Origin of the sequence: Agromyces sp. Marseille-P2726 (assembly GCF_902809835.1) — a bacterium.
Classification (GTDB): Bacteria; Actinomycetota; Actinomycetes; order Actinomycetales; family Microbacteriaceae; genus Agromyces.
Window position 1 is genome coordinate 1 of sequence record NZ_CADDWM010000015.1, and the last position, 55,014, is coordinate 55,014.

Genomic DNA, 55,014 nt, shown 5'->3' on the forward strand with positions numbered 1-55,014 from the left:
CACGGATCTCTCGTCTATCCGTTGCGGGGGGGGGGTCAGGTGTGTATAGGGGGGGGGTGGGGGGGGGGGTGGTGGGTGCGTGCACGCTGTTGGGTCCTGAGGGACCGGACGCAACCCTGCGCCGCTTTTCGGAGCGGGTTCGGGGTGGTTTGGCCTTTGCAGGCCTTTGCCGAGATCGACCTGGTGGTTGGTGGGGGTGGGGGTTCTGGCCGTCTGTTGAGAACTACATAGTGGACGCGAGCATCTTCGACCTGATGCCCTTTGGGGTGTTGGGTCATCTAATGGTCGCCATCGTGCCCTTTCGGGGGTGTGGTGGTGTTTCTTTTAGCTCATGTGATTTTCAAGTTTCGAAGAGCAAACGGTGGATGCCTTGGCATCTGGAGCCGAAGAAGGACGTCGTAATCTGCGATAAGCCTCGGGGAGCTGATAAACGAGCTGTGATCCGAGGATTTCCGAATGGGGAAACCCCGCCGGGCCCTTTGGGTGACCTGGTGACTCCCGCCTGAATGTATAGGGCGGGTAGAGGGAACGTGGGGAAGTGAAACATCTCAGTACCCACAGGAAGAGAAAACAACCGTGATTCCGTGAGTAGTGGCGAGCGAAAGCGGAGGAGGCTAAACCTATTGCGTGTGAGACCCGGCAGGGGTTGCGTGGTGGGGGTTGTGGGACCTTTCGGGCTGTTCTGCCGGACAGTCGCGGTGACGTGTCAGGTATAGGCGAACCGGATTGAAAGCCGGACCGGAGTGGGTGTGAGTCCCGTAGCCGAAATGCCTGGCCGGCCGGAGAGGGATCCCAAGTAGCACGGGGCCCGAGAAATCCCGTGTGAATCTGTCAGGACCACCTGATAAGCCTAAATACTCCCAGATGACCGATAGCGGACAAGTACCGTGAGGGAAAGGTGAAAAGTACCCCGGGAGGGGAGTGAAATAGTACCTGAAACCGTTTGCTTACAAACCGTCGGAGCCTCCGTGTTGGGGTGACGGCGTGCCTTTTGAAGAATGAGCCTGCGAGTTAGTGATCTGTGGCGAGGTTAACCCGGGTGGGGTAGCCGGAGCGAAAGCGAGTCTGAACAGGGCGATTCAGTCGCAGGTCCTAGACCCGAAGCGAAGTGATCTATCCATGGCCAGGTTGAAGCGCGTGTAAGAGCGCGTGGAGGACCGAACCCACTTCAGTTGAAAATGGAGGGGATGAGCTGTGGATAGGGGTGAAAGGCCAATCAAACTTCGTGATAGCTGGTTCTCTCCGAAATGCATTTAGGTGCAGCGTTGCGTGTTTCTTGCTGGAGGTAGAGCTACTGGATGGCCGATGGGCCCGACAAGGTTACTGACGTCAGCCAAACTCCGAATGCCGGTAAGTGAGAGCGCAGCAGTGAGACGGTGGGGGATAAGCTTCATCGTCGAGAGGGAAACAACCCAGACCGCCGACTAAGGTCCCTAAGCGCGTGCTAAGTGGGAAAGGATGTGGAGTTGCACAGACAACCAGGAGGTTGGCTTAGAAGCAGCCACCCTTGAAAGAGTGCGTAATAGCTCACTGGTCAAGTGATTCCGCGCCGACAATGTAACGGGGCTCAAGCACGCCACCGAAGTCGTGGCATTACCGCATAGTGATCGGCCTTCGTGGTCCAGTCGTGGTGATGGGTAGGAGAGCGTCGTGTGGCCGGGGAAGCGGTGGTGTGAACCAACCGTGGAGGCCACACGAGTGAGAATGCAGGCATGAGTAGCGAAAGACGGGTGAGAAACCCGTCCTCCGGAAGACCAAGGGTTCCAGGGTCAAGCTAATCTGCCCTGGGTAAGTCGGGACCTAAGGCGAGGCCGACAGGCGTAGTCGATGGACAACGGGTTGATATTCCCGTACCGGCGAAGAACCGCCCACACGAAACCAGGAGTGCTAAGCATCCCTAACCGTGCGGATCCCTTCGGGGTGATGTGCGGGGTGGCATGCGACCCCGTCTGGTGGAGTGAGCGTGATAACAGGTGTGACGCAGGAAGGTAGCCGATCCCGGGCGATGGTTGTCCCGGGGCAAGCGTGTAGACCGAGCGATAGGCAAATCCGTCGCTCACGAGGTTGAGACGCGATGCGGATGAAAAGTCGGTGATCCTATGCTGCCGAGAAAAGCATCGACGCGAGGTTCCAGCCGCCCGTACCCCAAACCGACTCAGGTGGTCAGGTAGAGAATACCGAGGAGATCGAGAGAATCGTGGTTAAGGAACTCGGCAAAATGCCCCCGTAACTTCGGGAGAAGGGGGGCCCGAAACGTGAACCCACTTGCTGGGGGAAGCGTGGAGTGGCCGCAGAGACCAGTGGGAAGCGACTGTTTACTAAAAACACAGGTCCGTGCCAAGTCGCAAGACGATGTATACGGACTGACGCCTGCCCGGTGCTGGAAGGTTAAGAGGACCGGTTAGCCGCAAGGCGAAGCTGAGAATTTAAGCCCCAGTAAACGGCGGTGGTAACTATAACCATCCTAAGGTAGCGAAATTCCTTGTCGGGTAAGTTCCGACCTGCACGAATGGCGTAACGACTTCCCAGCTGTCTCAACCGCGAACTCGGCGAAATTGCATTACGAGTAAAGATGCTCGTTACGCGCAGCAGGACGGAAAGACCCCGTGACCTTTACTACAGCTTGGTATTGGTGTTCGGTGCGGCTTGTGTAGGATAGGTGGGAGACTGTGAAGCTGGCACGCTAGTGTCGGTGGAGTCGTTGTTGAAATACCACTCTGGTCGCTCTGGATATCTAACCTCGGACCGTGATCCGGTTCAGGGACAGTGCCTGGTGGGTAGTTTAACTGGGGCGGTTGCCTCCCAAAGAGTAACGGAGGCGCCCAAAGGTTCCCTCAACCTGGTTGGCAATCAGGTGGCGAGTGTAAGTGCACAAGGGAGCTTGACTGTGAGACTGACAGGTCGAGCAGGGACGAAAGTCGGGACTAGTGATCCGGCAGTGGCTTGTGGAAGCGCTGTCGCTCAACGGATAAAAGGTACCTCGGGGATAACAGGCTGATCTTGCCCAAGAGTCCATATCGACGGCATGGTTTGGCACCTCGATGTCGGCTCGTCGCATCCTGGGGCTGGAGTAGGTCCCAAGGGTTGGGCTGTTCGCCCATTAAAGCGGTACGCGAGCTGGGTTTAGAACGTCGTGAGACAGTTCGGTCCCTATCCGCCGCGCGCGCAGGAAATTTGAGAGGATCTGACCCTAGTACGAGAGGACCGGGTTGGACGAACCTCTGGTGTGCCAGTTGTTCCGCCAGGAGCACCGCCGGCTAGCTACGTTCGGGATGGATAACCGCTGAAAGCATCTAAGCGGGAAGCCGGCCTCAAGATGAGATTTCCATCCCCGCAAGGGGGAGAGGCGCCCAGAAGACGACTGGGTTGATAGGCCGGATGTGGAAGCAAGGACTAACGACTTGTGCAGCTGACCGGTACTAATACGCCGATAACTTGACAATCACCACACACAACCAGGTTCAAGGGCAGGGTTGTGTGGCCCGGATTGCTCGCGTCCACTCTGTGGTTCCCAACAGACGGAACAACACAACACAACAACACGACAACACAACACCGACCCCACACCACCACCCCCAAACCGGTGGCCTGGTGTGCACCGAGACCACCACACCCCCCACACACCGGGGTGCTGGTACAGAGTTACGGCGGCCATAGCGCGAGGGAAACGCCCGGACCCATTCCGAACCCGGAAGCTAAGACTCGCAGCGCCGATGGTACTGCAGGGGCGACCCTGTGGGAGAGTAGGACACCGCCGGACAACCATTCGAAGAGTGGCCACCCACCGCGTTCAATTGCGAGCGCCGGTAGGTGGCCATTTCTCGTTAACGGACGCATCGGAGTCCGCCGCAGTAGCGTTGGTTCGGACGAGGACCCCCACACATGACAGGACGATGGTGAGCGATTCCAGGAACGACTCGGGCAGGCAGGACCGCCCAGAGCGGGGCGATCGGAACGATGGTCGATCGCGCGGCGCCGGCGGAAGTTCGTCGGGTCGGCCTCGGGGGCCACGCTCCGAGGGGCGTTCCTCAGGTGATCGGGATCCGAAGAAGCGACCGTACTCGCGCGAGCGCGACGGTGAGCAGCGTCCGTACGGCGACCGGGATTCGAAGCGTTCGTACGGGGCCAGGCGTGACGGTGAGAAGCGTCCGTATTCCCGTGACGGCGAGAAGCGTCCGTACTCGCGTGACGGTGAGAAGCGTCCGTACTCGGGCAAGCGTGACGGTGAGAAGCGTCCGTATTCCCGTGACGGTGAGAAGCGTCCGTACTCGCGTGACGGTGAGAAGCGTCCGTACTCGCGTGACGGTGAGAAGCGTCCGTACTCGGGCAAGCGTGACGGGCAGCAGCGACCCCATGGGAATCGGGATCCGAAGAAGCGACCGTACTCGCGCGACGGTGAGAAGCGTCCGTACTCGCGCGAGCGCGACGGTGAGAAGCGTCCGTACTCCCGCAACGGTGAGCGGCGCCCGTACTCGCGCGATGGGGAGCGGCGACCCGACTCCCGCGACGAGCTGCGGCGTGAGGCCCACGGCGCCAGGGACCTCGCGGTTCGCCCACGCCACGACGATCCCGAGATTCCCGACCGCGTCCAAGCCCGCGATCTCGACAGGGGAGCCCGCGCCGAGCTGAAGACGCTGAGCAAGGAGAATGCCGACTGGGTCGCGCGACACCTCGTCGCGGCATCCGAACTGCTCGAGAACGACCCTCAGCTCGCTCACCGGCATGCCATGTCCGCCGCGCGCAGGGCCGGCCGTATCGCCGTGGTGCGCGAGACGCTCGCCATCACTGCGTATGCGACCGGCGATTTCGGCCTTGCACTGCGTGAGCTCCGCACATACCGTCGCATCTCCGGGAAGAACGACCAGCTGCCGCTCCTGGTCGACAGCGAGCGCGGGGTCGGGCGTCCCGACCGTGCACTGGAGGTGGGTCGATCCGTCGACCGGGCCGAGCTGCCCGCGGCGGTGCAGGCCGACCTCGCCCTCGCCATGTCGGGCGCCCGTCTCGACCTCGAGCAACCCGAGTTGGCCCTCGCGGAACTCGAGATTCCACAACTCGACCCTGATCGGGCGTTCTCATACAGTCCTGCGTTGTTCTCGGCCTACGCCGAGGTGCTCGAGGAACTCGGGCGCGCCTCGGAGGCGGCGGAATGGCGGGCTCGGGCCCGCCGTGCCGAGGAAGCGCTTGCCGGACCGGCCGAGGCGGAGGTCGTGGAGATCTTCGAGGTCGAGCTCGACGAGTCCGACGAGTCCGACGAGTCGGACGAGTCCGAGGAGTCCGAGTCCGCCGAGGAGCCGATTCCGGCGGATGGCGAGATCGACGACGATCCCGGCGCAGTGCTGGAGCCCGACGTCGCGGCAGTGCTGGAGGACACGTCGGATGGCGCTGTTCGGCAGGAGGACTGAGGCGCCCACGCCGCTCGACGGGGTCGACGCGGTGTTCGCGGACCTGGACGGCGTCGTGTACGCCGGGCGCGGGGCGATCCCGTACGCCGTGGAGAGTCTCAACCGCACGAAGCGCGAGCGCGCCGTGGGCTACATCACGAACAACGCGTCGCGAAGCGATGCATCCGTCGCCGGTCACCTCGCAGAGCTCGGTCTCGACGTGGTCCCCGAAGACGTCGTGACGTCTCCGCAGGCCGCGATGCTGCTGCTCGAGCAGCAGGTCGCGCCCGGGTCCCTCGTGTTCGTGGTCGGCGGAGAGGGCATCGTCACGGAGCTCGAGAAGCGCGGCTACGGGGTCACACGCGCCGCCGACGACGGTCCCGATGCCGTCGTGCAGGGGTTCGACCCGTCGGTCGGCTGGCGTGAGCTGGCCGAGGCATCCTTCGCCTTGAACGCGAACGGCGGTGCGGATGCCGCAACGCCGGGAATTCCGTGGATCGCCACCAACATGGACTGGACGATCCCGGTCGCGCGCGGGGTTGCGCCCGGCAACGGGACGCTCGTGTCGGCCGTGCACACCGCAGTGGGGCGGTTCCCGGTGGTGGCCGGAAAACCGGAGACACCGATCTTCGAAGAGGCGCGGCGACGGTTCGGCGCCGAGCGTCCTCTCGTGGTGGGCGATCGTCTCGACACCGACATCCTCGGCGCGAACCGCGCCGGCATGCACAGCGCCGTGGTGCTGACGGGCATCGACCGGGCGAAGCAACTGCTCGCCGCCGACGCGAAGAGTCGCCCCGACTTCATCCTCGGCGACCTCCGAGGCCTTCACGAGCCGTATCCGGTCACCGAGCCGATCCGTGGCGGCGGGGTCAAGGTCGGCGATGCGAGGGTTCGGATCGACGGCAATCGCGTCGACATCGTGTCCGACGGCGACGGAGGCCTCGACCTGCTCCGTGCGGCGTGCGCCGCGATCTGGCAGGCGGGCATCGCCATTCACGCGCTCGACGTGCCTACGCGCCTGTACGCCTGAACCCGGATGGGCCGCCGACCTGACGGCCAGCCGATGGCGGGCGGCTCCTCGCTCGCGCGTCGGGGTACCGTGGTCGAGTGAGTACTGACGAGCAGGTCCGAGACGAGCCGGTCGCAGACGAGCAGCCCGGTGCAGAGGTGCTCGACGCGCTTCGCGACATCGAGTCGAAGCCGCTCGCCGATCGCGCCGACGGCTACCGGGCATTGGCCGAGCGGCTCCGCTCCGAACTCGAGCACTCCGACCCGGGGCACGAGCTCGGCTGATGCCCGATCAGCGGCTCGATGCGGCCATGGCGGAGCGAGGACTGGCCCGATCGCGCACGCAGGCGGCGACGCTCATCGCGTCGGGCGTCGTCACGGTCGACGGCCGCGCCGCCGTCAAGCCGTCGATGCGAGTCGGGGAGTCGAGTGTGGTGAAGGTCGCGGCATCCGACCACTACGTGAGCCGCGCGGCGCACAAGCTCATCGCCGCGCTCGACGGATTCGGGGTGGATCCGGCACGCCGGGTGGCCCTCGACGCCGGAGCGTCGACCGGTGGATTCAGCCAGGTGCTGCTGGAGCGCGGCGCTCGCGCCGTACTCGCCGTCGACGTCGGCCACGGTCAGCTCGCGCCCGAGCTGCAGGAGGCGCACGGCCTCGTGCTCGTGGAGGGATGCAACGTACGCAACCTCGACCGCGCCAGGCTTGCCGACCTGACGGGCGTCTCCGAACCGCCCTCACTCGTCACCGCCGACCTGTCGTTCATCTCGCTCACGACCGTGCTGCCGGCGCTTCGCACGACGGCGGCGGATGACGCGGACTTCGTGCTGCTCGTCAAGCCGCAGTTCGAGGTGGGTCGGGGAGGGGTGCGCGAGGGGGTCGTGCGCGATTCCGCGCTGCGCTCGGAGGCGGTCGCGAACGTGCTCTGGGCCGCCTTCGACATCGGGCTCGGGACCGCCGGCGTCCTGTCCTCCCCAATCGCCGGCAGCCATGGGAACCACGAATACCTGGTCCACCTCACCGCGACGTCAGGGGTGAATCCGACAGAATGGATGCGTCGGGTGGAGCAACTGGCGGGAGGCGCGATCGCGTGAACGAACCACGGCACTTCCTCGTGGTCTCCCACACCGGCCGGCAGTCAGCCCTCGAGGCGACAGGCGAGGTGTGCTCGCAGCTCCTTGCAGAGGGCGCCGTCCCGGTCATCGCCGATGAACACTGGGACGACGTGCAGGCGTTCGTCCCGAGGCTGAACGGTGAGGCGAAGCGCTTCGGTGAGGTCGATCCGCGCGCGATCGAGCTCGTCATCGTGCTGGGCGGCGACGGTACGATCCTGCGGGCGGCAGAGCTGATGCGCGAGCATCCCGTCGCCCTGCTCGGGGTGAACCTCGGTCACGTGGGCTTCCTCGCCGAGAGTGAGCGAGACGATCTCGGATACACGGTGGCGCGAGCGCTCGCCCGCGACTACGTCGTCGAGGAGCGCATGACCCTGTCGGTGCGTGCGAAGGTCGGCCACGAGGTGGTCTACGAGAGCTGGGCCCTCAACGAGGTCACGGTCGAGAAGGCGGAACGCGAGCGCATGCTCGAGGTGGTCGTCGAGGTCGATCGACGGCCGCTCTCATCGTTCGGGTGCGACGGCATCGTGATGTCCACGCCGACCGGCTCGACCGCCTACTCGTTCTCGGCGGGCGGTCCCATCGTGTGGCCGAGCCTCGAGGCGCTGCTGCTCGTGCCGCTCAGCGCGCACGCCCTGTTCGCGCGCCCGCTCGTCGTCGGGCCCGAGTCCGCACTCGCGGTCGAGATCCTCCAGCGCACCGATACGTCGGCCGTGATCTGGTGCGACGGCCGTCGCACCTTCGACCTTCCACCGGGTGCCCGCGTCGTCGTGCGCAAGTCGTCGGTGCCGGTTCGCCTGGCACGTCTGCACGAGGCGCCCTTCACCGATCGACTCGTGAACAAGTTCCAGCTGCCGGTTTCGGGCTGGCGTGGGCCGGGTCGGCGTGATTGAGTGCTGCGATGGGTGAGGTCTGCATTGATTGAAGAACTCGGCATCCGCGATCTCGGCGTGATCGCTGAAGCGACGTTGCCGCTCGGGCCCGGATTCACCGCCGTGACCGGCGAGACCGGCGCCGGCAAGACGATGGTCGTCACGGCGCTCGGCCTCCTGCTGGGCGCGCGCGCTGACGCCGGGGCCGTCAGGTCCGGAGCGAAGCAGGCCTGGGTCGAAGGCCGATGGATGGTCCCAGAGGCGGGCGCGATCGCTGAGCGAGGCGCCGAGACGGGTGGAGAGATCGACGCGGGCGAGCTGCTCCTCGGCCGGTCGGTCACGTCCGAGGGTCGCAGTCGTGCCGTCGTCGGCGGCCGCAGCGCTCCGGTGGGCGTGCTCGCCGAGCTCGGCGACGACCTCGTGGTGGTGCACGGCCAGGCCGACCAGCAGCGGCTGCGGTCGGCGGTGGCCCAGCGGGAGGCCCTCGACCGGTTCGCGGGGCCTCGCCTCCAAGAGGCGCTCGACGAGTATCGCGGCGTATTCGACAATTGGCGCGCGGATGCCGCTGAGCTCGACCGTCTCCGCGACGCGCACGACGCGCGGGCTCGCGAGGCCGAGGAGCTGCGGGTCGCGCTCGACGAGGTCGAGGCGGCCGACCCCCAGGCCGGCGAAGACGTCGAGCTCGCCGAGCGAGCCGATCGGCTCTCGAACCTCGAGGAGCTGCGCATGGCGGCCGCCCAGGCACGAGCTCTCATCTCTGCTGAAGACGTGGTCGACGGCGCCCCCGACGCCGTGGAGCTCGTCGACAGCGCCCGCCGCCATCTCGATCGCGTCGTGGAACATGACGCCGCGCTCGGGCCGATCGCCGAGGCACTGCAGAGCGCCGGGTTCCTCCTGGCCGACGCCGCGACCGAACTGGCCGGTTACCTCGCCGGGCTCGACGCCGATGGCGCCCGCGAGCTCGAGCTCGTGCAGGAGCGTCGGGCGCTGCTCGCGTCGCTCGTGCGTCGCCACGGTGGCACGCTCGACGACGTGCTCGAGTTCCGCCGAACCGGGGGACTCCGACTCGTCGAGCTCGACGGTGACGATGAGCGCATCGAGGCGCTCGAGGCATCGGTCGAGGCATCCGCTGCCGAGGTCGATCGTCTCGCCGGCCTGCTCACCGAACTGCGCACGGACGCTGCCGCTCGCCTCGCCGACGCCATCACCGCCGAGCTCGCGTCGCTCGCCATGCCCGACGCCCGACTCGCCGTCGCGGTCGATTCGGCGCACGAGCCCGCCGCCCACGGACGCGACCAGGTGGCCATCCTGCTGCAGCCCCATCCGGGCGCCGAGCCGCGCCCGGTTTCTCGCGGCGCCTCGGGCGGTGAGCTCTCGCGCGTGATGCTCGCCATCGAGGTGGTGATCGCGGGCACCGACCCGGTTCCGACGTTCGTCTTCGATGAGGTCGACGCCGGGGTGGGCGGCGCCGCGGCCATCGAGATCGGCCGGCGGCTGGCGCGGCTCGCTGAGCGGTCGCAGGTGATCGTCGTCACGCACCTCGCACAAGTGGCTGCGTTCGCCACGAACCACCTGAGCGTGGTGAAGGGCACCGATGGACGGGTGACCGCATCGAGCGTTCGCCAGCTCGACGGCGCTGAACGGGAGGCCGAGATGGCGAGGCTGCTGTCGGGTCTGACCGACTCCGAGAGCGGACTGGCTCACGCGCGCGAGTTGCTCGAGATCGCATCGGACCGCGCGGCGTGACGCCTCGCCCCGATCGTCGGTTAGACTATAAGCCCGTGGTGGATGATCGCGGACCGGCGCAGAGCGCAGACATTTCGAACCCTGAGCCGATCGACGGCGTGACCAAGCACATCTTCGTGACTGGTGGTGTCGTCTCCTCGCTGGGCAAGGGACTCACGGCTGCCAGTCTCGGCAACCTGCTCACGGCGCGGGGGCTGCGCGTGGTCATGCAGAAGCTCGACCCGTATCTCAACGTCGACCCGGGCACGATGAACCCCTTCCAGCATGGCGAGGTCTTCGTGACCGATGACGGCGCCGAGACCGACCTCGACATCGGCCACTACGAGCGGTTCCTCGACATCAATCTCACCCAGGCCGCCAACGTGACCACCGGCCAGATCTATTCGACCGTCATCGCCAAGGAACGCCGCGGCGAGTACCTCGGCGACACGGTGCAGGTGATCCCCCACATCACGGATGAGATCAAGCGCCGCATGCGCCTGCAGGCCACCGAGACCCCGAAGCCCGACGTCATCATCACGGAGATCGGCGGCACGGTCGGTGACATCGAGTCGCAGCCGTTCATCGAGTCGGCTCGGCAGGTCCGACACGAGCTGGGCCGGGGCAACGTGTTCTTCGTGCACGTCTCGCTCGTGCCGTTCATGGGCGCGTCCGGCGAGCAGAAGACGAAGCCGACCCAGCATTCGGTCGCTGCGCTCCGCTCCATGGGTATCCAGCCCGACGCACTGGTGCTGCGCAGCGACCGACCGGTGACCGAGGGGAACAAGCGCAAGATCGCCCTCATGTGCGACGTCGACGAGCGCGCGGTCGTGAATGCCGTCGACGTTCCCTCGATCTACGACATCCCGACCATGCTGCACGAACAGGGGCTCGACGCGTACCTCATCGACGCACTCGGCCTCGCCGAGAAGGCCGACGACGTCGACTGGTCGGGCTGGAGCCGGCTGCTCGAGACCGTGCACGACCCGAAGCACGAGGTCACCATCGGTCTCGTCGGCAAGTACATCGACCTGCCCGACGCCTACCTGTCGGTGACCGAGGCACTGCGCGCCGGAGGCTTCGCGAACGACACCAAGGTGAACATCGAGTGGATCCCCTCCGACGAATGCCGCACACCCGAGGGAGCGCAGAAGCACCTCGCGCACCTCGACGGCATCTGCGTGCCCGGCGGGTTCGGCGTTCGCGGCATCGAGGGCAAGCTCGGAGCGCTGCGCTTCGCTCGCGAGAACGCGATCCCCGCCCTGGGCCTCTGCCTCGGGCTGCAGTGCATGGTCATCGAGTTCTCGCGCAACATCGTGGGGCTCGACGGCGCTTCGTCGAGCGAGTTCGACCCAGATACGCCGTACCCCGTCATCGCCACGATGGAGGAGCAGGTCGAGATCATCGCCGGGGGCGACCTCGGCGGCACGATGCGCTTGGGCCTGTACCCGGCGACGCTCGCCGAGGGGTCCATCGCGGCCGAGTTGTACGGCTCCACCCAGGTGTCCGAACGGCACCGCCACCGCTACGAGGTCAACAACGGATTCCGCGACCGCATCGCCTCGGCCGGCCTCGTGTTCTCGGGCATGTCGCCCGACCGCCACCTCGTCGAGTTCGTCGAGTTGGCACGCGAGGTGCACCCGTTCTACATCGGCACCCAGGCGCACCCCGAGCTGCGGAGCCGTCCGAACGAGCCTCACCCCCTGTTCCGCGGACTGGTGGGCGCGGCCCTCGAGCGCCAGCAGGCCAGTCTGCTCTTCGACGTCGCGAATGTCTGAGCCCCTGGCCGACGAAGCGGTCGAACTGCCGCTCCACGGGAGTGAGCAGGTCTTCTCAGGGCTCGTGTGGGACGTGCGGCGAGACACCTTCGAGCTCGAGGGCAAGCCGATCGTCCGCGAGTATGTCGACCATCCCGGCGCGGTCGCCGTGCTCGCCCTCGACGACGCCGAGCGCGTGTTCCTCATCCGCCAGTACCGGCACCCCGTGCGCACCCGCCAGTGGGAGATCCCGGCCGGCCTCCTCGACGTTCACGGCGAGGACCCGCTCGCGGCCGCGCAGCGGGAGCTGGCCGAGGAGGGCGATCTCGCGGCATCCGACTGGGCGGTGCTCGCCGACTTCTCCACCTCGCCGGGCGGCAGCGATGAGGCGATCCGCATCTACCTCGCGCGCGGCGTCCGCGAGACGAGCGAGGCGTTCGCGCGCAAAGACGAGGAGGCGCACATGCAGACCCGGTGGGTCGCGCTCGACGAGTGCGTCGACGCCGTGCTCGCGCGCCGCGTGCAGAACCCGTCGCTCACGATCGGGGTTCTCGCCGCCCACGCCTTCCGGGGGCGCGGCTGGCAGGGACTGGGCGCCGCCGACGCCGCGTGGCCCACGCGTCCGACCCCGCGCACGGAGCCGGCGCCGAGATGACGGATGCCGCGTGGGCCCAGGGGTACCTTCGACACCTCGGCGTGGAACGTGGTCTCGCGCGGAACACCATCGCGTCGTACCGGCGCGACCTCGACACGTACGGGCAGTGGTTGGCGTCGCGCGGATTCGACGGACCCCGGTCGGTCGGCGAGCAGGACCTGGCCGACTTCGTGCGCTTCCTCGGCACCGATCGGTCGCCGACGCTCGCGACCTCCTCGATCGCCCGGGTGCTGTCCGCGGTGCGGGGTCTGCACCGCTTCCTCGCCGACGAGGGCGTCCTCGAGTCGGATGTCTCACGTGACCTCCGAACGCCGAAGCTGCCGATGCGACTGCCCAAGGCCATCCCCGTCGACGAGGTCGAGGAGCTCATCGCCGCGGCCGGTGGCGACGAGCCGCGGCAGCTGCGCGACGCCGCCCTGCTGGAACTGCTCTACGCGACGGGAGCCCGCGTCTCGGAGGCGACGGCCCTGAACGTCGACGACCTCGTCGACGACGACGTCGTGCGGCTCTTCGGCAAGGGTGGGAAGCAGCGCATCGTGCCGCTCGGTTCGTACGCCCGTCGCGCGGTCGACGCGTACTTCGTGCGTGCGCGGCCGGTCTTCTCGGCCCGGGGGCCGGCGTCGCCTGCCCTGTTCCTCGGTGTCCGCGGCAGGCGGATGTCGCGGCAGGCCGCGTGGGAGGTCATCCACGACGCGGCCGAACGCGTCGGGCTCGCGGCATCCGTCTCACCGCACACCCTCCGGCACTCGTTCGCGACGCACCTGCTCGAGGGCGGGGCCGACGTTCGGGTGGTGCAGGAGCTGCTCGGGCACTCGTCGGTCGCGACCACGCAGATCTACACGCTGGTCACAGCCGATACACTCCGGGAGATGTACACGGCCGCCCACCCCCGTGCTCGTTAGAATCGACCAAGCCCTCGCACCGACGCAGGTATCGAAGGATGCAGGAGAGACCACGTGACCCAGCAGATGCAGGACCAGCTCGACGGCATCGCCTCGCTGGAGCCTGAGGTCGGCCCGACCGGGCGTCCGCTTCGAGACTTCCCCGAGCCGAAGCGCCTGCGATCGCACGGGCCCGCTCGCGTCATCGCCCTGTGCAACCAGAAAGGCGGCGTGGGCAAGACGACGACCACGATCAACCTCGGGGCCACCCTCGCCGACTACGGGCGCCGGGTCCTGGCGGTCGACTTCGACCCGCAGGGCGCGCTCTCGGCCGGCCTCGGCGTGAAGACGCACGACGTGCCGACCGTCTACGACCTGCTGCTCTCGCGCAACCTCGACCCGAACGACGTGATCCAGCCGACGACGGTCGAGGGCCTCGACGTGATCCCGGCGAACATCGACCTGTCGGCCGCTGAGGTGCACCTCGTCACCGAGGTCGCCCGCGAGCAGATCCTCGCGAGCGTGCTCCGGCGGGTCTCCGCCGACTACGACGTCATCCTCATCGACTGCCAGCCGTCGCTCGGGCTCCTCACGGTGAACGCCCTCACCGCGAGCCACGGGGTGGTGATCCCGCTCGAGTGCGAGTACTTCGCCCTGCGCGGCGTGGCCCTCCTCATCGAGACGATCGACAAGGTGCGCGATCGTCTCAACCCGGTCATCGAGCTCGACGGCATCCTCGCCACGATGTACGACGCGCGCACGCTGCACTCGCGCGAGGTGCTCGAGCGGGTCGTCGATGCCTTCGGCGACAAGGTCCTCGAGACGGTGATCACGCGAACGGTGAAGTTCCCCGACGCGACCGTGGCGGCGACGCCCATCACCGAGTTCGCGCCAGAGCACCAGGCGTCCAGGGCGTACCGGCAGCTCGCGAGGGAGCTGGTCTTCCGTGGCGCGGTCGCCTGAGGCTGCACCGGTCCCGACCGAGGTATCCGACGTCGAGGCCTCCGACCCCGAGTTCCGGGTCGCGCTGACGAACTTCGAGGGCCCCTTCGACCTCCTGCTCTCGCTCATCTCCAAGCGCGAACTCGACATCACCGAGGTCTCGCTCTCGGCAGTGACCGACGAGTTCCTCTCGTACCTGCGCGGACTCGATTCCGAGGAGGAGCTCGACCGGGCATCCGAGTTCCTCGTCGTGGCCGCGACCCTGCTCGACCTGAAGGTCGCGGGCCTCCTGCCGCAGGGCGAGCTCGTCGATGCCGAAGACGTGGCCCTGCTCGAGGCGCGTGACCTGCTGTTCGCCCGGCTGCTGCAGTACCGCGCGTTCAAGGAGGCGTCGCGGTGGTTCGCGTCCCGTCTGGAGGCAGAGAGCCTGCGGCATCCACGGAGCGTCCGGCTCGAGGAGCGCTTCCGCCAACGCGCTCCCGAGCTGCGGTGGACGCTCAGCGCCGACGACTTCGCGGCGCTCGCGGCGCTCGCCCTGGCTCCGCGCGAGATCCCGGTGGTCGGGCTCGACCACCTGCATGCACCGCTCGTCTCCATCCGCGAGCAGGCGGCGCACGTGGTGGCCGTGCTGCGGCGGAGCGAGACGGTGACGTTCCGCGAGCTCATCGCCGGCATCGGCCAACCGGGTGTGGTCGTCGCGCGCTTCCTCGCCGTCCTCGAGCTGTACCGACACTCGGCGATCGGATTCGAGCAGCTGGAACCGCTCGGCGAGTTGACGCTGCGCTGGGCCGGGGAGCACTGGAACGACGACAACCTCGAGAGCCTGGGGGCCGACTATGACGAGTGAGACGGATGCCGCCGTGGAGGTGGGGCCCGAACTGTCGATCGTCACGCCGCTCGACGTGCCTGGTCAACCGGGCCTCGACCTCGATCGAGCGATCGAGGCGATCCTGTTCGTGGCCGACGAGCCGCAGAGCGTCGTGCGGCTCGCTGCGGCGGTCCGGCGGCCGGTCGCCGAAGTGCGGGCAGCGATCGAACGCCTCCGTGCGGACTACGACGGCACCGGTATGTCGGGGGAGCCCCGCACCGACGTCGCGGCCGACGTACTCGGGGGTCGCGGCATCCGTCGCGGGTTCGAACTGCGCGAGGTCGGCGGCGGCTGGCGGTTCTACGTGCGCGCCGAGTACGACGCCCTGGTGGCCGACTTCGTGCTGACACAGTCGTCGACTCGCCTGTCGCAGGCAGCGCTCGAGACGCTCGCGGTCGTCGCGTACAAGCAACCCATCTCGCGGTCGTCGATCGCGTCGATCCGCGCCGTGAACGTCGATTCCGTGGTGCGCACGCTCGTCGGTCGCGGGCTCATCACCGAGGTCGACGCGGATCCCGAGACGGGGGCGATCCTCTACGGCACGACCGAGTTGCTGCTCGTCAACCTCGGAATCAATTCGCTCGAGGAGCTGCCGCATGTTTCGCCGCTGCTCGATGACGGCCAAGAGGGGTTCGACGTTGACTGACGCGGCCGGCGGGGCGCTCTCCGCCGGGACACGCCTGCAGAAGGCGATGGCCGCAGCCGGTGTCGCGAGCCGTCGGGTGTCCGAGCAGCTCATCGTCGAGGGGCGCGTCGAGGTGAACGGGCAGGTCGTGACCGAACTCGGCACGCGCATCGACCCATCGACCGACCTCGTCTCGGTCGATGGAGTCGCCGTGCAGCTCGACACGGCGAAGCGCTACTACATGCTCAACAAGCCACGCGGCATCGTGTCCTCGATGCGCGACGAGCACGGCCGCCCCGATCTCACGCGCTTCACCGACGAGCTCGAGGAGCGGGTCTTCAACGTCGGGCGCCTCGATGCGGAGACGAGCGGGCTGCTGCTCCTGACGAACGACGGCGCGCTCGCACACGTGCTCGCCCACCCCTCGTTCGGCGTGGAGAAGACGTACATCGCGAAGGTGCGCGGCCGAGTGGCGCCGCAGTCCCTGCAGCGACTCAAACAGGGCATCGAACTCGATGACGGCCCGATCTCCATCGATCGCGGTCGGATCCTGCAGAAGCAGCCCGACGACCGGTACTCGATGGTCGAAGTGACGCTGCACTCGGGGCGGAACCGGATCGTGCGCCGGATGTTCGACGCGGTGGGGCATCCGGTCGTCGACCTCGTTCGTCGCAGCTTCGGCCCGCTCACCCTCGGAACGCTCAAGTCGGGCGCCATGCGGGAGTTGACTAAGGTTGAACGCGGTCGATTGCTCACGATCGCCCGCGCCGCGGACCCCGCCCGCGACGGCGCCGAATGGAACGAAGGGGACGAGTGACCGAATCACGCCTCATCGGTCCCGTGCGCGTCGTCGGCGTCGGCCTGCTCGGCGCCAGCATCGGCCTCGGACTCCGCGCGAAGGGCATCGAGGTGATCCTGGCGGACGCGTCGCCCACGCATCTCGCGATCGCCGCCGACTACGGGGCCGGCCGCCCCGCCGAACCGGGTGACCGACCGCAGCTCATCGTCGTGTGCGTGCCGCCGGATGTCACGGCCGAGGTCGTCGCTGCCGAGCTCGACGCGTTCCCCCAGGCGATCGTGACGGATGTCTCGAGCGTGAAGGTCGCCGTCCACGAGGAGCTCCGAGCTCGCGGCGCCGACCTCTCACGGTACATCGGCACGCACCCGATGGCCGGTCGCGAGCGAGGCGGACCCATGTCGGGGCGCGCCGACCTGTTCGTCGGCCGGCCGTGGGTCGTGGTCGACCACGGCAACATCTCGTACCAGGACGGCTCGGCCGTCGACGATCTCATCCTCGACCTCGGCGCAACGCTCGTCGAGCTGACGCCCGAGCAGCACGATCGAGCCGTCGCACTCGTCTCCCACGTACCGCAGGTGATCTCGAGCCTCATGGCCCGCCGCCTCATCGAAGCGCCGAACTCCGCCCTCAACCTGGCGGGGCAGGGGCTCCGTGACGTCACCCGGATCGCGGCGAGCGACCCCGAACTCTGGGTGCAGATCCTCGGCCAGAACGCAGCGCCGGTCTCGGAGATCCTCCGCGCGTACCGCGACGACCTCGACCGGTTCATCGATGCCCTCGAGGACGTCGAGGCCCCCGGCGCCCGTCGCCGCGTCGCCGAAGAACTGTTCGGCGGCAATACCGGCCTCGAACGACTGCCGGGCAAGCACGGCGTCGACCGGCGGTACTCGAGCCTGATCGTCATGGTCGACGACCGGCCCGGGCAGCTGGCGCGCCTCTTCAACGATGTCGGCGATGCCGGCGTCAACCTCGAGGACCTTCGCCTCGAGCACTCGCCCGGTGCCCAAGTGGGCCTCGCCGAGATCTTCGTGCTTCCCGAGGTGCTGGAGCGCCTCACCGACGAGCTGGCCGGCCGCGGCTGGCGGATTGCGGGCTGATCAGTGGCGAACCCCGTCATCCCCTTCGTCGTGGCGGTCGACGGCCCGGCGGGCAGCGGCAAGTCGAGCGTCTCGAAAGAGGTCGCGCGCCGGCTCGGCTTCGGATTCCTCGACACGGGTGCCGCATATCGCGCGCTCGCGTGGCATGCCGACGCATCCGGAGTCGACACCGACGACGCGGCATCCGTGATCTCGACCCTCGACGGCTTCGACGTGCGCGTCGGCACCGACCCCACCGGCTACGCCGTGCATGTCGGCGACGTCGACGTGACGATGGCGATCCGGGATCCGGCGATCTCGGCGATCGTCAGCAGGGTCGCCAGGGTCCCCGAGGTGCGTCGGCACCTCATCGAGGTCTTCCGCGGTCTCATGGCTGCCGAACGGCGGCCGGGAATCGTCGTGGAGGGGCGCGACATCACCACGGTCGTGGCCCCCGATGCCCCCGTGCGCATCCTGCTCACCGCATCCGAGGAGGTTAGAATAGCGAGGCGTTCGGCGGAACTCGTCGGTGATCAGGCCCTCGCCGCCGGCGAGCAGCTCCATCGGCGTGATGCGGCCGACTCGAAGGTCGTGGATTTCATGACCGCCGCAGAAGGCGTCACCACGGTGGATTCCACGGAGCTCGACTTCGACCAGACGGTCGAGGCGGTCGTCGGGGTCATCCGGGCTGCCCAGCCCGAGGCGGTGCGCTAGCGCCGCGACCGAGGACCGGCGCACCAGACTTCAGAGGAGACACGATGACCGACCAGCGCGACGCGTTCGACGACGAGGCCGTCATCGACGACGACGACATGGCCGACCGCCTCGCCGACGTCGACGACGACCTCGCGGAGCAGCGAGCAGCAGCGCTGCGCTCCGGTCTCTCCGACTACGAGCTCGACGAAGACGACCTCGAGGTGCTCGAGATCTCGGAGGAAGGCGAGGAGGGCATCCGCTACCTGCCGGCGCTGCCGGTGATCGCGATCGTGGGTCGCCCGAATGTCGGGAAGTCGGCCCTCGTGAACCGGATACTCGGGCGCCGGGAGGCGGTCGTGGAGGATACGCCGGGCGTGACCCGCGACCGCGTGTCGTACAAGGGTGAGTGGCTCGATCGGCGCTTCACCGTCGTCGACACCGGTGGATGGGAACCCGACGCTCGCGGCATCGACGCATCCGTGGCGGCCCAAGCGGAGGTCGCCATCGACCTGTCGGATGTCGTGCTCTTCGTCGTCGACGCGGTCGTGGGCGCCACCGCGACCGACGAACACGTCGTGCGCCTGCTCCGCAAGACCAAGAAGCCCGTCTTCCTGGTGGCGAACAAGGTCGACGACGCTCGCCAGGAGCCCGAGGCCGCCGCGCTCTGGAACCTCGGCCTCGGCGAGCCCTACCCGGTCTCCGCCCTGCACGGCCGCGGCGTCGCAGACCTCCTCGAGGAGGTGTTCAAGGTGCTGCCCCAGGTCTCCGCGGTGGCGAAGGAGGAGTTCGGCGGTCCTCGGCGGGTGGCGATCCTCGGGCGTCCGAACGTCGGCAAGTCGAGCCTGCTCAACAAGGCGGCCGGTGAGGAGCGGGTCGTGGTGAACGAACTCGCCGGCACCACCCGAGACCCCGTCGACGAGCAGATCGAGCTCGGCGGCAGGTTCTGGCGGTTCGTCGACACCGCCGGCATCCGTCGCCGGGTGCATCTGCAGCAGGGCGCCGACTTCTACGCGTCGTTGCGTACGCAGGCGGCGCTCGAGAAGGCCGAGGTCGCGGTCGTGCTGCTGGATGTCTCGCAGCCGATCTCCGAGCAGGATGTGCGCATCATCGACCTCGTGCTCGAGTCGGGCCGAGCGCTCGTGCTCGCGTACAACAAATGGGATCTGCTCGACGACGACCGGCGGCGCTACCTCGAACGCGAGATCGAGCAGGACCTGCATCACGTGGCGTGGGCGCCGCGCGTGAACATCTCGGCGAGAACGGGGCGCCACCTCGAGAAGCTCGTACCGGCCCTCGAGCTCGCGCTCGAGTCGTGGGACACGCGCATCCCGACGGGCAAGTTCAATGCGTTCCTCACGGAGCTCACGCAGGAGCATCCGCACCCGGTTCGCGGCGGCAAGCAACCGCGCATCCTGTTCGGCACCCAGGCGGCGAGCCGGCCGCCGACCTTCGTGCTGTTCACGACCGGATTCCTCGACCCCGGGTATCGCCGCTTCATCCAGCGCCGGCTGCGCGAGCTCTACGGATTCGAGGGCTCGCCCATCGTGATCAACATGCGCGTGCGCGAGCGGCGACAGCGCTGAGCACGCTCGAGCAGGGGCACCGGATGACGCGATTCGGGCGATTCTCCGCCTTCCTGTTCCGCGCGCTGCCCCGTATGCACGCGGGCATCCTCCGGCTGACCCGCTGGCGAGTGGGCGCTCGAGCGGTCGGGATGCCCATGGTGCTGCTGCAGACGACCGGACGGCGCAGCGGCCTGCCTCGGCGGGTCGTGCTGTCGGCGCCGGTGGTCGACGGCGACCGCTTCGTGCTCGTCGCGTCGCGCGGTGGCGATGATCGGAATCCTGCCTGGTACGGCAACCTCGTCGGGGAGCCGTCGGTCGAGCTCACGGTCGATGGCGTGACCCGGCGCATGACGGCGAGGACCGCCGACTCCGAGGAACGTGCGGAGTTGTGGCCGCGGGTCGTCGACGCGTACGGCGGCTATGCGGGATACCAACGTCGCACGAGGCGCCAGATCCCACTCGTGATCTGCGAGCCGAGGGACTGAGCACGTCGTGTCGGAGACATTCGAGGTGACGGTGCGGGTGAAGCCCGGCAGCCGGAAGGGTCCCTTGGTGGAGGAGACGCCTGACGACCCGGCCGCGTCACTGATCATCTTCGTGCGCGAACGAGCCGTCGACGGCGCAGCCAATGCCGGCGTGGTGGCGGCCGTCGCCGAGTACTACGGCGTCCCGCGAAGCCGGGTGCGAATCAGGCGCGGCCACGCCGCTCGCGTCAAGCGGATCGTGATCGACGCCTGAGCACATAGCATGGCGCCATGGTCGACGAAGCCGATCTCGACGCCGGTACCGCCGTCGTAACCGCGCTGCGAGCCGTCGCTGATCGGATGTGGGAGCTCGAGCCCGCCGCGCGCGCCGACGAGCCCGACGCGGTGCACCAACTGCGAACGCACGTTCGGCGGATCCGGAGCCTGCTCGGCGCGTACGCGCCGGTCTTCGATGCCGCCCCGACCATCGCGCTCCGCCGGCGGTTCGGTGCGCTCGGTGACGAGCTCGGCGTGGTGCGCGACATCGAGGTCCGCGTCCAGGTGGCCGAGCGGGCGCTCGAGGCGGCCGTCCGTGACGGGCTCGTCGAGGACGACGAGCAGCTCGAGGCCGTGAAGACTCGCCTCATCGACGCCGAGCGGCGTGCCTACCGTCTCACCCACGCGCGATTCGTCGAACGTCAGGGCCTGCCGCGCGCGGCCGCCCGCCGTGTGGAACTCGCCTCGTTCCTCGACGATCCGCCGTTCGCTCCGGTCGCCTCCAGGCCGGGGCGGAAGGTGCTCCGCAAGCTGATCCGGAAGGAGGCGCGACGCACGCTGAAGCGCGCCGATCGCCTCGACGGGGGCGGCGACACCGACCGGCTGCACGAGGTGCGGAAGGCCGGTCGCCGGCTGCGGTACGCGGCGGAGGCGGTCACCACCGAGCCCGTCGAGCTCTTCGGCACACGTATCGCCGCTCTCGCCGACGTCGGCGACGACCTGCACGACCTACTCGGAGATCATCGCGACGAGGTGCTGTTCGCCGAACACGTGCGCCGCGCGGCCGCGCGTGCCGCGCACGAGGGCGGTGCGGCGCTGGTGTTCGAGCGCCTCGCGGCGGAAGCCGACGCACGCGCGGCAGCGCATCTGGGCGACCTGCCCGACGTCGTGAAGACGCTTCGCTCGCTGGCCGACTGAAGCGGAGCCGCGGTGCGCCCTCTCGGTCGTGCGTCGACCGCTCGGCACCGCACGGTGCCCGAATGGACCTTGCAGGAACCCGGCCATGGGGTCAGAGTTCGGAGTATGCATCGGGAGGTGCGTGGCCGCGATGGTGCGGCCGACGGACAACGGCAGATCCGCGCCGTGCAACGCGCGCGCCCGTCACGCACGCCCGACCGCGTCCCCGGCGCCCGAGCCCCGGTCCTGCACCTGCAGTCGGCCGCGGGGAATCGCGCCGTCAGCGGCGTGCTGACCCTGCGACCCGTGGTGCAGCGCACGCAGCTGTACATGTTCGGGGGCGGCAGGGTCACGGACTTCAACGGCCCCGGCACGAATGAGCGCAAAGCCGTTGAACTGGCGCAGAAGCGGCTCATCGCGCTGGGGGTGCTCACCGCCTCCGATGCCGCTGCCGACAAAGCCCGGATCGCCGCGCGAACCGGCCGGATCATGGCCGGCGACATCTCCAACACGACGGCCGCCATCGACCGCTGCGACATCCAGTCCGTCTCGGAGCCGATGGCCAAGACCCTGTTCAAGGCGAACCTGGTCGCCGGCGTCGGCGTCGGCGAGACGAACGATGCGGCCGACGTCGACCTCGTGCTCAACCTGCTGCACGAGGAACACCACGTCACGAACGACGAGTTCGAGGCCGGGGAGACGGTCATCGAAGGCGTCGGCCGTACCGTCGATCCTGCGCTCGTGCCCGGCTTCCTGGCAGGCCTGACGAGGATGAAACGAGGGTACGCGGGCGGGTATCCGTTCCGCGGCTCGACGAAGCGCCGCAAGAAGCTCCTCGTGACGGAGGGGACCGCGGCGTACCAGCGAGCGTTGGACTACAACAACGCCGGTCGTGCCGCCATGCAGCGGTGGCTCGAATCGGCGGCCGCCCAGTCGAGGGACAAGGTGCTGCGGAACTCGGCCGAGTGGTGCCTCTCGGGCAGGATCAAGCTCTACTGCACCACGAAGACCCATGACTCAGCTGCCCGGGTGAAGGCGAACGGATCACCCAAGCGGTTCTACGCCATCTTCGGCCACCCCCTCGGTGCCTTGAGCGAGCGCCAAGTGCCCTACCTGCGCAAGCTCAGGGGCCAGACGACGTTCGACAACACGAATGTGGCGATCGAGGCGCCTTCAGGGGGTTCGGCACCGGCCGGTGCCATCACCGTGGTCGACCCGGTGCCGAGCGGCAGGAAGGCGTTCTACGAGACGATCAAGCACGAGGTGCAGCACACCGCCGACCACCATCCCGCGACCGACGAGGGAAGGTACAAGTCGGAGCTCAACGCGCGTTGGGTCGACGGGGGGTACGCCGGGTACTCGCCGCGTCGCCGGGTGCGCGCCAAGGGGTTCACGTGGAATGAGCGCCAGTACGCAATCTTCCTGAACCTCTGGAAGTACAAGGACCTGTACCCGTACGTGCGCGCGAACTGGAACGACCCCGATGCGGGCAAGCGCGCCGCCTGGCGAACCATGGTCGTCGGGTACAAGAAGCCGGCTTCGTTCAATCCGATCAACTCGGTGCGGATCGAGGGCCTGCATGAGGCGATCGCGGCATGCACGCCGGCGGATTGCGCGGCCGACGACCTGTTCCGGGCGGGTACCGGGCCCGAGAACGTGAAGGCTGCCGCCGTGAAGCGCGCCATGGGTGCACTCGACGCCCTCGATCGAGCGACGATCAAGACCAACACCGACCTGAACGCGAGCGCGTCGAGCAATCTGTCGGGCACGCTCCTCGCAGAGTTCCGGGCGCTGTGATGAGCGGTGGCCGGACATGACCCGGAGTCCCACCGTGGCGCGGGGGATCATCGATCCCGACACCGGGAGCCTGCTCGAGCTGAGTGATCGATCGGTCGGGTGGTCGACGCCCCATGGCCCGCGCGTGGACGTCACGCCCGATCACGCGTGGGAGTGCGCGGATGCCGGCGGCGGTGCCATCGTGCTCGGCGGGGAGGGATTGCTGACCTGGCGCGGTGATGGAGAGCCGGTCACGGTGGAGGCCGAAGAGGTGCATCGAGTCGCCGTTGCAGGAAACCTGGTGAGCGCGGCCACCACCGACGGCCGTGTCATGGTGTGGGCCGACATGGCAGCCGGGCGGGCGGCCGGTCACGCGCAGGTGCAATTCGAGCCTGACGAACTGTCGTGCGATGGCGTTGGACGCCGGGTGATCGTCGCGGGCTGGCTCGACGACGACGCCGCCATGACGGTGTACCACGTCGGGGGTGCGGAACCGGTCGAGGTGGTCCCGTCGACGCCATGGCCTGCGCCGACCGCGGGCATCACGCGCGCCCTCGCTGACGGGATGCTCGGTGTCGCGACATCCGACGCGGTCGAGCTGGTGGCGGCCGACGGCGATGTGCGTTCCTCCGTGCCGGTCGCCGGCATCGAGCGGCTCGTGGGGTCGGGACGAGATCTGGCGTGGGTCCGTGTTTCGAGCTCGGAGGAGCGCGCCATCATCGGAACCGCGCAGGTAGTCGGCGATGCCATCGTCGCTGGGGTGGAGCTCCCGATGCCGGGCCAGGACCGCTTTCCGGGAATTGCGGCCCTGCCCGCCGGGGTCACGGTCGTCGTGGGGACGACGACACCAGGGCTGTTGGAGTACCGATCGACAGGCAACGGGTGGTCTGAGCCGATCCGGCACGATCTGCGTGGCCGGGCGAAGCGTTGACGGCAGGTCGGGCCGGCCTGTTGCTCAGTCCCGCAGGCGACGCTCCAGGATGACCCGATCGGCCTTCGGCCGTGCCACCTCGTCGAACCCCGCGTTCACGAACATGGTGAGTGTGCCGTGGAACAGGTCTGCCGCCGCCGCACCTGGACGGGCGGCGGTGTCGACCGCATAGCCCTCGACGATGCGAGCGCCGTGCTCGAAGGCGAAGTTCGCCGCGGCCTCGGCGAGGGCACGGGCCACGCCTTTGCGTCGGTGCGCGCGCGGAATCACGAAGCACGTGACCGCCCAGATGGTCGGGTCGTCGAAGTCGGGATGCCGCGTGCCAGCCGCGATGATGCGGCTTCGCGGAATCCGCACGAGATTGGGCCGGGGCTCGACCGCGCACCAGCCGACGGGCGTCTCGCCGTCGTAGGCGAGCAAGCCCGGGCCCGAGTCGGATGCCGCCAGCTGGGCCTCGAGGCGTTCGCGAAGCGCCTCGTCGCCGACGCTGCGCCAGTCGGATCCGGGGATCTTGTACCACTGGCACCAGCAGTGCGCGGGGTCGCCGCGAGTACCGAACACGGTCTCGACGTCTTCGAACGGAGCTTCGCCTGCGGGCACGACACGCAGTTCGCTCGCCTGGGCTTCGTCGGTCGGCATGCTTGGCATGGCTTCACGCTAGTCCGCACCCCCGACATGAACAGTCGACGATCGCCATTCGTGAAGTCAGGTAACAGTGTAGTACCATCAGCATATGGTGCATGAGCCCACGGTGCTCGACCGATTGCTCGAGATCAGCGAGCTCTTCCAGAAGGACATGGCAAGGGGCAACGACGACAGCGGGCTCACGCCGGCTCGCGTGCGGCTCCTGTGGGAGCTGGCGCACAGCGGTCCGATGAGCCAGCATGAGCTCGCGACGCGCATGGAGGTCAGCCGGCGAAACATCACCGGCCTCGTCGATGCGCTCGAGGCATCCGGGCACGTCGCGCGGTCGCCGCATCCCAATGATCGGCGGTCGACGATCGTGTCGCTCGCGGCATCCGCTCAGCGCATGATGCGCGGGATGCAGCAGGAGCACGCCGACCTCACGGCCGACCTGCTCGGGGCCGTCGACCCCGTTGATCGGCCGGCGCTCGAGCGAGGCATCGATGCGATCGCCGGTCGCCTCCGCGAGCTGATCGCCGCCGACGAAGCGCGCCGCGCCGAACGCGAAGGGAGAAGGGCGTGAGCGCGTCGGTCGACATCCGCCCCGCGGCATCCGTCTGGCGTCGCGTCGGCGCGTTCCTCAAGCGTGCGCTGCTGCTCGAGCTCAGCATCTACGCGAGCATCGGCCGCTTCATCGCGCGCCGGCCGGCGATACCGCGCGGCGCCGCGGGTTTCAGCTACCACAAGCCCGTGCTCACGGTGCTGATCGTCTTCATCGTGCTGTCGGCGATCGAGATCCCGATCGTGGACCTCATCGTGCACCCGTGGCCGGCCGTGCGCATCCCGTTCCTGATCCTCGGTATCTGGGGCGTGACCTGGATGATCGGCTTCCTTTGCGCGTACCTCATGCGGCCATACACCGTGGGGCCCGACGGCCTCCGGGTGCGCCAGGGCCTCGAGATCGACCTCCCGTTCAGCTGGGACGACATCGCGTCGGTGTCCCGCAACACACGGGTCGACGAGCCCAAGTCGCCCAGGCTCGAAGAGGAGGGCGACTCGCGCACGCTCGTGTTCCGCATGGCCGACGAGACGAACATCGAAGTCGAGCTCGAGCGGCCGACGGCGGTGCGATTGCCCGGGCATGCGCCGAAGGGCGGCGAGCAGACGATCACCGGGCTGCGATTCTGGGTCGACGACCCGCGGGCCTTCATGGACGAGGTGCGCAAGTACCTGTGAGTCCGGATGCCGCGCGGCCGCCTGAGCAGCGGGGGAGAGGACTTCTCCTAGCAGAGAGGGCGATTCCTCGACACGGCGACGGCATCTGCCGGAAACGTATGAGAATCCAGTGCATGCGCCCCCCAGGGCATCCATAGCCCGGATTCTCATACGTTTTCACGTTCGGGTGTGTGACGTCAGAGCCCGGGCAGGTGCCGGATGTTGGATCGCGCCATCGCGACCGCCTCGGCCGCGCCGCCGGTCAACACGATCTTCGACATGGCGAGGGCGAACCCCTTCACCTGCTCGCCGGTGATCGCCGGCGGCAGCGAGAGGGCGCGTGGGTCGGTCACGATGTCGACGAGGGCGGGACCGTCGTGCGCGAAGGCGGCGGCCACCGCGCCACGCAGGTCCCGCGGGTCCTCGACGCGTTCCGAATGGAAGCCGATCGCCTCGCCGATGGCGGCGTAGTCGACGCCGTGCACGTCGACCCCGAAGTCGGGGAAGCCGTCGACGAGCATCTCGAGCTTGACCAGCCCGAGGGTCGAGTTGTTGAACACGAACACCTTGATCGGCAGGTGGTAGGCGACCGCGGTGATGAGCTCTCCCAGCAGCATCGAGAGACCACCGTCGCCGGCGATCGCGACCACCTGGCGTTGGGGGTAGGCGATCTGGGCGCCGAGCGCGTGGGGGACCGCGTTGGCCATCGAGCCGTGGATGAACGATCCGATGATCCGCCGGCGCGCCGTGGGCGTGACGTATCGTGCCTGCCACACGTTGCCCATGCCGGTGTCGGCCGTGAAGACGGCGTCGTCGGCGGCGGCCTCGTCGATGAGCGTGATCGCGTACTCGGGGTGGATGGGCATCGTGGTGTCGACGTCGGTGTAGGTGCCGACGACCGAGTCGAGGAGTTTCTGGTGCTTCTTCAGGGTGCGGTCGAGGAAGGTCGGGCTCTTCTTCGGCTTCACGAGCTCCGACAGCCGCACGAGGGTCGCTCGCACGTCGCCGTGCACCGGGAGCGTGACGCTCGTGCGCCGGCCGAGGTGCCTGGCGTCCGTGTCGACCTGGGCGATGACGACCTTGTCGGCGTCGGGCAGGAACTGCTCGTACGGGAAGTCGGTACCGAGCAGGAGCAGCAGGTCGGCGTCGTGGATACCGGCGTGGGCGGCGCCGTATCCGAGAAGGCCGGTCATGCCGACGTCGAACGGGTTGTCGTACTGGATCCACTGCTTGCCGCGCAGCGAGTGCCCGACCGGGGCCTTCACGAGGTCGGCGAACGCGATCACCTCGTCGTGCGCGCCTTCGACGCCGGCGCCCGCGAAGATCGCCACCGTCCTCGCCGTGTCGATCGCCGAGGCGAGACGCTGCACGTCGCCTTCGCCGGGAACGATGCTCGGCCGCTCGGTGGGAACGAACGGCGGGAATGAGGCGGACGCGTCGAACTCGGCGATATCGCCAGGCATGATGATCACGGCGACGCCCGGCCCCGCGATCGCGTGCCGCATCGCCGAGTTGACCACGCGCGGCGACTGCTCGGCGGTCGCGATCTGCTCGCAGTAGTCGGAGCACGAGATGAACAGACGCTCGGGATGGGTCTCCTGGAAGTAGCCGTTGCCGATCTCCGCACTCGGGATGTCGGTCGCGATCGCGAGCACCGGCGCTTTCGATCGGTGCGCGTCGTAGAGACCGTTGATGAGATGCAGGTTGCCCGGTCCGCTGCTGCCGGCGCAGACCGTGAGCCGACCAGTGAGCTGCGCTTCGGCGGCGGCCATGAACGCTCCGGCCTCCTCGTGGCGCACGTGGATCCAGTCGATGCCGCCCTTCGCCTTGCCACCGCTGCGACGCACGGCGTCGACGATGGGATTCAGCGAGTCGCCGACGATCCCGTAGATGTGATCGACCCCGGCATCGATGAGCTGGGCGACGAGCTGGTCGGCGATCATGCGGGCCATGGTGTTCCCCTCGGTCGACGTGCGCGTTGCCGTCAGTCTGCTCCGGATGCCGCGGGGCGTCGAGGGCTTGCGCTCGCCGGTGGTCGAGTAGGGCCGCGCGAAGCGCGTCTGCCGGTGGTCGAGTAGGCCGCGCGAAGCGGGTCTCTCGGTGGTCGAGTGGGGCCGCGCGAAGCGCGACCCGTATCGAGACCCGTAGCCACTCACCCGTGCACGAGCCGCCGCACAGATGCCGCTATGATGGTCGAGTTGCCTTCCGACGGATCGGATGGCATCGGGCTGTGGCGCAGCTTGGTAGCGCACTTGACTGGGGGTCAAGGGGTCGCAGGTTCAAATCCTGTCAGCCCGACCATGGAGTCTCGGTGAGAAATGGTTTCTTACCGGGGCTTCTGTCGTTCAACGTGAATTCCCATCCGCGGAGGGTCCGAATCCAACCGGACCACCGCTCGCGTTTCGCTCCAGGACAGCTCGGACCGGCAGAGCGCCATGCAGCGGGTCGGGGACAGCTGCTGTGTCACGCCCGCCACGGCGTGCGTCGCCGGCCGCCGCCCCGGCACGTGACGTCGGTACTCGAGGTACTGCTCGCCGTAGGTGTCGGTGAGTGTGGGCTCTTCATACACCTTCACGAAGCCGACGAACGCGGCGAGAAGCGGTAGACGCCGCTCACGACGAGGGTGCGGATGGGGGCGACCGGCACGACGAGACAGCCCCCACCGGCCTGATCGTGCCACCGCCAGCCGGTGATGAGGCGAGCCCGTCAGCCAGCCTCGCGACGGGCGCGGGTGCTCATGACGAAACCCCAGACCAGCAGGAGCACGCCGATCCCGGTGAGCACCGCCGAGCCGATGATGAGCCCAGACTGGAGCAGGCCGTCCGCCGTCCCCTCGCCCTCGGCGGGGGTGTTGCGCGGCATGAACGCGTAGATCGCGACGCCGATCAGGCCGACCAGTGTCAGTGCTGCGCCCAGGCCGAAGAAGAGTCCGCGTCGCGCCGGAGTGGTTCGGATCTCCTCGCCGGTCTCGCTCACCGGGCGAGGGTCATGTGGGCGTGAATCGTGTCGGTCCATGCCCCGAACGTATGCCGGGCAGTCTGGGAAGGCGACGGGCTTGACTTGGTCCGCGAGCCGTGTACGACCCCGCTCATCACCGCATTCGCCGAGCGCGCATCAGCGCGCCGGGTCGTCGCCGCGCGACCAGGCGATCGCGATGAGCCGGCGCAGCACGTCGAGGTCGATGTCGTCGAGCTTCTTCACGTACACGCACCCGGCGCCCTCGGTGTATCTCCCGAGCGAGGGGAGGAGGGCCGCACCCTCGGGAAGGTCCTTGATGCCGTAGATCGAGAGCTGTGCCTTGCGCGGCGAGAATCCGGTCTTGGGCCAATTGCCCTGATTGCGGGGATTCGCGGGCGAGACGTAGCGATAGCTCCCGTATCCCACGATCGACGGGCCCCACATGACGGGTTCGGTGCCGGTCACGTCGCGGAAGATCTCGGCGAGTGCCTTGCCGTCGTCGCGGCGTCGCGCAGGCGTCGCTGCGTCGAGGAAGTCTTCGACGGAGGCATCCGTCGGCTGGGTCTTGTTCTCGGCCATGGCACCCATTGTCGCGCTTGCGCTCACGTGACGCATCGGTCCGACAGCGCATACCTCAGGAGCACCATGTCGCCGACCCGCCGGTTCTCTGCGAGGACCGCGTGCCGATCGGGCGTCCACGGGAACGTGCCCTCGCCGATCAACCGGGGGGCTCGCCGGTCGCCGACGAAGAACGGGGCGATGGCGAGTTGCAGCTCATCGACGAGCTCGGACGTGAGGAACTGCGTGATCATCGTGCCGCCCCCTTCGACGAGGAGCGTACGAACGCCGCGGTCGCCGAGTTCGCTGACGACGTCGGCCATGCTGACCTCGTCGCCCAATGCGACGACGGTCGCGAGTTCACCGAGGCGGTCACGGATGCCGGGGGCCACCGATCTCGGACAGTACACGAGTCTCGGCGTGCTTCCCGAGGTGAAGAACTGCGACCGCGGATCGAGGTCACCCGTCGCGGTCACGGTGACCTTCAACGGCGACGGCGACAGGCCTTCGGCTTCGCGCCTGATCCGTCGCTCCTCGCTGCGCACGAGCAGCCTCGGATTGTCGAGGCGCACGGTGCGTGCGCCGACCAGGATGGCATCGCTGCGCGACCGCACCTCGTCGACCCGGTCGAAATCCGCCTCGTTCGAGAGCGCGAGACGCGGTGGGAACGCCGTGTCGAGGTACCCGTCGATGGACATGGCGGCGCTGAGGATGACGTAGGGCCTGTCGATCAAGATTCCACTCCTCGGTGAGCGCTGGCGAGAACCACGGCAGGTGCTGGTGCGGGGGTTCGAGCCCGGCGAAGAGCGTACATCACTGCGACGAGAAGACCGGGCGCAACGGCGATCATCGCGAGAACGCCGAAGAGGGCGGATGCCGCGACGCCCGTCGAGGCATTGAGCCCGGCGATGGCGAAGATCCAGCCGGCGACGCCCTCTCGCGGACCCCATCCGCCGATGTTCAACGGGATCGACCCGGCGATCAGGATCACCAGCGCGAGTGCGGTGAGGTGGAGTGGTGGCACGCTCGCCCCGACCGCCACGACCGCGACACCGAGGATCGCGACGTGGCATCCCACGACGACCGTCGACGCGACGACGACGCGCACCAGCGCACCCGGGGATCCGATGCCTACCCGGAGCTCGCCGAGCTCCCATCGCACCGCTCGCCTCGCACGAGCGCTCACGGCGACGATGGCGAGCGCGGGCAGGACGAGCACCGCGAAGGAGACGGCGAGGACCGGGAGCAGGAACCCGCCGAGCTCCAGGCCCGACCACGCGAGGACGATGACCGCGAGGGTGATCTGCACCACCTGCCCCGCGGAGCGCTCGATGACGACGGCACGAGCCGCCCGGGCCACGTTGCCCACGCTCCGGCCCTGCGTGACCGCGCGCTGGAGGTCACCGATCACCCCGCCGGGAAGGACGGAGTTGACGAACTGCGATCGGTAATACAGGGCGACGGCCTCGGGGAAGCGGAGCCCCACGCCGAGCCGCTTCGCGATGACGCTCCACCGCCAGGCCGCGGCGACCGTGGCGACGAACGCGAGCGCGAAGCCCACCGCGATCACGCGCAGGTCGATGCTGAACAGCCCGTGCAGGAACGGCTCCGATCCCACGTGGGCGACGACCGCGACCAGGATGCCGAGGCCGATGACGGAACGTGCGATGAGGCGGACCCACCTCGACGACAGGACCGCGGGCGCGCGGGCGCTGGCCGACGGAAGCATCAGGGCCACGCCAGCAGGTCGGTGTGCGCGACGGTGACGGCGAGCGCGCTTCGACGCATCTGCGTCGAACGTGTGGCGCGGTACTGTGCACCTTCGACCTCGAGATCGGGGCGCTCCTCGAGTGCCGCATCCCACCATCCGTCGAACCACTGCTCGACCAAGAGCGGGTCGTGCCCGCCCAGCCGCCAGAGGGTGGTGACCGCCCGAACGTGCCATCCCGCCTCGAGGAACAGGCGCTGCGCGAGGGCGGCGCCCGCGGGTCCCATGAGCCGGCGGCCACCCACCAGGCGCTCCTGGTGGGCGTTGAAGGCGGCGGCGAAGGCGTCATCGCGAGGATCCGGTGGGTCGAGTCGCACCTTCCCGGTGACGCTCAGGGTCAGCAGAACCGGGGATCCGACGGTGACGCAGGCGCGGGCGACGGTGCCCAGCTCGTCGGACGTCAGGACGTCGAGCACGGCGGACGCGGTCACGAGCGAAGCACCCTCGAGATCGTCGGGATCGAGCTGTGCGAGCTCTCCGGAGCGGGTATGGACCGACACCGGTCGCCCGCGACGATCGACCGGGACGGCGCCGTTCGCCGCACAGTCGACGAGCGACGGGTTCCAGTCATGCAGGACCCAGGTCTGCGGGCCGGGCAGCAGCGGTGCCAGCCAGCGCATCATCGAGCCGGTTCCGCTGCCCAGATCGTGGATCACGATCGGACCCGATCGAAGCCTTCGAGCGGCTGCGCGCGCGAGTTCCCGGGACCGGGCGCGCGCGTCCTCGGCTTCGCGAAGCGCCAGCCAGTCACTGCTGACCTCGATGATCTCGCTCATCCGGCACCCCGCCCTTCGGATCCGATGACGTCGATCGCGGGGACCTCGCTGAGCACGCCGGCCGCGATGGCCGCGGCGTCGTCCCAGGTTCTCGTCACCCTGCGCGAACGCAGCGCCGTGGACGCGAGCCCGGCACGCCACTCGCGGTCCTCCAGCCAGCGGCGCAGGACCGCCCGCAGTGCGACGGGATCGTCGGGCGGAATGAGGATGCCGGCCGCGTTCCCTGCGATCGCCTCCGGCACGCCACCCACGTTGGCTGCCACAACCGGGATGCCCCGAGCGAGCGCCTCGGCGATGACCATGCCGTAGCTCTCCACGCGGGATGACGCCACCACGAGGTCGGCGGCGCGATACACGTCGGCGAGTCGTCGACCCGTGCGCACTCCCGTGACCTTGACTCGCTCACCGAGTCCCGTGGATCCGATCGCCGCCAGCATCTCCATCGCGAAGTCGTGGTCTGCGTCGAGCGAGCCCACGATCGTGCAGGTCCAGTCAGGCAGGTCGGTCAGACCCGCCAGCGCCCGGACGAGCACATCCTGTCCCTTGTGCGGGGTGACCGCGCCGACGCAGACGAGGTGGCCGCCCGACTCCGATCCGGTCGCCGCCGGAGCCGGGTCGGCGCCCGGACGAGCGACGGCCGTCCGATCGGGCTCCGCCAGTCCACGTGCCACGAGTTCGGCTCGTGTCCACTCGCTGGTGGCGATCACGCGTCGCGCGGCACGGAGGGCCTCGCGCTCGCGCCCGGCCGTTTCGGCTTCGCCGAGCGGCCCGGGCAGCGCGCTCGCGACCATGTGCGCCAGCACCACGATCCGAAGGCGTGCCGAGTTCGCCTCCAGCGCCTCGGATGCCGCGACGGCGACCAATCCGTCGATCAGGACGAGCCCCTCCCGCGGAAGCGCGGACATCACGCGGGCGGCATCCGCCACGTTGCCGGATGCAACCGGGATCACGCGCACGAGGAGACCTCGCGCTCGCAGCGCTTCAGCGAGGCGCCGGTCGTAGACGTTTCCGCCGCTGACGCGCACATCGTCGTCGATGCCCTCGGGGACGATGAAGTGCACGGTCGTGTCGATCATGCGGTTCACAGGCGCCGTTCGTAGCTCGCCCAGGCGATATGGGATTCGTGGAGGGTGACCTCGATCGACGAGAGCCTCCCGCCCGCCGATCCGAGTCGTCCGTCCGCGGCGCGTTCGGCGAGGCGATCGGCGATGACCTGGCACAGGCGTTCGGTCGTCGTGTTCATCCCGGCGAATTCGGGTTCGTCGTCGAGGTTGCGATACGTCAGCGAAGCGGTGATCTCGGCAAGCATCTCGGATGCTCGTCCGATGTCGATGACGACGCCATCGGCGTCGAGGTCGTCGGCACGGAACGACGCGTCGACGATGAAGGTCGCTCCGTGCAGGCGCTGCGCGGGGCCGAAGGTCTCTCCTGAGAAGCTGTGGGCGACCATCATGTGGTCTCGCACGGTCACGGTGAAGGTCACGGGGCATCCGTCCAATCGATCGTGTGGCAGAGCGTCGTACTCCGCCCGTCGGCGAGCCCCGCCATGACGGCGGGGAGTTCGGTCCACGGGGAGTCGCCCGTGAGCAGGACGTCGAAGACCGCATCCTGCAGCAGCTCCAGCGCGAGCATCATGCGGTCGCGCGTCGATCGTGTGGCCCGCCGATGTCGGGACACGGCACCGACCTGGCTCGATCGGATCGTCAGCCGGCGCGAGTGGAAGTCGGCACCGAGTGCGAGCGTGACGGGTCGATCGCCGTACCAGCTGGCTTCGATCACCTCGCCGTCGGTCACGACGCAGTCGAGGGCGAGCTGCAGTCCGGCCTCCGAGCCGCTGGTGTTGATCACCAGGTCCCGATCACGCGGTGAATCCGCTGGTTCGGCGAAGCGGACGCCCAGTCGATCCGCGATGGAGCGACGCGACGCATCCACGTCGACCAGCACCACGTCGACGCCGGGGATGCCGCGGGCGAGTCGTGCGACGCAGCATCCGATCATGCCGGCGCCCACGACCGTGACGCGGTCGCCGATCAGGGGGGCCGCGTCCCACAGCACGTTCACCGCCGTCTCGACGGCGCCGGCGAGGACCGCACGACGAGCCGGCACATCGCGCGGCACGGGGACCACGGCGTCGGCGGGAACGACGAAGACGGACTGGTGGGGGAAGAGCGTGAAGACCGTTTGCCCGCGCAGGGCCTCGGACCCCTGCTCGACGACGCCGACGTTGAGGTAGCCGTACTTCACCGGCCCCGGGAAGTCGCCCTCCTGGAACGGGGCGCGCATCCGTTCGTGCTCGCTGACCGGCACGCGCCCCAGGAAGACGGAGGTCTCGGTGCCGCGGCTGATGCCGGTGTACCTGCTGCGCACGAGCACCTCACCCTCGCCTGGATCGACGATCGACTGGCGGCGCAGGCCCCCCACGCCCGGCTCGTCGATCCAGAAGGCCACGGACTCACGCAACCGTACGTCTCCCTCCGTGAACCATCGGACGATCTCCCTCGTAATTATGAATATGCTCGGTGAGATACGCCGGAACAAGGACATGTGATGGCGAGCGACGAGGTTCGGCTCGCGCCGATCGGGTGGGCGGCGGTCGGTGTGGCCGGTGTCACGGCCATCTGGGCCGTCGACGAGCTGCCGGCGATCGGTTGGTTCGCCGCGCTGGCGTACCTGACGGCGAGCAGTGCACTCCTGCTCGCAGCGCTGGGACGGCGCCGCTTCGAGCGCTTCGGCTGGGCGAACGCCGTCACGTCGGCGAGGTCGGCACTGGTTGCCATGATCACCGGATTGGTGGTCGCCTCCTTCGTCGAGCCGATCTCCGTACCGCTCCTGATCGGCCTGGTGATCCCGGCCCTGACCCTGGATGCCGTGGACGGGTGGGTCGCGCGTCGCACCGGAACCACCACCGAACTCGGCGCCCGGTTCGACATGGAGGTCGATGCGTTCCTCCTCCTGGTGCTCAGCGTGTACGTGGCACCACGCCTCGGACCGTGGGTCCTGGCCATCGGGCTGATGCGGTACGTCTTCGTCGCCGCCGGATGGTTCCTTCCCTGGATGCGCCTCCCGCTTCCACCCCGGTACTGGCGCAAGGTCGTCACCGCGGCCCAGGGGATCGCGTTGACCGTCGCGGCATCCGGCCTCGTGCCCCGACTCGCCGGCCTGCTCGTGGCGGTCGCACTGGCCCTGCTCGTCGAGTCGTTCGGCCGGGACGTGACGTGGCTGGCGCTTCGACGATCCGCGATCATGCCGTCTGCGGAGTTCGGACCACGATCACCGTGGCGATGAGGAGCACCACGACGCCGATGGACTCGATGACGACCGTCTCGGGGACGAGGGTGAAGTCCCAGGTCTCCCTGATGCCGAAGAACCCGACGGTCAGCGCGAGAATGAGGGCCAAGAGGGTCGCGATGACGAACAGCAGGCTCAGCACGGCGGTGATGCTCAGGAGCCGGCCGCGAAGGAACAGCATCCCGAGCGCCAGCACGAGGCCGGCGATGGCGTTCAGGACGAAGAGCACGCCGAGCAGGCCGCCGACGCCCACGAAGACGAGGTACAGGTGAATCCCGCCGACGGCGAGCAGCACGATCGCGCTGACGATCCGCGTGATCCACAGGACGGTCGTGGTGTTCCGAGTCGTCGTGGCAGCCGTGTTTCCAGTCATGGTCATCCCCGCTTCCGATCGGCGCCTCCCGCGGAGGCGCTACGGATGACACGAGACAGCGGGGGAAACGGTTCACGCGGATGGAGCCGACCGGTGCGCGGCAGGGCTTCGCTCGTGGTCGCCATCCTGCTCCTGATCGTGGCGCCGCTGATCCCAGGCGCGCTCGCCCTCGGCTCACCGGCAGCGTTGATCGGGCTCCCGGCCGAGTCGATCATCGCGCTGGCCGTGCTCTGCCTGCTTCCCTGGCGTCTCGCGCGCGGTTTCGTCGCGTTCGGCTTCGCGCTCCTCATCGTCGTCGCGATCGTGCTCGCTGCGGTCGACGCGGGCTACCGGTCGGTGCTCGACATCCCCTTCGATCCGCTCGACTGGCAGCAGTTGGGCGACGCACTGGGGGTCGTTCGAAGCTCCATCGGCGGTGCCGTCGCCAACGGGCTCGTCGTGCTCCTCGCGGTCGCTGCTGTCACATCCATGGCGGCGCTCACGTGGGCCGCGCTCCGAACGGCCGCCGCCGTCGGGCCCCACAGGAATGGATCACTCGTCATCACGTCGGTCACCGCAACGTGGCTCGTGGCCGCGCTGACGGGATCGCACGTCGCCGCCGGCCAACCGACCGCCGCGTCGGCCTCCGTCGGGGCCGTCAGCACCTCGGTCGATCACGCGGCCGAGGGGCTCGCGGCCCAGGCCCAACTGTCCGAGCAGATCGCGACGGACCCGTTCCGTGACACGTCTCCTTCGCAGCTCCTGCGCTCGCTGAAGGGCAAGGACGTCGTCTTCGCGTTCATCGAGAGCTATGGCGAGGTGGCGGTGCAGGGATCCGGCATCTCCGCGGGGGTGCGACAGGCGCTGCGAGAGGGCGAGGCCCGACTGCGCGCCGACGGCTTCGCGTCGCAGAGCGCCTTCCTCACGTCCCCGACCTTCGGCGGCCTGAGCTGGCTCGCGCACTCGACCTTCCAGACGGGACTGTGGATCGATCGGCAGTCGCTCTACAGCAAGGTCATCCGCAGCGATCGGTTCACGCTCAGCAGGGCATTCGGAACGGGCGGATGGCGCACGGTCGGTGTCATTCCCTCGAACACCGAACCCTGGCCGTTCGGTGCCTCCTTCTACCACTGGGATGCGCTGCTCGACGCGAGCAACGTGGGCTATCGGGGCCCGTCCTTCGGGTATGCGCGGATCCCCGACCAGTACACCTGGAAGTACTTCGCCGACCACGAGCTCGGCCGGCACGAGCAGCCCATCATGGCCGAGCTCGACCTGGTCTCCTCGCACACCCCATGGGCGCCCCTCCCCGAGCTCCTGCCCTGGTCGGACGTGGGCGACGGTTCCGTGTTCGCGGCGCAGACCGCGCAAGGACCGTCGGCGACCGAGGTGTGGCAGGACCCGGATCGGATACGGCAGGCATACGCCCGATCCATCCGGTACTCGCTCGAGGCGATGTTCGCATTCCTGCACGACGTCGAGGACCCGGATCTCGTGCTCGTGGTGCTCGGCGACCACCAACCCGCGACCATCGTCAGCGGCGAGGGCGCCAGCCGCGACGTCCCGATCAGCATCATCGCCAAGGATCCGGCCGTCTTCGAGAGGATCGAGGGATGGAAGTGGCAGGAGGGCATGCTTCCGTCAGCCGAGGCGCCCAACTGGCCCATGAGCGCGTTCCGCGATCGATTCCTCGAGGCCTTCAGCGCGGATCCCGGCGTCGAAGCTCGATGAGACGGACTCGCGGGGTTGGCGTGTCGCGGGATTCGAACGTATGTTCGAGACGTGGTGAAGTGGCATCCGATTCTCGCCGCGCACGAGCCGACCGCCGGCCGGTGGGAGCTCCGCGACCAGTTCGGCCGCTGCTACGGGGTCGTCGAGATCGTCCGACGAGGCGACGAGGTCGGCTACCGGGCCGACGACGGAGCGGGGGCACTCATCGGGTACTTCACGGCACTGCGTACCGCCTGCCAGGAGGTGCACCTGCGGTTCGTCCGAAGCCATGGTCCGGCGCCGTACGCCGGTTACCCCGACTTCCGCCGTCCGACCCGGTGAGGTGGCGTCAGGGCGACGGTGAGCGGCGAGCGGGTGATCAGCGCCTGCGGCCGAAGAGGAAGTACGAGATGGGGCCGATGAAGTTCACCGCGATGATCACGGCCCACAGCGGCTTCGGCCCCCGGACCTGCTCGGCCGGGCGACGTGCGAGGTTGGTCCACGCGATGGCGGCGAGCGTCAACTGAATGGATGCCGCGACGATCGATCCGGTCTTCTGCTGCGTGGTGAGATCGTTCCAGCTCTTCGGCTTCTTCTCCATGTCGGGCCTCCTTCGTCGACGGTGTCGCGGGACCGTGCGGCCTCGGTGCAACCCTAGCCCTGCGGCATCCGGCCGCCTAGCGATCGCCGGCGACCTGCGCGGCGCGCAACGCTGGGGGAGAATGCCCGAATGGGGTTCACGCGCGCCGAGCTGGAGTCGTACCGGGGCGCCGGCGTCGACGACCTCATGCCCGAGCACCCGAAGCTGGTGTTCGTGGGCATCAATCCCGGTCTCTGGACGGCCGCGACCGGCACGCACTTCGCCCACCCGGGGAACCGGTTCTATCCGGCGCTCGCCGCGGCGGGAATCATCCCGCGCCTGCCCGACTTCTCCGACGGGCTCACCGACGTCGACCGCCGGATGTTCCTCGACTCGGGCATCGGCATCTCCAACCTCGTGCGCAGGGCGACCGCACGGGCCGACGAACTCGACCGCGACGAGTTGCGGACGGGTGCTGCGCGTCTCGCCGACGACGCCGAACGCTGGGGTGCTCCCGTGGTCGCCATCGTGGGCCTCACCGCCTACCGACAGGGGTTCGATCGGCCGAAGGCACGTGCCGGGTTGCAGAGTGAGTCGATCGGCGGCGCGCAGCTCTGGGTGGTGCCGAACCCGAGCGGCCTGAATGCCCACGCGTCGGTCGCCGACCTCGCCCGCGCGTACGCCGGGCCGGCGCACGCGGCGGGAATCATCACGAGCGACCTGGCGTAGCGTCGAGTCATGCGTGCCGCCTCCGCCGACCCTCGCGCCGAGCTCGTTTCGCTGTGCGAGCGCGGGCTCGAGTGGTTGTCCGACGTCCCGCGATCGGTGCTCGCCGCTCCGTCGTTGCGCCCGGCGGCCGTGCTGGTGCTGTTCGGCGTGCTCGACTCCGTGCCGGCTCGCGCGGACGGTCCGGTCGCACGTGATCTCGACGTGCTGCTGCTGCGCCGAGCAGCGACGCTCGCCAGCCACGCCGGGCAGATCGCGTTCCCCGGCGGCCGGCTCGAGGCATCCGACACCGGACCGGTCGCCGCCGCGCTGCGGGAGGCTGCCGAGGAGACGGGGCTCGACCCCGAGGGGATCGAGCCGCTGGGAACGCTGCCGCCCATGCCCGTGCCCGTGAGCCGGCATCTCGTCACGCCGGTTCCCGCGTGGTGGTCCAGGCCGACCGAGGTCGCCGCCGTCGACCACGACGAGTCGGTCGACGTGTTCAGGGTGCCCGTCGCCGACCTGCTCGATCCGGCCAACCGGGGGAACACCGAGGGCACGTACGAGGGGCGCAAGTACCGCTCGCCGGCGTTCCTGGTCGACGGCCGGGTGGTCTGGGGTGTCACAGCGCTCGTGCTCTCGCGCATGTTCGACGAGCTCGGCTGGGCCGAGCCATGGGATCCCGACCGCATCATCGAGCGCGACGACCTCGGACTGTAGGGGCCGGATGCCGCGCGGCCGGCCTCCACCGGAATCCGCTGTGCAGTTCTCCGTCGGTCATGTCGTCGTTCACCCTTCGCGGAGGGCGCCCGGCAGCACGAGCAGGCCGCGGAGCGGGTGGTCGTGCCATCCTGAATCGAGGAGGCACCCAGAGGAGGCACTCGATGGAGCAACTCGAGGTCGACGTCCTGGTCATCGGCTGGGGCAAGGCCGGCAAGACGCTGGCCGGCGCACTCGGTCGGGAGGGGCGAACGGTCGCCATGGTGGAGCGTTCGGCCGACATGTACGGCGGCACGTGCATCAATGTCGCGTGCGTGCCGACGAAAGACCTCGTGCACAGCGCCGCGGAGCGACGACCCGAAGACAACGCCCAGCAGTGGTTCACGCAGGCCGTCGCCGGCCGTGATGCGCTCATCGACAAGCTGCGCGCACGCAACCACTTGATGCTCGCCGAGATCGACACCGTCACCCTCGTCGATGGAGTCGCGCGCTTCGTCGGCCCGCACGAGGTCGAGGTGGCGGCGGGCCCCGATCGGCTGCGGATCCATGCCGAGTCGATCGTGATCAACACCGGTACGGTGCCGGCCACGCCCGACATCGACGGCCTCGCGACGAGCGCACGCGTCTACGACTCCACATCCATCCAGCACGTCGACCCGTTCCCACGGCGTCTCGTCATCGTCGGCGGCGGTTACGTCGGGCTCGAGTTCGCCGGCATGTTCGCGAAGTTCGGCTCGAGCGTCACCGTCGTGGATCATCACGCCGAGCTCATGCCGCGCGAGGACCGCGACGTCGCTGACGCGGTGCGGGCGCTGCTCCAGGCATCCGGCGTCGAGTTCATCATGGATTCCGCTGCCGAGCGCATCACCGATACCGACGAGTCCGTCGTCGTCGGCGTGCGTGCGGCCGGATCGACGCGCGACGTCACCGCCGACGCGGTGCTCATCGCCACCGGACGCCGGCCGGTGACCGCCGATCTCGGTCTCGATGCCGCCGGCGTCGTCGTCGACGATCGCGGCTACATCACCGTCGACGATCGGCTGCGTACGTCGGTGCCCGGCGTGTACGCGGTCGGCGACGTGAACGGCGGCCCGCAGTTCACCCCTGTGTCCCTCGACGACTACCGGATCGTGCTCGACCAATTCCTGGACTCGGGTTGGCGCTCGACCGCTGATCGCGTCGCCGTGCCGAGCACGGTCTTCCTCACGCCGCCGCTCGCACGGGTTGGTCTCAACGAGACGCAGGCGCGACCCAGCGGGCGCGACGTGCTGGTGGCCGTGAAGAACGTCGCCGACATCGCGGCGATGCCGCGGCCGAAGATCCTCGGAGACGCACGGCCTGATCAAGGTCGTCGTGGATCCCGACACCGACCTCGTGCTCGGCGCGACGGTGTTCAGCGTCGACGCGCAGGAGGTCATCAATCTCATCGCGCTGGCGATGCGGGCGGGCGTCACGGCGAGCATGCTGCGCGACGGCATCTGGACGCACCCGTCGAGCACCGAGGCGCTGAACGAGGTGCTGGCGGGGCTCGCGTCCACCGCTCCCGTCGCGTGATCGCCCGGCGCCGCCGCGGCTCGACGGCGGGCCCCGTAGACATTCGTCGCGCGGAAGGGCCGACCGCGCGGTCCCCCGACGCGCGACCGGCCCCGTACCGCTAGGCCTTCTGCAGCGCCTTGGCCTTCAGCGTGTCGAACTCGGCCTGGGTGATGGTGCCGGCGTCGAGCAGCTGCTTGCCCTTCTCGATCTCCGCGGATGCCGAGGATCCGCCGGCGACGCTGCGGATGTAGTCGGCGCTGTCGGCCTGTGCTCGGCTGACCTCGGCGGCACGACGCTCGGCCATGCCCGAACCGCGCGCGATCAGGTAGACGAACGCGGCCAGGAACGGCAGGAAGACGAGGAAGATGATCCAGAGCGCCTTGCCCCACCCGTTCAGCGTGTGGTCGCGGAAGATGTCGATGATCACGGTGATGAAGATCCAGATGCAGGCCACGAGCACGTAGAACCAGAAGAGCCAGACGAAGAAGTCCCAGAGATTCATGTCGCGGCCTTTCGCCTCGAGCACGGTCGACGACCGGCTTCTGCCGGGAACGTACTCCCGCGGCATCCGCCGTCGCATCACGCAGATCGGATGAATCGCGCCGAATCACCCCATCTGCATGATGCGGGCGAGCGCAGCACGGGGTGTGCTTGCGCGTAGCCTTGCCCGACGTCGAAGGAGGGCTGTCGTGGACTACACGGAACGCCTGCGTCGACTGGCCATCAACGACGAGCGTCTCGTGGATGACGACCTCGGCGACCTCGGCGCGCGGTTCGACAACCTCGATCCGAAGACGCTGGCACTGGCCCGGGTCGCGGCCCTCGTCGCGGTCGGCGGCCCGGAGCCGTCGTTCGGTTCGCAGGCGGATGCCGCGGTGAGCGCCGGCGCGACGCCCGACGAGATCGTCGACGTGCTGATCGGGATCATCGCCGTGGTCGGCGTTCCCCTCGTCGTCGCGGCGGCGCCGAAGGTCGCGATGGCCCTCGGCCTCGACGTGGACGAGGTGCGCGGCGGAACGGGCGCGCATCCCGATTAGACGCCAGGCGCATCAGGATCCGAGGAGGCCGACCTCCATCGCGCGCTCGACGGCCTCGCTGCGTGATGACACCCCGAGCTTTCGGTAGATCGAACCGACCTCCGAGCTCACGGTGTTGCGCGAGACGAACAGCCGCTCGCCGATCTCGCGGATCGACAGGTGGGTCTGCAGGTAGGGGAGCAGCCGCAACTCGGCTGGAGTGAGCGGCGCGTGCCCCGCGGGTGCCTCGTGATCGATCGATGCCACCAGCTCACGGAAGTCGGAGACCTCGTCCACGAGGGAGCCGAGCTCGGGTCGATGCGCGAAGATGTCGTCGATCTCGCGCAGGAGGTGGCGGGCGCCGGCCTGGTCGTTCAGTGCCCAAGACAACCTGGCGAGCTGCAGGCGCACCCGTACGGCGAGGAAGGGGATGGCGTAGGTGCATGCCGGTCGGGCCCGCATCGCCTGGGTGACTCGACGGCGCGCCTCGCTCAGTTCGCCGCGGTGCAGGGCGAGCCGGGCCGCCTGGGTGAACGCCAGCACCGCGGTGGAGTAGTCGTGCATGCGGAATCGGTCGATGGCGGCGAGCGCCGTCGTCAGATGGTCGGCGGCCTCGTCCCAACGTCCCTGATCCATGGCCAGCACCGCCAGTTCCGACTCGCTCACCACCAGGACGTCGAAGTTGTCCCGTGCGGCTGCCATCGACGTGCACTCGCTGAACGCGACTTCCGCCGCGGACCACTCGCCGGCCAGCAGGTGCATCTCACCGAGGAGTGCCATCGCCTGGTCGCGCCACGGACTCCACGTCGGTTCTGATGCCACCGCGAACGCGGCATCCGCCATCCCGGGCCGGGGGCCGGCCGCGCACATCATCGCCCGGAGCATCGCGCGCGACGACTCGAACGATGCCGTGCCATCATCGGGCGCCTCATCGTACGACGCGGCGTCGACCAGGGCGAGCCACCGTTCCGCCTCGGTGACCTGGCCCGACAGCGCGCAGATCCATCCCGCCAGCACCGCGAGCGGAGGATACGCCTCGATCGCGGGGACGCCGAGCCCGGCGAACCAGCGTCGCACCGTCGTGAGCTGCCCGGACTGGTAGGTCGCGAGCGCGAGGCTCGCCACCAGGTGGGTCGCCCTTGCCCGCTCGGCCGGGATGTCGATGAGGTGCTCGAGGGCCATCGCCGGCGATCCGTTCCGCTCGAACCAGTCGGCGGCGCGGACGTGGAGGGCGGCGACCGCGTCGGGCTCGACACGGTGGAGTTCGCCGAGGAGGAACTCGCGGAAGAGCGCGTGGTAGCGGAACCACTCGCGTCGTCGATCGAGGGGGAACAGGAACACGTCGGATTGCTCGAGGCTGCGCAACACGGCGCGAGCGTCGCCGTCGTCGAGCACCGCGTCGCTGAGCGGCGCGGAGAATCGTTCGAGCACCGCGGTGCGACGCAGGAATCGCTGCTCATGCTCCGAGAGCCTCGTCAGCGACTCGCGATAGAGGTAATCGGCCACGAACCGGTCGTCACCCGAGACCGCCAACGCATCCCCTTGGCTGTCGCGAGTGATCGCGGCGGCGAGCCGGAGACCAACCGGCCAGCCCTCAGTGCGCTCGACCACCGCGACCGCGTCGCGATCGCTGAGGGGCACCTCGGCTGCGGCGAAGATCATCGCAGCGCCGTCGGCGTCGAGGGCGAGTTCTGCGGCGGTGATCTCGTACACGTCGCTCTCGGCCCGGAACCGGGGCACGTGCGGCTGCTCGCCACGGCTCGCCGACGCGACCTGCGACCCGTGCGGAATCCCCGCGAGGACCACACCGAGCACGTCGTGGCACGCGGGCGAACGCACCTCGTGGAGGTCGTCGAGCATGAGCACGAACGGATCCGGCGTGGCCCGCAGCGCGGATGCGAGCAGCGGCGCGGCACGCCCGAGGGCGGAGACGCCGCGACCGCGCACGTCATCGGCCAGGCGTTCCATGCCGGGAGCGGTGTCGGCGAATGCCGAGGCGAGCAAGGCGAGGAGCACGGCCGGATCGTCGTCGAACCGGTCGAGCGACACCCACGCCACACGGCGCTCCTCGGCGCGCGCCCACTCCGCGAGCAGGGTCGTCTTGCCGTACCCGGCAGGCGCTGCGACGCTCACCACGCGGCATCCGCTCGCCCGCGCAGCACGGATCAGCGGGGCACGGCTCACCGAGCCTCGGGACGGCGCATCCGGCACCGAGAACTTCGCGTCGAGCAGCACTTGATGGAGCTCGACCTCCGGCGCGACCGGCGCCGGAGCTTCCTCGACCACGCTCGAAGCCTAGTGATGGGCTCCCTTGCCGACAAGGAACCGCGCCACGCGGTACGGTTGAGGATGGCTCACGATCTCGTGCCCGACACGTGGGAGCAGGGACCGGCGTACGAACGATACGTCGGTCGGTGGAGCCGCCGAGTCGCACCACGGTTCCTCGAGTGGCTGCGGGTGCCCGGCGATCTGCGCTGGCTCGACGTCGGGTGCGGTACCGGCGCCCTCTGTGCGGCCATCCTCGATACCTGCGCACCGGCCTCGGTCGACGGGGTCGAACCATCCGAGGGGTTCCTCGAGGCAGCCGTCACGGCCCTCGGGAGTCGAGTGACCTTCCATCGAGCGGATGCCTCGGCGCTGCCCTTCGACGATGCATCGATGGACGTCGTGGTGTCGGGGCTCGTGCTGAACTTCGTGCCAGATCTCGACGCCGTCCTGGCCGAGATGTCACGCGTGGCCGTCGACGGTGGCGTCGTCGCCGCGTACGTCTGGGACTACGCCGAACGCATGGAGCTGATGACCTGGTTCTGGCGGGTCGCGACCGACCTCGACCCGGCCGCTCGGGCGCTCGACGAAGGGCGGCGCTTCCACGACTTCACCCCCGAGGCCCTGGCCTGGCGGTTCGCAAGCGCCGGCCTGGTCGACGTCGAAGAAGGGTCGGTGGAGGTGGCCACTCGGTTCGCCGACTTCGACGACTACTGGCGCCCGTTCCTCGGTGGTCAGGGCGTCGCTCCCGCCTACGCCATGTCACTCGACGAGCCGGCCCGCGATCGGCTGCGGGAGCGGCTGCGCACCACACTGCCGACGGGCCGCGACGGCTCGATCGACCTCGTCGCGCGGGCGTGGACGGTACGGGGACTCGTGAACCGGTGAGCGAGAACAGCGGCGGGCCGGGGCCCGCCGCTGCCGCATCCGCTAGGAGACCGTCTCGGTGTCGCGCTTGGGCAGCTTCCAACCCGGCCGCACGTAGTGGCACGTGTAGCCGTTCGGATACCGCTCCAGGTAGTCCTGGTGCTCCGGCTCCGCCTCCCAGAAGGGCCCGGCGGGGGAGACCTCGGTCGTCGCGGGTCCGGGCCAGAGGCCCGAGGCATCCACGTCGGCGATCGTCTCGTACGCCGTGACCTCCTGCTCGGGCGTGGTCGGGAAGATCGCCGAACGGTAGCTCAGACCGATGTCGTTGCCCTGGCGGTTCCTCGTCGACGGGTCGTGGATCTGGAAGAAGAACTCCAGCAGGTCGCGGTACGACACCGTCGACGGATCGAACACGATCTCGATCGCCTCGGCGTGCGTGCCGTGGTTGCGGTACGTCGCGTTCGGAACGTCGCCGCCGGTGTACCCGACGCGCGTGTCGATCACGCCCGGACGCTTGCGGATGAGGTCCTCCATGCCCCAGAAACATCCGCCGGCGAGCACGGCGGTCTCGGTCCCGGGGATCGTGGTGATGGCACCGGGGGTCGTCATGACGCATCCTCCTTCTCGGATGTCGCGGACGCGGCATCCGTGGTCGTGAACAGTGAGCGGTACTGCCCGTACCCCTGCTCCTCGAGCTCGGCGAGCGGGACGAACCTCAGTGCGGCCGAGTTCATGCAGTAGCGAAGGCCGCCGGCCTCGACGGGGCCGTCGTCGAAGACATGCCCGAGGTGGCTGTCGGCGCCCGACGAGCGCACCTCGACGCGCTTCATGAACAGCGAGCGATCGACCTTCTCAGTGACGGCGTCGGCCTCGATGGGCTTCGTGAAGCTGGGCCAGCCCGAACGGCTCTCGAACTTGTCGGTCGACGCGAACAGCGGTTGTCCCGACACGACGTCGACGTAGATGCCCGGCTCGTGGTTGTCCCAGTACTGGTTCATGAACGCCGGCTCGGTGGCGTCCTCCTGGGTGACCCTGCGCTGGAGGGGAGTGAGGCGAGCGATGGCCTCCGGAGTCCTGCGGTAGTCCTGTGACACTTGGTTCCTCCTTCATGGGGCGCCGCTGGCTGCGGCTCCTCGGCGCCAGTTCGCGAGTCGCGTTCATGGCGCCATACAGAAGAACGAGATGGGCCGCCGCACTGTTCCGCATCTCAGCCCTCCCCGCTGTGACTTGGCTGTGAGCGGCTCCTCTTCCCGGCGTCTCGCGTCGGGTACCGGTGATGCGGGAGACTTGGCCCAGTCGCGTCTCTGGGGGAGGTGCCGGTCGTGGAGCTCCTGGTGGTGGTCGTGCTCGGCCTGCTCGGCATCGCCGCCGCCACCGCGATCGGTCCGCGGCTCGGGGTCGCATCACCGCTCCTGCTCGTCATCGTCGGCATCATCGTGAGCTTCCTGCCGTTCGTGCCCGACGTCGAGGTCGATCCCGAGTGGATCCTGGCCGGCGTGCTCCCGCCGCTGCTCTACTCGGCATCGGTGTCGATGCCGACGATGGAGTTCCGCCGCGAGTTCCGCGTCATCAGCGGCCTCTCGGTCGGGCTGGTGGTGGTCAGCTCGGTTGCGCTCGGCCTGCTGTTCTCGTGGATCGTTCCGGGCGTGAGCCTCGCCGCGGGCATCGCGCTCGGTGCGATCGTGAGTCCGACCGACGCGGTCGCCACGTCCATCGTGAAGCGCGTCGGCGTGACCCCGCGCATCGTCACGGTGCTCGAGGGCGAGAGCCTCCTCAACGACGCGACAGCGCTCGTGTTGCTGCGTTCCGCGATCGTCGCGGCCGGGGCATCCGTCACCTTCTGGGAGGTGGTCGGCGACTTCGTCTTCGCGGTCGCGGTCGCCGTGGTCATCGGGTACGTCGTCGGCAAGGTGAACCTCTGGGTGCGGGCGAGGGTCACGGATGCCGCGGTCAACACCGTGATCTCGTTCGCCGTGCCGTTCGTGGCCGCCGTTCCCAGCGAGGCGCTCGGGGCCTCCGGCCTCGTCGCCGCCGTCGTGGCGGGCCTCGTGACCGGGCGCGGCGCCGCTCGGAGCCTTTCCCCGCAGCACCGCTTCTCGGATGCGCAGAACTGGCGGACCATCGAGCTGATCCTCGAGGGCGGCGTCTTCCTCGTGATGGGACTGGAGCTGTCGGCGATCGTCGCCGACCTGCAGAGCGGCGCGCGCACCATCGAACTGGGGGTGGCCATCGCCCTCGTCTCGCTCGCGGCGGTGATCGTCGTGCGGGCGCTGTACCTGATCCCCGCCCTCCTGCTCGAGCGCAACAGCGCCAGGCGCGCGGCCGACATCCGATCGAGGCTGTCGTCGCTCCAGGAACGGTTCGACGCCGCCGGCACCCGGCGGGCACGGGCGAGTCGGCGAGGTCGCCGGGACCAGTCCGCGGAGGCGCGCATGAGAACCGAGTCGCGCCTGCGGCGGATGGCCGCCGACATCGACTACTTCACGGCCGTGCCGCTCGGCTGGCGGGAGGGGTCGGTGATCGTGTGGGCGGGAATGCGCGGCGCCGTCACGCTGGCCGCAGCGCAGACGCTGCCGCAGACCGCCCCCGACCGCTCGCTCATCATCTTCATCGCCTTTCTCGTCGCGGCCGGGTCCCTCATCATCCAGGGCGGAACGCTCCCGCTGCTGGTGAGGATCGTGAAGCCCGCCGGCGTCGACAGGCAGGCCATGAGCCGAGAGCGCAGCGCCCTCGCCGGACTGCTCGCGGAGGTCGCAGACGACGTCCGAGCGCAGCGTGCCGCGAAGGCCGCCGAGGCCCGCGAGCGGACCGACACGACGACCGAGCGCCGCCTCTCCCACGGGCTCCGGCTCGAGATCATCCAAGCGCAGCGTGAGGCACTGCTTCAGGCCCGTGATGAGGGTGCGTTCAGCTCCTCGGTGTTGACCGGTGCGCTGGAGGCCCTCGACGCCGAGCAGATCACGATGGAGCTGCGTGGCGAGCACCGCGACGGCCCCTGAGACGGGGTCCGGCGCAAGGGAAGATCGGCAGGGCCGGGGCCCGGACGATGCGGCTGGCCGTCAATCGCTTTGATGACATTCACAGGAACACCGGAGGTTCTCTCCAGAAGGTCTCGGCAGACTGGCCACTTCGCCCGGGCGCCCCCGCGTCCGCGGAACGTCGAGCAAAGAGTCGTCGAGCCGCGTGCCTCGTCATTCGAACCCGTGAAAGTCATGCAGAACCAGCCTTCCTTCAATAGCCCCGCCATCGAAGAGACCCAGCCGCAGCCGTGGCGCCGCCGCGCCAAGCACGTCCGCAAGGGCTGGCGCCGCGGACCCGTCCTCGCAGCAGGCGCGGTCACGGCCATCGGCGCCATGGTCGGGACCGGATTCGTCGTGCAGGGTGCGGTCGCCGCACAGAACGACCGCATCGCCGAGACGCAGGTGCTCTCGGAAGCCGCGAACCGCGACATCCTGCAACTCGACGCCCATGGCGGCGTGCTCGAGGCTCGTGCCGTCAAGAAGGCCGAGGACACGCTGGCGGTGTCGACCACGACCATCGCCGCGGCGCAGGGCAAGGCCGATGCCGGCCAGCTCGCCGCATCCGCGGCCGCCCTCGCCGACTACAAGCTGCTCGCGCCCGAGCGCGTGTTCGCCCTCGTCGAGGAGACGACGGCGCACGCGGTCACCGTCCAGGCGGCCGTCGCCGAGGCCGACCGCATCGCGGCGGAGCAGGCGGCTGCGGCTGCGGCTGCTGCGCAGGCCGCAGCGGAGGCTGCCGCGAAGGCCGCGGCCGAGGCGCAGACTGATCGTTCGAGCTCCTCGTCGGGCTCACGTCCGGGTGCACCCGCCAACCCGTCGGAGGCGCAGGCGATCGCTCGCGACATGATGGCCTCGCAGTACGGCTGGGGTGAGGATCAGTTCGGCTGCCTGGTTGCCCTCTGGAACAAGGAGTCCGGCTGGAACGTGTACGCCGAGAACCGGTCGAGCGGTGCGTACGGCATCCCGCAGGCCCTGCCCGGCAGCAAGATGGCGTCGGCGGGCTCGGATTGGCAGACCAACCCGGCCACCCAGATCTCGTGGGGCCTCGGCTACATCGCGGGACGCTACGGCACCCCGTGCGCCGCCTGGGACACGTCGGAGCGGCAGGGCTGGTACTGATCCCGCGGGCGGCCCCGAGTCGGCGGCACTGAGCCGCCCCAAGGACCCACCTCCGAACGACCCCGGCGAATCCTCGCCGGGGTCGTTCGCGTTCCGGCGGGCTCGTCGGCGAACGGTGTCAAGCGCCTGCACGCGACATCCGGCGTGGATAGCCTGCGATCATGGGCGATGAGCAGGCAGCGACGAAGCAGGGCGGCCCGTTCGCCGGGATCATGGCCTGGGGCAAGCGGGTGACCGCGAGGGTGCTCGCGACGAAGCCGGCACGCGCGGTGCTCTCGTACCTCGAGCATCACGGCCCTCAGCTCGCCGACAGCATCACCTACCGCACGTTGTTCTCGGTGTTCGCCGGTCTCTTCCTCGGGTTCGCGATCGGCGGCATCTGGCTGTCGGGCAATCCCGAGGCCATGGAGGCGCTGGTCGCGACGATCGGTGCCGCGATTCCCGGCCTCTTGGGCGACGACGGGCTGATCAGTACCGACGACCTGATCCAGCCGCTGACCCTCAGCATCGCCGGCGTGCTCGCGCTCATCGGACTCGTCGGGGCGGCGATCGGCGCGGTCGGGTCGCTTCGGGTCGCATTCCGCCGGCTCGCCGACCTGCCCGACGAGCAGACGTTCTTCGTCTGGGTGCTGCTGCGCGACCTTGCGCTCGCCATCGGATTCGGTGCGGCGCTCGCGGCGGCGGCCGCGGTGAACTTCTTCAGCACGATCGCGCTCGAGTCGCTGTTCGGGTGGGTCGGAGTCTCGACCCGTGCACCGCTCTACGACGTGTCGACTCGGGCGGTGTCCATCCTCGTGATCTTCCTGATCGACACCGTCGTGATCGCCGGCATGTTCCGTACGCTGTCGGGGTTGCGCCCGAGCGCCCGCTCGCTGTGGACGGGTTCGCTGCTCGGCGGGGTCGGCCTCACGGTGCTGCAGGTGCTGTCCGGCCTGTTCGTCGGCGGTGCCACGAACAACCCGCTGCTCGCGTCGTTCGGCTCGCTCATCGCCCTGCTGTTGTGGTTCAACCTCTCGGCCCAGGTCATCCTCATCGCCGCCGCGTACATCATCGCGGGCGTCGACGAGGAGCACGATCGGGTGCACGCGCGTCACAGCGCTCCCACGATCGCGTACCGGCGCCTCCAGCGCGCGGAGCGACGAGCGACGGATGCCGCGGCCGAACTCGCGGCCGCGCGGGAGGCCGTCGAGCGTGAACGTCAGCCCTCCGGCACCGAGGCGGCGGAGGGCTGACGCGCACGTCAGAGCGTGTCGCGGTCGGTCGGGTAGGTGGTGTCGGTCTCCACGACCTCGATCACCTCGACGTCGACCTCGTCATCCGCGTCGGTGACGTCGTCATCGCCGAGGGCCTCCTCGACCTCCTCGTACTCCTCCTTGGGGAGTTCCGCGCTGAGCGGCAGCTCGGAGTCGGTGTACTCGCCCTCGACGGGCTCCCTGGGGCGCAGCGGGTCGGTCATGTCTCCTCCGATCGTTCGAGCGACCGGCGTCTACGGCCGCATGGCCACGCTAGGCCCGTCTCGGGTGAGCCGAACAGGGATTGACGTGCGCCGCACACGCGGGTAGCGCACCGAGCGATCATCGTCGACGCCACCGAGCGGTCGGCCATCAGCGTCGCGCCGTCGAGATCCGGTGCAGCGCCGCCCACTGCGCGGCCGTGATCGATCGGACCAGTGCGTTCGTCGCAACCCCCGCATCGCGCGCCCACGCCGTCGCGATCCGCCGCCCCCCGACGGATCCCGCCATTGCGACCGCCCCTCGGCCGGGTGCGGCGAACACTCGCCGCACGAGGTGCCGGTAGGCGCGGGACTCCGACACGGGTACCAGCGGCGACGTCCTGCGCTCCAGGTGCAGGAGGCCCGCGTCGACCGAGGGTACGGGTGCGAACGCGCGAGCCGGAATGCGCCGCAGCAGCGACGAGTCGTACCAGGGCCACCACTCCGCGGTCATGAGCGTCGCCCCGCCCACCCCCGCGCGCTTGCGTGCCACCTCCCACTGCAGCACGAGCAGGGCGTGCTGCCATGAGGAATCGGCGAACAATCGCCTGAGCAACGGCGTCGTGAGGCGGAACGGCACGTTCGAGACGAGGTTGGACGGTCGGGGCATCCGGAACTCGAGCAGATCTCCGTGCACGACGCGCACGCGCCTGCCGTGGCGCGCTCGGAGGCGTTCGACGTACCGGCGGTCGATCTCGACCGCCGTCAGCGGCATCCGAGCGGCGATGACCTCGGTGATCGCGCCGTCGCCGGGACCGAACTCGATGAGCGGATGCCGCGGCCAGCCGCTCACCACGTCGGCGATCGATGCGGCGACCCGACGGTCGCGGAGGAAGTTCTGTCCGTACTCGTGCCGGCCGCCGGTGACGGGCCGGCCGACGCGTGAAGCTCGTGATCGTGGGGAAGAGGAAGGGGAAGAGGAAGAGGTGCGCATGAACTGCTCCGTGTGTCGTCGACGACACCGGGACAGGGCGGGAGGCGATGAGCGCGTGTGCGCGAAGCGACGCCGCACTGCCCGGCGAGGGCGGGTGCGACGGCAGGATGCGAGCGGTCGTGATCGGCGATGCCGCCACCGGTGTGCGGGCGGGCCGAGGCTCGGTGAGCGAGAGGGGACTGCGCAGACCTGCCGTCAGGCAGTGCGCAGCCGAATCGATGCGAACATGGCTCCCCGTTCCGCGGAGACCGCTGGCAGGCGGCCCGGACCTGTAGATGCAACCCGCCACGGTAGCAGCTCGGGCACTGGTGCACCACCCCGCGAGTCTTCCCGCCGCCGCCGCCCGCCGAGAGAATGGGCAAATGGCCACCGTCGTCGGGATCGTTCGCTGCGCCGTCGCGCCGCTCAGCCGGACGCGAGTGTTCCGAGCCCTGGCGCCGATCGTGCTGCCGCCGGCGGAACGGATGATGGCGCGACTGACGAACGGGCGTGTGCAGCTCAGCGGACTCCTCGTCCCGTCGCTCGTGCTGCACTCGACGGGTGCGAAGTCGGGAGCGCCCCGCGACACGGTGCTGATGTACACGCCCGACGGCCGAGGCCGTGCGATCGTGGCCGGAACCACATTCGGCCAGGAGCGGCATCCCGGCTGGACCTACAACCTGCTCGCGCATCCCGACGCGTCGATCAGCGTGCGGGGGCGTCGACTGCCGGTTCACGCGACCCTCATCGCCGACGACGAGCGGGAGGCGGCGTGGGCGCGGATCGAGACGCAGTGGCCGGGCTACCGCGCGTACGAGCGCGACTCGGGTCGGGTCGTGCGCCTGTTCCTCCTGCAGCCGGTCGCCGACGTCCACCGCCTCTCGATGTGACGGAAGCTCCGGTCTAGGCTCGGGGTATGTGCAGGAACATCCACACCCTCCACAACTTCGAGCCCGCGGCGACCGACGACGAGGTGCACGCCGCCGCCCTGCAGTTCGTGCGCAAGGTGAGCGGATCGACGAAGCCGTCGAAGGCGAATGCCGAGGCGTTCGATCGGGCGGTGGCTGAGATCGCGCACATCACCCGCCACCTGCTCGACGACCTCGTCACGACCGCGCCGCCGAAGGATCGCGAGGTCGAGGCGGCGAAGGCGAGGGCTCGCGCGGCGAAGCGGTACGCGACGCTCAGCAGCTGACCCCACGACCGTCTGAACGCCACCCTGTCGCGTGTCACCAGGGCACGGTAGCGTCGCACTCATGGCCGGCGATGCTGTCACCCTCACTGTTCCAGGTCCGCACGGCGACCGTGAGGTGCGCATCTCGAGTCCGACCCGGGTCATCTGGCCAGAGGTCGGCATCACGAAGCTCGAGCTGGCCGAATACCTGGTCGCAGTCGGCGGTCCCTTCATCGAGGCGAACGGCGACCGACCGGTGTCCCTCCAGCGGTTCCCCGGCGGCATCGACGGCGAGCAGTTCTTCTCGAAGAACCCGCCCAAGGGTGCTCCCGAGTGGGTGCGATCGGTCACCGTGACGTATCCGAGCGGCCGGCGCCATCCGCAGGTCGTGCTCGACGAGCCCGCGGGCGCAGTCTGGGCGGCGCAGATGAACACCATCGTGTTCCATCCCTGGCCGTCGAGCACTGCGAACACCGACAACCCCGACCAACTGCGCATCGATCTCGATCCGCAGCCCGGCACCGGCTTCGCCGAGGCGGTTCCCGCCGCGCTCGCACTGCGAGACCTCATGGGCGAGGTCGGGCTGACGCCGTTCGTGAAGACCTCGGGCAGCCGCGGCATCCACGTGTTCGCACCCATCGAACCCGAGTACGAGTTCCTCGACGTTCGGCACGCGGTCATCGCGCTGGCCCGCGAGCTCGAACGCCGCATGCCTGACGAGCTCACCACGGCATGGTGGAAGGAGGAGCGCGGCGACCGCATCTTCATCGACTACAACCAGGCGAACCGCGACCGCACCATGGCCGGGGCGTACAGCCCGCGCCCGCTGCCGCACGCCTCGGTGTCATGCCCGCTTCAGTGGCACGAACTCGAGCGCGCCGACCCGACGCAGTTCACGATTCGCACGGTGCCCGACCGGCTGCGAGACATCGGCGACCCGTGGGCGGGCATGCAGTCGAATCCGGGCCGCATCGGCACGCTGCTCGAGTGGTGGCAGCGCGATCTCGACGACGGCCTCGGCGAGCTGCCGTTCCCGCCCGACTTCCCGAAGATGCCCGGCGAGCCGATGCGGGTCCAGCCCAGCCGCGCCCGCAACGCCGAGTGAGCAGATGCCGCGGGCGTCGGCGCCCTGTCAACCCCTTCCCGATGCCACACCCGCCTCGATAGGAACAGGAGGGAGCGTCAGGCGGCGCCGGAAAGGCTGCACATGCGAAACACCGACCAGACCGTCCTCCTCCTCAACTGCACGCTGAAGCCCGCCCCGGCGGAGTCCAGCTGCCAGCTGATGGCCGAGCAGCTGCTCGGCGGATTCGCGGCTCGCGGCGTCCATGGCGACATCGTCCGGGTCGTCGACCTCGACATCGCGCCGGGCGTCGAGGCCGACATGGGCGAGGGCGACGAATGGCCGCCGCTTCGCGCCCGTATCCTCGACGCCGACATCCTCGTGATGGTCACCCCGACCTGGCTCGGGCACATGTCGAGCGTGGCGCAGCGGGTGCTCGAGCGCCTCGATGCCGAGCTCTCCGCGACCGACGACGAGGGTCGCCCGATCCTCTTCGGCCACGTCGCCGCGACCGCCGTGCTCGGCAACGAGGACGGGGCGCACAAGATCACCGCCGACCTGCACCAGGCGCTGAACGACGTCGGCTTCACGATGCCGGCACAGGGCGGCACGTACTGGAACGGCGTCGCCATGGAGACGACCGACTACAAGGATCTCGACGAGACACCGTCGGCGGTGATGCAGGCCAATGACACGCTCGTCGCGAACGCCGTGCACCTCGCACGTCTGCTCGCCCAAGATCCCTATCCCGTGCCGCCGAGCGCGAGCTAACCGCCACCCGAACTGCAAGGATGGGCGCATGACGGATGCCGCTCCATCTCCTGTCCTCCAACTGCGCGTGGTCGTCGAGGCCGCCGACTACGACCAGGCGGTCGCGTTCTTCCGTGACAGCCTCGGGCTGCCCGAATACCTCTCGTTCGCCGAGGGCGGCGATGAACGGGTCGTCATCCTCGATGCCGGACGCGCCACACTCGAGATCGCGAATCCGG

The 55,014-nt window shown here is 68.9% G+C and carries 58 protein-coding genes, 1 tRNA gene, 2 rRNA genes and 1 pseudogene (1 of these 62 only partly in view); 43 read left to right on the forward strand and 19 right to left on the reverse strand.

Annotated elements, in window-relative coordinates:
* Positions 1 to 338 precede the first annotated feature (338 nt).
* Together HUS56_RS12570 and rrf are read left to right on the forward strand one after the other, a co-directional pair.
* Positions 339 to 3,443, forward strand: a 23S ribosomal RNA gene (locus HUS56_RS12570).
* Between the two features lie 200 nt (positions 3,444 to 3,643).
* Positions 3,644 to 3,760 (forward strand): 5S ribosomal RNA (rrf, locus tag HUS56_RS12575).
* A 268-nt stretch (positions 3,761 to 4,028) separates the two neighbouring features.
* On the opposite strand, the gene HUS56_RS12580 is transcribed toward rrf, so the two are convergent.
* Positions 4,029 to 4,718 (reverse strand): hypothetical protein, encoded by a 690-nt coding sequence (locus HUS56_RS12580; RefSeq protein ID WP_173923802.1) that lies wholly within the window; start codon positions 4,716 to 4,718, stop codon positions 4,029 to 4,031.
* Between the two features lie 9 nt (positions 4,719 to 4,727).
* Here HUS56_RS12580 and HUS56_RS12585 point away from each other — a divergent pair, with 9 nt between their 5' ends.
* The 21 genes from HUS56_RS12585 to HUS56_RS12685 all read left to right on the forward strand — a co-directional run bounded on the left by HUS56_RS12585 (position 4,728) and on the right by HUS56_RS12685 (position 24,306).
* Complete coding sequence (locus HUS56_RS12585) at positions 4,728 to 5,402, forward strand: hypothetical protein (RefSeq protein ID WP_173923803.1); 675 nt, start codon at positions 4,728 to 4,730, stop codon at positions 5,400 to 5,402.
* Positions 5,377 to 6,411: an HAD-IIA family hydrolase gene (locus HUS56_RS12590; protein ID WP_173923804.1), complete on the forward strand. Its 1,035-nt coding sequence runs from the start codon at positions 5,377 to 5,379 to the stop codon at positions 6,409 to 6,411. The genes HUS56_RS12585 and HUS56_RS12590 overlap by 26 nt, the downstream gene beginning before the upstream one ends.
* Positions 6,412 to 6,488: 77 nt before the next feature.
* Positions 6,489 to 6,674, forward strand: a complete 186-nt coding sequence (locus tag HUS56_RS12595; RefSeq protein WP_173923805.1) for a hypothetical protein — start codon at positions 6,489 to 6,491, stop codon at positions 6,672 to 6,674.
* Positions 6,674 to 7,483: a TlyA family RNA methyltransferase gene (locus HUS56_RS12600; protein ID WP_173923806.1), complete on the forward strand. Its 810-nt coding sequence runs from the start codon at positions 6,674 to 6,676 to the stop codon at positions 7,481 to 7,483. The genes HUS56_RS12595 and HUS56_RS12600 overlap by 1 nt, the downstream gene beginning before the upstream one ends.
* Positions 7,480 to 8,394 (forward strand): NAD kinase, encoded by a 915-nt coding sequence (locus HUS56_RS12605; protein ID WP_254431441.1) that lies wholly within the window; start codon positions 7,480 to 7,482, stop codon positions 8,392 to 8,394. The genes HUS56_RS12600 and HUS56_RS12605 overlap by 4 nt, the downstream gene beginning before the upstream one ends.
* 24 nt (positions 8,395 to 8,418) lie before the next feature.
* Positions 8,419 to 10,119, forward strand: coding sequence for a DNA repair protein RecN (gene recN, locus HUS56_RS12610; RefSeq protein WP_173924576.1), 1,701 nt, complete (start codon positions 8,419 to 8,421; stop codon positions 10,117 to 10,119).
* An 89-nt stretch (positions 10,120 to 10,208) separates the two neighbouring features.
* Positions 10,209 to 11,876, forward strand: a complete 1,668-nt coding sequence (locus HUS56_RS12615; protein WP_305792495.1) for a CTP synthase — start codon at positions 10,209 to 10,211, stop codon at positions 11,874 to 11,876.
* Positions 11,869 to 12,510 (forward strand): NUDIX hydrolase, encoded by a 642-nt coding sequence (locus HUS56_RS12620; protein WP_173923808.1) that lies wholly within the window; start codon positions 11,869 to 11,871, stop codon positions 12,508 to 12,510. The genes HUS56_RS12615 and HUS56_RS12620 overlap by 8 nt, the downstream gene beginning before the upstream one ends.
* A complete protein-coding gene (gene xerD / locus HUS56_RS12625) occupies positions 12,507 to 13,412 on the forward strand; it encodes a site-specific tyrosine recombinase XerD (protein WP_173924578.1) in 906 nt (301 codons plus the stop codon). The genes HUS56_RS12620 and xerD overlap by 4 nt, the downstream gene beginning before the upstream one ends.
* Before the next feature lie 66 nt (positions 13,413 to 13,478).
* Positions 13,479 to 14,354 (forward strand): ParA family protein, encoded by an 876-nt coding sequence (locus HUS56_RS12630; RefSeq protein ID WP_173924579.1) that lies wholly within the window; start codon positions 13,479 to 13,481, stop codon positions 14,352 to 14,354.
* On the forward strand, positions 14,338 to 15,180 hold the full coding sequence (locus tag HUS56_RS12635) for a ScpA family protein (RefSeq protein ID WP_173923809.1): 843 nt from the start codon (positions 14,338 to 14,340) through the stop codon (positions 15,178 to 15,180). Before HUS56_RS12630 ends, HUS56_RS12635 begins: the two co-directional genes overlap by 17 nt.
* Positions 15,170 to 15,847 (forward strand): SMC-Scp complex subunit ScpB, encoded by a 678-nt coding sequence (locus HUS56_RS12640; protein ID WP_173923810.1) that lies wholly within the window; start codon positions 15,170 to 15,172, stop codon positions 15,845 to 15,847. Before HUS56_RS12635 ends, HUS56_RS12640 begins: the two co-directional genes overlap by 11 nt.
* Positions 15,840 to 16,643 (forward strand): pseudouridine synthase, encoded by an 804-nt coding sequence (locus HUS56_RS12645; RefSeq protein ID WP_256368815.1) that lies wholly within the window; start codon positions 15,840 to 15,842, stop codon positions 16,641 to 16,643. Before HUS56_RS12640 ends, HUS56_RS12645 begins: the two co-directional genes overlap by 8 nt.
* Positions 16,622 to 17,722 carry a prephenate dehydrogenase gene (locus HUS56_RS12650; protein WP_173923812.1) on the forward strand — a complete coding sequence of 367 codons (1,101 nt, stop codon included), beginning with the start codon at positions 16,622 to 16,624 and terminating at the stop codon, positions 17,720 to 17,722. Before HUS56_RS12645 ends, HUS56_RS12650 begins: the two co-directional genes overlap by 22 nt.
* 3 nt (positions 17,723 to 17,725) lie before the next feature.
* Positions 17,726 to 18,415: a (d)CMP kinase gene (gene cmk / locus HUS56_RS12655; protein ID WP_254431442.1), complete on the forward strand. Its 690-nt coding sequence runs from the start codon at positions 17,726 to 17,728 to the stop codon at positions 18,413 to 18,415.
* A 98-nt stretch (positions 18,416 to 18,513) separates the two neighbouring features.
* Positions 18,514 to 19,980: a ribosome biogenesis GTPase Der gene (der, locus tag HUS56_RS12660; protein WP_371808324.1), complete on the forward strand. Its 1,467-nt coding sequence runs from the start codon at positions 18,514 to 18,516 to the stop codon at positions 19,978 to 19,980.
* A 23-nt stretch (positions 19,981 to 20,003) separates the two neighbouring features.
* Positions 20,004 to 20,447, forward strand: coding sequence for a nitroreductase/quinone reductase family protein (locus HUS56_RS12665; RefSeq protein WP_217424022.1), 444 nt, complete (start codon positions 20,004 to 20,006; stop codon positions 20,445 to 20,447).
* A 7-nt stretch (positions 20,448 to 20,454) separates the two neighbouring features.
* Complete coding sequence (locus HUS56_RS12670; RefSeq protein WP_173923814.1) at positions 20,455 to 20,700, forward strand: DUF167 family protein; 246 nt, start codon at positions 20,455 to 20,457, stop codon at positions 20,698 to 20,700.
* 17 nt (positions 20,701 to 20,717) lie between these two features.
* Positions 20,718 to 21,620, forward strand: a complete 903-nt coding sequence (locus HUS56_RS12675; RefSeq protein ID WP_173923815.1) for a CHAD domain-containing protein — start codon at positions 20,718 to 20,720, stop codon at positions 21,618 to 21,620.
* Positions 21,621 to 21,725: 105 nt separating this feature from the next.
* Positions 21,726 to 23,396, forward strand: a complete 1,671-nt coding sequence (locus HUS56_RS12680) for a hypothetical protein (RefSeq protein WP_173923816.1) — start codon at positions 21,726 to 21,728, stop codon at positions 23,394 to 23,396.
* Between the two features lie 16 nt (positions 23,397 to 23,412).
* Positions 23,413 to 24,306: a hypothetical protein gene (locus HUS56_RS12685; protein ID WP_173923817.1), complete on the forward strand. Its 894-nt coding sequence runs from the start codon at positions 23,413 to 23,415 to the stop codon at positions 24,304 to 24,306.
* A gap of 24 nt (positions 24,307 to 24,330) precedes the next feature.
* On the opposite strand, the gene HUS56_RS12690 is transcribed toward HUS56_RS12685, so the two are convergent.
* Positions 24,331 to 24,954: a GNAT family N-acetyltransferase gene (locus HUS56_RS12690; protein ID WP_217424023.1), complete on the reverse strand. Its 624-nt coding sequence runs from the start codon at positions 24,952 to 24,954 to the stop codon at positions 24,331 to 24,333.
* 85 nt (positions 24,955 to 25,039) lie between these two features.
* Here HUS56_RS12690 and HUS56_RS12695 point away from each other — a divergent pair, with 85 nt between their 5' ends.
* Together HUS56_RS12695 and HUS56_RS12700 are read left to right on the forward strand one after the other, a co-directional pair.
* Entirely contained in the window at positions 25,040 to 25,513 is a 474-nt protein-coding gene (locus tag HUS56_RS12695) for a MarR family winged helix-turn-helix transcriptional regulator (RefSeq protein ID WP_173923818.1), read from the forward strand.
* Positions 25,510 to 26,166 (forward strand): hypothetical protein, encoded by a 657-nt coding sequence (locus tag HUS56_RS12700; RefSeq protein ID WP_173923819.1) that lies wholly within the window; start codon positions 25,510 to 25,512, stop codon positions 26,164 to 26,166. The genes HUS56_RS12695 and HUS56_RS12700 overlap by 4 nt, the downstream gene beginning before the upstream one ends.
* Positions 26,167 to 26,342: 176 nt before the next feature.
* Here HUS56_RS12700 and HUS56_RS12705 read toward each other — a convergent pair whose 3' ends face one another.
* Positions 26,343 to 28,097, reverse strand: a complete 1,755-nt coding sequence (locus HUS56_RS12705) for a pyruvate dehydrogenase (RefSeq protein ID WP_173923820.1) — start codon at positions 28,095 to 28,097, stop codon at positions 26,343 to 26,345.
* A 272-nt stretch (positions 28,098 to 28,369) separates the two neighbouring features.
* Here HUS56_RS12705 and HUS56_RS12710 point away from each other — a divergent pair.
* A tRNA-Pro gene (locus HUS56_RS12710) sits at positions 28,370 to 28,446 on the forward strand.
* Positions 28,447 to 28,851: 405 nt separating this feature from the next.
* On the opposite strand, the gene HUS56_RS12715 is transcribed toward HUS56_RS12710, so the two are convergent.
* The 8 genes from HUS56_RS12715 to HUS56_RS12750 all read right to left on the reverse strand — a co-directional run bounded on the left by HUS56_RS12715 (position 28,852) and on the right by HUS56_RS12750 (position 34,653).
* Complete coding sequence (locus HUS56_RS12715) at positions 28,852 to 29,121, reverse strand: hypothetical protein (RefSeq protein WP_173923821.1); 270 nt, start codon at positions 29,119 to 29,121, stop codon at positions 28,852 to 28,854.
* A 138-nt stretch (positions 29,122 to 29,259) separates the two neighbouring features.
* Positions 29,260 to 29,682, reverse strand: a complete 423-nt coding sequence (locus HUS56_RS12720) for a DUF1801 domain-containing protein (RefSeq protein ID WP_173923822.1) — start codon at positions 29,680 to 29,682, stop codon at positions 29,260 to 29,262.
* A 23-nt stretch (positions 29,683 to 29,705) separates the two neighbouring features.
* Positions 29,706 to 30,395 carry a dihydrofolate reductase family protein gene (locus HUS56_RS12725; RefSeq protein ID WP_173923823.1) on the reverse strand — a complete coding sequence of 230 codons (690 nt, stop codon included), beginning with the start codon at positions 30,393 to 30,395 and terminating at the stop codon, positions 29,706 to 29,708.
* Entirely contained in the window at positions 30,392 to 31,390 is a 999-nt protein-coding gene (locus HUS56_RS12730; protein WP_217424024.1) for a lysylphosphatidylglycerol synthase transmembrane domain-containing protein, read from the reverse strand. Before HUS56_RS12730 ends, HUS56_RS12725 begins: the two co-directional genes overlap by 4 nt.
* On the reverse strand, positions 31,390 to 32,205 hold the full coding sequence (locus HUS56_RS12735; RefSeq protein ID WP_173923825.1) for an SAM-dependent methyltransferase: 816 nt from the start codon (positions 32,203 to 32,205) through the stop codon (positions 31,390 to 31,392). Before HUS56_RS12735 ends, HUS56_RS12730 begins: the two co-directional genes overlap by 1 nt.
* Complete coding sequence (locus HUS56_RS12740; protein ID WP_254431508.1) at positions 32,202 to 33,281, reverse strand: glycosyltransferase family 4 protein; 1,080 nt, start codon at positions 33,279 to 33,281, stop codon at positions 32,202 to 32,204. Before HUS56_RS12740 ends, HUS56_RS12735 begins: the two co-directional genes overlap by 4 nt.
* A 5-nt stretch (positions 33,282 to 33,286) precedes the next feature.
* On the reverse strand, positions 33,287 to 33,688 hold the full coding sequence (locus HUS56_RS12745; protein ID WP_173923827.1) for a 6-carboxytetrahydropterin synthase: 402 nt from the start codon (positions 33,686 to 33,688) through the stop codon (positions 33,287 to 33,289).
* Positions 33,685 to 34,653, reverse strand: a complete 969-nt coding sequence (locus tag HUS56_RS12750) for a zinc-binding alcohol dehydrogenase (protein ID WP_254431443.1) — start codon at positions 34,651 to 34,653, stop codon at positions 33,685 to 33,687. The genes HUS56_RS12745 and HUS56_RS12750 overlap by 4 nt, the downstream gene beginning before the upstream one ends.
* A gap of 99 nt (positions 34,654 to 34,752) precedes the next feature.
* On the opposite strand from HUS56_RS12750, the gene HUS56_RS12755 reads away from it, so the two are divergent.
* Positions 34,753 to 35,490 carry a CDP-alcohol phosphatidyltransferase family protein gene (locus HUS56_RS12755; protein ID WP_173923829.1) on the forward strand — a complete coding sequence of 246 codons (738 nt, stop codon included), beginning with the start codon at positions 34,753 to 34,755 and terminating at the stop codon, positions 35,488 to 35,490.
* On the opposite strand, the gene HUS56_RS12760 is transcribed toward HUS56_RS12755, so the two are convergent.
* Positions 35,447 to 35,872 carry a hypothetical protein gene (locus HUS56_RS12760; RefSeq protein ID WP_254431444.1) on the reverse strand — a complete coding sequence of 142 codons (426 nt, stop codon included), beginning with the start codon at positions 35,870 to 35,872 and terminating at the stop codon, positions 35,447 to 35,449. The two genes, HUS56_RS12755 and HUS56_RS12760, sit on opposite strands and share 44 nt — an antisense overlap.
* A gap of 39 nt (positions 35,873 to 35,911) precedes the next feature.
* Here HUS56_RS12760 and HUS56_RS12765 point away from each other — a divergent pair, with 39 nt between their 5' ends.
* Both HUS56_RS12765 and HUS56_RS12770 read left to right on the forward strand, forming a co-directional pair.
* Positions 35,912 to 37,576 (forward strand): sulfatase, encoded by a 1,665-nt coding sequence (locus HUS56_RS12765; protein WP_173923830.1) that lies wholly within the window; start codon positions 35,912 to 35,914, stop codon positions 37,574 to 37,576.
* A 51-nt stretch (positions 37,577 to 37,627) separates the two neighbouring features.
* Complete coding sequence (locus HUS56_RS12770; protein ID WP_173923831.1) at positions 37,628 to 37,897, forward strand: hypothetical protein; 270 nt, start codon at positions 37,628 to 37,630, stop codon at positions 37,895 to 37,897.
* A gap of 37 nt (positions 37,898 to 37,934) precedes the next feature.
* Here HUS56_RS12770 and HUS56_RS12775 read toward each other — a convergent pair whose 3' ends face one another.
* Positions 37,935 to 38,156, reverse strand: a complete 222-nt coding sequence (locus tag HUS56_RS12775) for a PLD nuclease N-terminal domain-containing protein (protein ID WP_173923832.1) — start codon at positions 38,154 to 38,156, stop codon at positions 37,935 to 37,937.
* 129 nt (positions 38,157 to 38,285) lie between these two features.
* On the opposite strand from HUS56_RS12775, the gene HUS56_RS12780 reads away from it, so the two are divergent.
* The 4 genes and pseudogenes from HUS56_RS12780 (at position 38,286) to HUS56_RS17500 (ending at position 41,114) form a co-directional block, all read left to right on the forward strand.
* Positions 38,286 to 38,864, forward strand: coding sequence for a mismatch-specific DNA-glycosylase (locus tag HUS56_RS12780; protein WP_173923833.1), 579 nt, complete (start codon positions 38,286 to 38,288; stop codon positions 38,862 to 38,864).
* Positions 38,865 to 38,873: 9 nt separating this feature from the next.
* Positions 38,874 to 39,560 carry a CoA pyrophosphatase gene (locus tag HUS56_RS12785; RefSeq protein ID WP_173923834.1) on the forward strand — a complete coding sequence of 229 codons (687 nt, stop codon included), beginning with the start codon at positions 38,874 to 38,876 and terminating at the stop codon, positions 39,558 to 39,560.
* Positions 39,561 to 39,724: 164 nt separating this feature from the next.
* Positions 39,725 to 40,612 (forward strand): annotated as a pseudogene (locus HUS56_RS17495) (FAD-dependent oxidoreductase); the annotation flags it as partial.
* Positions 40,613 to 40,913: 301 nt separating this feature from the next.
* Entirely contained in the window at positions 40,914 to 41,114 is a 201-nt protein-coding gene (locus HUS56_RS17500) for a hypothetical protein (RefSeq protein WP_371808325.1), read from the forward strand.
* Between the two features lie 100 nt (positions 41,115 to 41,214).
* Here the strand turns inward: HUS56_RS17500 and HUS56_RS12795 are convergent, their stop codons facing one another.
* Entirely contained in the window at positions 41,215 to 41,598 is a 384-nt protein-coding gene (locus HUS56_RS12795) for an SHOCT domain-containing protein (protein ID WP_173923835.1), read from the reverse strand.
* Between the two features lie 187 nt (positions 41,599 to 41,785).
* Here HUS56_RS12795 and HUS56_RS12800 point away from each other — a divergent pair, with 187 nt between their 5' ends.
* Positions 41,786 to 42,133 carry a carboxymuconolactone decarboxylase family protein gene (locus HUS56_RS12800; RefSeq protein WP_173923836.1) on the forward strand — a complete coding sequence of 116 codons (348 nt, stop codon included), beginning with the start codon at positions 41,786 to 41,788 and terminating at the stop codon, positions 42,131 to 42,133.
* Between the two features lie 12 nt (positions 42,134 to 42,145).
* On the opposite strand, the gene HUS56_RS12805 is transcribed toward HUS56_RS12800, so the two are convergent.
* Positions 42,146 to 44,398, reverse strand: a complete 2,253-nt coding sequence (locus HUS56_RS12805; protein ID WP_173923837.1) for a LuxR C-terminal-related transcriptional regulator — start codon at positions 44,396 to 44,398, stop codon at positions 42,146 to 42,148.
* A 63-nt stretch (positions 44,399 to 44,461) separates the two neighbouring features.
* On the opposite strand from HUS56_RS12805, the gene HUS56_RS12810 reads away from it, so the two are divergent.
* On the forward strand, positions 44,462 to 45,265 hold the full coding sequence (locus tag HUS56_RS12810) for a class I SAM-dependent methyltransferase (RefSeq protein WP_173923838.1): 804 nt from the start codon (positions 44,462 to 44,464) through the stop codon (positions 45,263 to 45,265).
* Positions 45,266 to 45,307: 42 nt separating this feature from the next.
* Here HUS56_RS12810 and msrA read toward each other — a convergent pair whose 3' ends face one another.
* Entirely contained in the window at positions 45,308 to 45,853 is a 546-nt protein-coding gene (gene msrA / locus HUS56_RS12815; protein WP_173923839.1) for a peptide-methionine (S)-S-oxide reductase MsrA, read from the reverse strand.
* On the reverse strand, positions 45,850 to 46,338 hold the full coding sequence (msrB, locus tag HUS56_RS12820; RefSeq protein ID WP_173923840.1) for a peptide-methionine (R)-S-oxide reductase MsrB: 489 nt from the start codon (positions 46,336 to 46,338) through the stop codon (positions 45,850 to 45,852). Before msrB ends, msrA begins: the two co-directional genes overlap by 4 nt.
* A gap of 228 nt (positions 46,339 to 46,566) precedes the next feature.
* Between msrB and HUS56_RS12825 the strand changes: the two genes are divergently transcribed.
* The 3 genes from HUS56_RS12825 to HUS56_RS12835 all read left to right on the forward strand — a co-directional run bounded on the left by HUS56_RS12825 (position 46,567) and on the right by HUS56_RS12835 (position 50,615).
* On the forward strand, positions 46,567 to 48,243 hold the full coding sequence (locus HUS56_RS12825) for a sodium:proton antiporter (protein WP_173923841.1): 1,677 nt from the start codon (positions 46,567 to 46,569) through the stop codon (positions 48,241 to 48,243).
* A 213-nt stretch (positions 48,244 to 48,456) separates the two neighbouring features.
* Positions 48,457 to 49,383 carry a lytic transglycosylase domain-containing protein gene (locus tag HUS56_RS17360; RefSeq protein WP_254431445.1) on the forward strand — a complete coding sequence of 309 codons (927 nt, stop codon included), beginning with the start codon at positions 48,457 to 48,459 and terminating at the stop codon, positions 49,381 to 49,383.
* Between the two features lie 161 nt (positions 49,384 to 49,544).
* On the forward strand, positions 49,545 to 50,615 hold the full coding sequence (locus tag HUS56_RS12835) for a YihY/virulence factor BrkB family protein (protein WP_254431446.1): 1,071 nt from the start codon (positions 49,545 to 49,547) through the stop codon (positions 50,613 to 50,615).
* 8 nt (positions 50,616 to 50,623) lie between these two features.
* Here the strand turns inward: HUS56_RS12835 and HUS56_RS12840 are convergent, their stop codons facing one another.
* Positions 50,624 to 50,839 carry a hypothetical protein gene (locus tag HUS56_RS12840; RefSeq protein WP_173923842.1) on the reverse strand — a complete coding sequence of 72 codons (216 nt, stop codon included), beginning with the start codon at positions 50,837 to 50,839 and terminating at the stop codon, positions 50,624 to 50,626.
* Positions 50,840 to 50,987: 148 nt separating this feature from the next.
* Positions 50,988 to 51,809, reverse strand: a complete 822-nt coding sequence (gene erm / locus HUS56_RS12845) for a 23S ribosomal RNA methyltransferase Erm (protein WP_173923843.1) — start codon at positions 51,807 to 51,809, stop codon at positions 50,988 to 50,990.
* A 362-nt stretch (positions 51,810 to 52,171) separates the two neighbouring features.
* Here erm and HUS56_RS12850 point away from each other — a divergent pair, with 362 nt between their 5' ends.
* The 5 genes from HUS56_RS12850 to HUS56_RS12870 all read left to right on the forward strand — a co-directional run.
* Positions 52,172 to 52,678 (forward strand): nitroreductase family deazaflavin-dependent oxidoreductase, encoded by a 507-nt coding sequence (locus HUS56_RS12850; RefSeq protein ID WP_173923844.1) that lies wholly within the window; start codon positions 52,172 to 52,174, stop codon positions 52,676 to 52,678.
* A 26-nt stretch (positions 52,679 to 52,704) separates the two neighbouring features.
* Positions 52,705 to 52,983 (forward strand): DUF2277 domain-containing protein, encoded by a 279-nt coding sequence (locus tag HUS56_RS12855; protein WP_173923845.1) that lies wholly within the window; start codon positions 52,705 to 52,707, stop codon positions 52,981 to 52,983.
* A 61-nt stretch (positions 52,984 to 53,044) separates the two neighbouring features.
* Entirely contained in the window at positions 53,045 to 54,067 is a 1,023-nt protein-coding gene (gene ligD, locus HUS56_RS12860) for a non-homologous end-joining DNA ligase (RefSeq protein WP_173923846.1), read from the forward strand.
* Positions 54,068 to 54,169: 102 nt separating this feature from the next.
* On the forward strand, positions 54,170 to 54,796 hold the full coding sequence (locus HUS56_RS12865; protein ID WP_173923847.1) for a flavodoxin family protein: 627 nt from the start codon (positions 54,170 to 54,172) through the stop codon (positions 54,794 to 54,796).
* Between the two features lie 28 nt (positions 54,797 to 54,824).
* On the forward strand, positions 54,825 to 55,014 hold the start of the coding sequence (locus HUS56_RS12870; protein WP_173923848.1) for a VOC family protein. Its footprint extends 317 nt past the window's final position; only the first 190 of its 507 coding nucleotides appear in the window; it begins with the start codon at positions 54,825 to 54,827; the stop codon falls past the right edge of the window.

What these genes read in the sequence shown, in the direction of transcription:
- HUS56_RS12585 (WP_173923803.1), top strand. Translation starts at nt 4,728, where the DNA reads ATGTCCGCCGCGCGCAGGGCCGGCCGTATCGCCGTGGTGCGCGAGACG.
- HUS56_RS12590 (WP_173923804.1), top strand. Translation starts at nt 5,377, where the DNA reads ATGGCGCTGTTCGGCAGGAGGACTGAGGCGCCCACGCCGCTCGACGGG.
- HUS56_RS12600 (WP_173923806.1), top strand. Translation starts at nt 6,674, where the DNA reads ATGCCCGATCAGCGGCTCGATGCGGCCATGGCGGAGCGAGGACTGGCC.
- HUS56_RS12620 (WP_173923808.1), top strand. Translation starts at nt 11,869, where the DNA reads ATGTCTGAGCCCCTGGCCGACGAAGCGGTCGAACTGCCGCTCCACGGG.
- xerD (WP_173924578.1), top strand. Translation starts at nt 12,507, where the DNA reads ATGACGGATGCCGCGTGGGCCCAGGGGTACCTTCGACACCTCGGCGTG.
- HUS56_RS12630 (WP_173924579.1), top strand. Translation starts at nt 13,479, where the DNA reads ATGCAGGACCAGCTCGACGGCATCGCCTCGCTGGAGCCTGAGGTCGGC.
- HUS56_RS12640 (WP_173923810.1), top strand. Translation starts at nt 15,170, where the DNA reads ATGACGAGTGAGACGGATGCCGCCGTGGAGGTGGGGCCCGAACTGTCG.
- HUS56_RS12650 (WP_173923812.1), top strand. Translation starts at nt 16,622, where the DNA reads ATGGAACGAAGGGGACGAGTGACCGAATCACGCCTCATCGGTCCCGTG.
- der (WP_371808324.1), top strand. Translation starts at nt 18,514, where the DNA reads ATGGCCGACCGCCTCGCCGACGTCGACGACGACCTCGCGGAGCAGCGA.
- HUS56_RS12665 (WP_217424022.1), top strand. Translation starts at nt 20,004, where the DNA reads ATGACGCGATTCGGGCGATTCTCCGCCTTCCTGTTCCGCGCGCTGCCC.
- HUS56_RS12675 (WP_173923815.1), top strand. Translation starts at nt 20,718, where the DNA reads ATGGTCGACGAAGCCGATCTCGACGCCGGTACCGCCGTCGTAACCGCG.
- HUS56_RS12680 (WP_173923816.1), top strand. Translation starts at nt 21,726, where the DNA reads ATGCATCGGGAGGTGCGTGGCCGCGATGGTGCGGCCGACGGACAACGG.
- HUS56_RS12685 (WP_173923817.1), top strand. Translation starts at nt 23,413, where the DNA reads ATGACCCGGAGTCCCACCGTGGCGCGGGGGATCATCGATCCCGACACC.
- HUS56_RS12690 (WP_217424023.1), bottom strand. Translation starts at nt 24,954, where the DNA reads ATGCCAAGCATGCCGACCGACGAAGCCCAGGCGAGCGAACTGCGTGTC.
- HUS56_RS12695 (WP_173923818.1), top strand. Translation starts at nt 25,040, where the DNA reads ATGGTGCATGAGCCCACGGTGCTCGACCGATTGCTCGAGATCAGCGAG.
- HUS56_RS12705 (WP_173923820.1), bottom strand. Translation starts at nt 28,097, where the DNA reads ATGGCCCGCATGATCGCCGACCAGCTCGTCGCCCAGCTCATCGATGCC.
- HUS56_RS12720 (WP_173923822.1), bottom strand. Translation starts at nt 29,682, where the DNA reads ATGGCCGAGAACAAGACCCAGCCGACGGATGCCTCCGTCGAAGACTTC.
- HUS56_RS12730 (WP_217424024.1), bottom strand. Translation starts at nt 31,390, where the DNA reads ATGCTTCCGTCGGCCAGCGCCCGCGCGCCCGCGGTCCTGTCGTCGAGG.
- HUS56_RS12735 (WP_173923825.1), bottom strand. Translation starts at nt 32,205, where the DNA reads ATGAGCGAGATCATCGAGGTCAGCAGTGACTGGCTGGCGCTTCGCGAA.
- HUS56_RS12740 (WP_254431508.1), bottom strand. Translation starts at nt 33,281, where the DNA reads ATGATCGACACGACCGTGCACTTCATCGTCCCCGAGGGCATCGACGAC.
- HUS56_RS12755 (WP_173923829.1), top strand. Translation starts at nt 34,753, where the DNA reads ATGGCGAGCGACGAGGTTCGGCTCGCGCCGATCGGGTGGGCGGCGGTC.
- HUS56_RS12760 (WP_254431444.1), bottom strand. Translation starts at nt 35,872, where the DNA reads ATGACCATGACTGGAAACACGGCTGCCACGACGACTCGGAACACCACG.
- HUS56_RS12765 (WP_173923830.1), top strand. Translation starts at nt 35,912, where the DNA reads ATGACACGAGACAGCGGGGGAAACGGTTCACGCGGATGGAGCCGACCG.
- HUS56_RS12775 (WP_173923832.1), bottom strand. Translation starts at nt 38,156, where the DNA reads ATGGAGAAGAAGCCGAAGAGCTGGAACGATCTCACCACGCAGCAGAAG.
- HUS56_RS12780 (WP_173923833.1), top strand. Translation starts at nt 38,286, where the DNA reads ATGGGGTTCACGCGCGCCGAGCTGGAGTCGTACCGGGGCGCCGGCGTC.
- HUS56_RS12785 (WP_173923834.1), top strand. Translation starts at nt 38,874, where the DNA reads ATGCGTGCCGCCTCCGCCGACCCTCGCGCCGAGCTCGTTTCGCTGTGC.
- HUS56_RS12795 (WP_173923835.1), bottom strand. Translation starts at nt 41,598, where the DNA reads ATGAATCTCTGGGACTTCTTCGTCTGGCTCTTCTGGTTCTACGTGCTC.
- HUS56_RS12810 (WP_173923838.1), top strand. Translation starts at nt 44,462, where the DNA reads ATGGCTCACGATCTCGTGCCCGACACGTGGGAGCAGGGACCGGCGTAC.
- msrA (WP_173923839.1), bottom strand. Translation starts at nt 45,853, where the DNA reads ATGACGACCCCCGGTGCCATCACCACGATCCCCGGGACCGAGACCGCC.
- HUS56_RS17360 (WP_254431445.1), top strand. Translation starts at nt 48,457, where the DNA reads ATGCAGAACCAGCCTTCCTTCAATAGCCCCGCCATCGAAGAGACCCAG.
- HUS56_RS12835 (WP_254431446.1), top strand. Translation starts at nt 49,545, where the DNA reads ATGGGCGATGAGCAGGCAGCGACGAAGCAGGGCGGCCCGTTCGCCGGG.
- HUS56_RS12840 (WP_173923842.1), bottom strand. Translation starts at nt 50,839, where the DNA reads ATGACCGACCCGCTGCGCCCCAGGGAGCCCGTCGAGGGCGAGTACACC.
- erm (WP_173923843.1), bottom strand. Translation starts at nt 51,809, where the DNA reads ATGCGCACCTCTTCCTCTTCCCCTTCCTCTTCCCCACGATCACGAGCT.
- HUS56_RS12850 (WP_173923844.1), top strand. Translation starts at nt 52,172, where the DNA reads ATGGCCACCGTCGTCGGGATCGTTCGCTGCGCCGTCGCGCCGCTCAGC.
- HUS56_RS12855 (WP_173923845.1), top strand. Translation starts at nt 52,705, where the DNA reads ATGTGCAGGAACATCCACACCCTCCACAACTTCGAGCCCGCGGCGACC.
- ligD (WP_173923846.1), top strand. Translation starts at nt 53,045, where the DNA reads ATGGCCGGCGATGCTGTCACCCTCACTGTTCCAGGTCCGCACGGCGAC.
- HUS56_RS12865 (WP_173923847.1), top strand. Translation starts at nt 54,170, where the DNA reads ATGCGAAACACCGACCAGACCGTCCTCCTCCTCAACTGCACGCTGAAG.